This is a genomic window from Hallella absiana (assembly GCF_025457485.1).
Lineage (GTDB): Bacteria > Bacteroidota > Bacteroidia > Bacteroidales > Bacteroidaceae > Prevotella > Prevotella absiana.
On record NZ_JAMXSP010000014.1, the window covers coordinates 1 to 57047 of the forward strand.

Annotated in this window: 50 protein-coding genes and 6 pseudogenes (1 of these 56 running past the window's edge); 24 read left to right on the forward strand and 32 right to left on the reverse strand. The window is 49.0% G+C overall.

What is annotated here, in order from left to right:
* A pseudogene (locus tag NG346_RS08395) lies at positions 1–106 on the forward strand (IS982 family transposase); the annotation flags it as partial.
* Here NG346_RS08395 and NG346_RS08400 read toward each other — a convergent pair.
* From NG346_RS08400 to NG346_RS08410, 3 genes are all read right to left on the reverse strand, one after another.
* A complete protein-coding gene (locus NG346_RS08400; RefSeq protein WP_262288589.1) occupies positions 98–3475 on the reverse strand; it encodes a BREX-1 system adenine-specific DNA-methyltransferase PglX in 3378 nt (1125 codons plus the stop codon). The pseudogene NG346_RS08395 and the gene NG346_RS08400 overlap by 9 nt on opposite strands.
* Positions 3476–3479: 4 nt before the next feature.
* Positions 3480–6995 carry a helicase-related protein gene (locus NG346_RS08405; protein ID WP_262280469.1) on the reverse strand — a complete coding sequence of 1172 codons (3516 nt, stop codon included), beginning with the start codon at positions 6993–6995 and terminating at the stop codon, positions 3480–3482.
* 227 nt (positions 6996–7222) lie between these two features.
* Positions 7223–8206 (reverse strand): virulence protein RhuM/Fic/DOC family protein, encoded by a 984-nt coding sequence (locus NG346_RS08410; protein WP_262280468.1) that lies wholly within the window; start codon positions 8204–8206, stop codon positions 7223–7225.
* Between the two features lie 264 nt (positions 8207–8470).
* Here NG346_RS08410 and NG346_RS08415 point away from each other — a divergent pair, with 264 nt between their 5' ends.
* A complete protein-coding gene (locus NG346_RS08415; protein ID WP_262280467.1) occupies positions 8471–8854 on the forward strand; it encodes an Abi family protein in 384 nt (127 codons plus the stop codon).
* A gap of 96 nt (positions 8855–8950) precedes the next feature.
* Positions 8951–9607, forward strand: a complete 657-nt coding sequence (locus NG346_RS08420; protein ID WP_262280466.1) for a DUF4476 domain-containing protein — start codon at positions 8951–8953, stop codon at positions 9605–9607.
* Positions 9608–9761: 154 nt separating this feature from the next.
* Here NG346_RS08420 and NG346_RS08425 read toward each other — a convergent pair whose 3' ends face one another.
* The 3 genes and pseudogenes from NG346_RS08425 to NG346_RS08435 all read right to left on the reverse strand — a co-directional run.
* A complete protein-coding gene (locus tag NG346_RS08425; RefSeq protein WP_262280465.1) occupies positions 9762–11048 on the reverse strand; it encodes an ATP-binding protein in 1287 nt (428 codons plus the stop codon).
* Positions 11049–11422: 374 nt separating this feature from the next.
* Positions 11423–11737 (reverse strand): annotated as a pseudogene (locus NG346_RS08430) (virulence RhuM family protein); the annotation flags it as partial.
* 31 nt (positions 11738–11768) lie between these two features.
* Positions 11769–12573: pseudogene (locus NG346_RS08435) on the reverse strand (PDDEXK nuclease domain-containing protein); the annotation flags it as partial.
* A 658-nt stretch (positions 12574–13231) separates the two neighbouring features.
* On the opposite strand from NG346_RS08435, the gene NG346_RS08440 reads away from it, so the two are divergent.
* Entirely contained in the window at positions 13232–13423 is a 192-nt protein-coding gene (locus tag NG346_RS08440) for a hypothetical protein (protein ID WP_262280474.1), read from the forward strand.
* Here NG346_RS08440 and NG346_RS08445 read toward each other — a convergent pair.
* The 3 genes from NG346_RS08445 to NG346_RS08455 all read right to left on the reverse strand — a co-directional run bounded on the left by NG346_RS08445 (position 13382) and on the right by NG346_RS08455 (position 14990).
* On the reverse strand, positions 13382–13834 hold the full coding sequence (locus NG346_RS08445; RefSeq protein ID WP_317620790.1) for a transposase: 453 nt from the start codon (positions 13832–13834) through the stop codon (positions 13382–13384). The genes NG346_RS08440 and NG346_RS08445 overlap by 42 nt on opposite strands.
* The gene (locus NG346_RS08450; RefSeq protein WP_262280464.1) at positions 13804–13947 is read right to left on the reverse strand and encodes a hypothetical protein; all 144 of its coding nucleotides are present in this window, start codon (positions 13945–13947) and stop codon (positions 13804–13806) included. The genes NG346_RS08445 and NG346_RS08450 overlap by 31 nt, the downstream gene beginning before the upstream one ends.
* 695 nt (positions 13948–14642) lie before the next feature.
* Positions 14643–14990: a winged helix-turn-helix transcriptional regulator gene (locus NG346_RS08455; protein WP_262280463.1), complete on the reverse strand. Its 348-nt coding sequence runs from the start codon at positions 14988–14990 to the stop codon at positions 14643–14645.
* Positions 14991–15280: 290 nt separating this feature from the next.
* Here NG346_RS08455 and NG346_RS08460 point away from each other — a divergent pair, with 290 nt between their 5' ends.
* A complete protein-coding gene (locus NG346_RS08460; RefSeq protein ID WP_262288590.1) occupies positions 15281–15940 on the forward strand; it encodes an NAD(P)-dependent oxidoreductase in 660 nt (219 codons plus the stop codon).
* A gap of 537 nt (positions 15941–16477) precedes the next feature.
* Positions 16478–16825: a winged helix-turn-helix transcriptional regulator gene (locus NG346_RS08465; RefSeq protein ID WP_262280461.1), complete on the forward strand. Its 348-nt coding sequence runs from the start codon at positions 16478–16480 to the stop codon at positions 16823–16825.
* A gap of 186 nt (positions 16826–17011) precedes the next feature.
* Here the strand turns inward: NG346_RS08465 and NG346_RS08470 are convergent, their stop codons facing one another.
* The 3 genes from NG346_RS08470 to NG346_RS08480 form a co-directional block, all read right to left on the reverse strand.
* Complete coding sequence (locus tag NG346_RS08470; RefSeq protein ID WP_262280460.1) at positions 17012–18232, reverse strand: alpha/beta hydrolase family protein; 1221 nt, start codon at positions 18230–18232, stop codon at positions 17012–17014.
* Between the two features lie 15 nt (positions 18233–18247).
* Positions 18248–18760, reverse strand: coding sequence for a DUF2007 domain-containing protein (locus NG346_RS08475; protein ID WP_262280459.1), 513 nt, complete (start codon positions 18758–18760; stop codon positions 18248–18250).
* 222 nt (positions 18761–18982) lie between these two features.
* Positions 18983–19591 carry a porin family protein gene (locus NG346_RS08480; RefSeq protein WP_262280458.1) on the reverse strand — a complete coding sequence of 203 codons (609 nt, stop codon included), beginning with the start codon at positions 19589–19591 and terminating at the stop codon, positions 18983–18985.
* A gap of 147 nt (positions 19592–19738) precedes the next feature.
* Here NG346_RS08480 and NG346_RS08485 point away from each other — a divergent pair.
* A pseudogene (locus NG346_RS08485) lies at positions 19739–19858 on the forward strand (DUF4372 domain-containing protein); the annotation flags it as partial.
* A 60-nt stretch (positions 19859–19918) separates the two neighbouring features.
* Here the strand turns inward: NG346_RS08485 and NG346_RS08490 are convergent.
* The 4 genes from NG346_RS08490 to NG346_RS08505 all read right to left on the reverse strand — a co-directional run bounded on the left by NG346_RS08490 (position 19919) and on the right by NG346_RS08505 (position 26626).
* Positions 19919–21502 (reverse strand): ATP-binding protein, encoded by a 1584-nt coding sequence (locus NG346_RS08490; RefSeq protein WP_262288591.1) that lies wholly within the window; start codon positions 21500–21502, stop codon positions 19919–19921.
* 374 nt (positions 21503–21876) lie between these two features.
* Positions 21877–23226, reverse strand: coding sequence for a TIGR00341 family protein (locus NG346_RS08495; RefSeq protein WP_262280456.1), 1350 nt, complete (start codon positions 23224–23226; stop codon positions 21877–21879).
* Between the two features lie 33 nt (positions 23227–23259).
* Positions 23260–24576 (reverse strand): Na+/H+ antiporter NhaA, encoded by a 1317-nt coding sequence (gene nhaA, locus NG346_RS08500; protein WP_262280455.1) that lies wholly within the window; start codon positions 24574–24576, stop codon positions 23260–23262.
* A gap of 46 nt (positions 24577–24622) precedes the next feature.
* On the reverse strand, positions 24623–26626 hold the full coding sequence (locus NG346_RS08505) for a BCCT family transporter (RefSeq protein WP_262288592.1): 2004 nt from the start codon (positions 26624–26626) through the stop codon (positions 24623–24625).
* Positions 26627–27032: 406 nt separating this feature from the next.
* Here NG346_RS08505 and NG346_RS08510 point away from each other — a divergent pair.
* The 4 genes and pseudogenes from NG346_RS08510 to NG346_RS08525 form a co-directional block, all read left to right on the forward strand.
* Positions 27033–28307, forward strand: a pseudogene (locus NG346_RS08510) (efflux RND transporter permease subunit); the annotation flags it as partial.
* Between the two features lie 72 nt (positions 28308–28379).
* Positions 28380–30335 (forward strand): KUP/HAK/KT family potassium transporter, encoded by a 1956-nt coding sequence (locus NG346_RS08515; RefSeq protein WP_262288593.1) that lies wholly within the window; start codon positions 28380–28382, stop codon positions 30333–30335.
* Between the two features lie 115 nt (positions 30336–30450).
* Positions 30451–30660 carry a DUF4160 domain-containing protein gene (locus NG346_RS08520; RefSeq protein WP_235899235.1) on the forward strand — a complete coding sequence of 70 codons (210 nt, stop codon included), beginning with the start codon at positions 30451–30453 and terminating at the stop codon, positions 30658–30660.
* Positions 30653–30997 carry a DUF2442 domain-containing protein gene (locus tag NG346_RS08525; protein WP_154533568.1) on the forward strand — a complete coding sequence of 115 codons (345 nt, stop codon included), beginning with the start codon at positions 30653–30655 and terminating at the stop codon, positions 30995–30997. Before NG346_RS08520 ends, NG346_RS08525 begins: the two co-directional genes overlap by 8 nt.
* Before the next feature lie 586 nt (positions 30998–31583).
* On the opposite strand, the gene NG346_RS08530 is transcribed toward NG346_RS08525, so the two are convergent.
* The 3 genes from NG346_RS08530 to NG346_RS08540 form a co-directional block, all read right to left on the reverse strand.
* Positions 31584–31784, reverse strand: coding sequence for a hypothetical protein (locus NG346_RS08530; protein WP_262280451.1), 201 nt, complete (start codon positions 31782–31784; stop codon positions 31584–31586).
* 126 nt (positions 31785–31910) lie between these two features.
* Entirely contained in the window at positions 31911–34448 is a 2538-nt protein-coding gene (locus NG346_RS08535; protein WP_262280450.1) for a M1 family metallopeptidase, read from the reverse strand.
* Between the two features lie 35 nt (positions 34449–34483).
* Positions 34484–34681, reverse strand: a complete 198-nt coding sequence (locus tag NG346_RS08540; protein ID WP_262280449.1) for a hypothetical protein — start codon at positions 34679–34681, stop codon at positions 34484–34486.
* A 59-nt stretch (positions 34682–34740) separates the two neighbouring features.
* Here NG346_RS08540 and NG346_RS08545 point away from each other — a divergent pair, with 59 nt between their 5' ends.
* Positions 34741–35040, forward strand: a complete 300-nt coding sequence (locus tag NG346_RS08545) for a helix-turn-helix domain-containing protein (RefSeq protein ID WP_262280448.1) — start codon at positions 34741–34743, stop codon at positions 35038–35040.
* A gap of 38 nt (positions 35041–35078) precedes the next feature.
* Here the strand turns inward: NG346_RS08545 and NG346_RS08550 are convergent, their stop codons facing one another.
* Positions 35079–35396 carry a heavy metal-binding domain-containing protein gene (locus NG346_RS08550; protein ID WP_262280447.1) on the reverse strand — a complete coding sequence of 106 codons (318 nt, stop codon included), beginning with the start codon at positions 35394–35396 and terminating at the stop codon, positions 35079–35081.
* 182 nt (positions 35397–35578) lie between these two features.
* On the opposite strand from NG346_RS08550, the gene NG346_RS08555 reads away from it, so the two are divergent.
* Positions 35579–36034 carry a GAF domain-containing protein gene (locus NG346_RS08555; protein WP_262280446.1) on the forward strand — a complete coding sequence of 152 codons (456 nt, stop codon included), beginning with the start codon at positions 35579–35581 and terminating at the stop codon, positions 36032–36034.
* A gap of 17 nt (positions 36035–36051) precedes the next feature.
* Here NG346_RS08555 and NG346_RS08560 read toward each other — a convergent pair whose 3' ends face one another.
* From NG346_RS08560 to NG346_RS08570, 3 genes are all read right to left on the reverse strand, one after another.
* Positions 36052–37182, reverse strand: a complete 1131-nt coding sequence (locus NG346_RS08560) for an AAA family ATPase (protein WP_262280445.1) — start codon at positions 37180–37182, stop codon at positions 36052–36054.
* A 134-nt stretch (positions 37183–37316) separates the two neighbouring features.
* The gene (locus NG346_RS08565; protein ID WP_262280444.1) at positions 37317–37820 is read right to left on the reverse strand and encodes a hypothetical protein; all 504 of its coding nucleotides are present in this window, start codon (positions 37818–37820) and stop codon (positions 37317–37319) included.
* The gene (locus tag NG346_RS08570; RefSeq protein ID WP_262288594.1) at positions 37801–39861 is read right to left on the reverse strand and encodes a TonB-dependent receptor; all 2061 of its coding nucleotides are present in this window, start codon (positions 39859–39861) and stop codon (positions 37801–37803) included. Before NG346_RS08570 ends, NG346_RS08565 begins: the two co-directional genes overlap by 20 nt.
* A 179-nt stretch (positions 39862–40040) precedes the next feature.
* On the opposite strand from NG346_RS08570, the gene NG346_RS08575 reads away from it, so the two are divergent.
* Positions 40041–40277 carry a DUF4160 domain-containing protein gene (locus tag NG346_RS08575; protein ID WP_262280442.1) on the forward strand — a complete coding sequence of 79 codons (237 nt, stop codon included), beginning with the start codon at positions 40041–40043 and terminating at the stop codon, positions 40275–40277.
* Between the two features lie 16 nt (positions 40278–40293).
* Positions 40294–40707: a DUF2442 domain-containing protein gene (locus NG346_RS08580; RefSeq protein ID WP_262288595.1), complete on the forward strand. Its 414-nt coding sequence runs from the start codon at positions 40294–40296 to the stop codon at positions 40705–40707.
* A gap of 4 nt (positions 40708–40711) precedes the next feature.
* Here the strand turns inward: NG346_RS08580 and NG346_RS08585 are convergent, their stop codons facing one another.
* A complete protein-coding gene (locus NG346_RS08585) occupies positions 40712–41545 on the reverse strand; it encodes a LytR/AlgR family response regulator transcription factor (protein ID WP_262288596.1) in 834 nt (277 codons plus the stop codon).
* 1 nt (position 41546) lies between these two features.
* The gene (locus NG346_RS08590; RefSeq protein WP_262288597.1) at positions 41547–41756 is read right to left on the reverse strand and encodes a hypothetical protein; all 210 of its coding nucleotides are present in this window, start codon (positions 41754–41756) and stop codon (positions 41547–41549) included.
* 382 nt (positions 41757–42138) lie between these two features.
* On the opposite strand from NG346_RS08590, the gene NG346_RS08595 reads away from it, so the two are divergent.
* From NG346_RS08595 to NG346_RS08605, 3 genes are read left to right on the forward strand one after another with little or no spacing between them, the layout of a single operon-like run.
* Positions 42139–43398: an Nramp family divalent metal transporter gene (locus tag NG346_RS08595; RefSeq protein ID WP_262288598.1), complete on the forward strand. Its 1260-nt coding sequence runs from the start codon at positions 42139–42141 to the stop codon at positions 43396–43398.
* A gap of 27 nt (positions 43399–43425) precedes the next feature.
* The gene (locus NG346_RS08600; protein WP_262288599.1) at positions 43426–44526 is read left to right on the forward strand and encodes a cation diffusion facilitator family transporter; all 1101 of its coding nucleotides are present in this window, start codon (positions 43426–43428) and stop codon (positions 44524–44526) included.
* Positions 44517–44777 (forward strand): hypothetical protein, encoded by a 261-nt coding sequence (locus NG346_RS08605; protein WP_262280436.1) that lies wholly within the window; start codon positions 44517–44519, stop codon positions 44775–44777. The genes NG346_RS08600 and NG346_RS08605 overlap by 10 nt, the downstream gene beginning before the upstream one ends.
* Positions 44778–44851: 74 nt before the next feature.
* Here NG346_RS08605 and NG346_RS08610 read toward each other — a convergent pair whose 3' ends face one another.
* The 3 genes from NG346_RS08610 to NG346_RS08620 are packed head-to-tail and all read right to left on the reverse strand — an operon-like array spanning position 44852 to position 46645.
* On the reverse strand, positions 44852–45340 hold the full coding sequence (locus NG346_RS08610; RefSeq protein ID WP_262280435.1) for a 3'-5' exonuclease: 489 nt from the start codon (positions 45338–45340) through the stop codon (positions 44852–44854).
* Between the two features lie 52 nt (positions 45341–45392).
* Positions 45393–46304 (reverse strand): hydrogen peroxide-inducible genes activator, encoded by a 912-nt coding sequence (locus tag NG346_RS08615; RefSeq protein WP_262280434.1) that lies wholly within the window; start codon positions 46302–46304, stop codon positions 45393–45395.
* An 11-nt stretch (positions 46305–46315) separates the two neighbouring features.
* The gene (locus NG346_RS08620) at positions 46316–46645 is read right to left on the reverse strand and encodes a hypothetical protein (protein WP_262280433.1); all 330 of its coding nucleotides are present in this window, start codon (positions 46643–46645) and stop codon (positions 46316–46318) included.
* A 394-nt stretch (positions 46646–47039) separates the two neighbouring features.
* Between NG346_RS08620 and NG346_RS08625 the strand changes: the two genes are divergently transcribed.
* Positions 47040–48098, forward strand: a complete 1059-nt coding sequence (locus NG346_RS08625) for a tetratricopeptide repeat protein (protein ID WP_262280432.1) — start codon at positions 47040–47042, stop codon at positions 48096–48098.
* A 49-nt stretch (positions 48099–48147) separates the two neighbouring features.
* Here the strand turns inward: NG346_RS08625 and NG346_RS08630 are convergent, their stop codons facing one another.
* Together NG346_RS08630 and NG346_RS08635 are read right to left on the reverse strand one after the other, a co-directional pair.
* Complete coding sequence (locus NG346_RS08630; RefSeq protein ID WP_262280431.1) at positions 48148–48930, reverse strand: TIGR02757 family protein; 783 nt, start codon at positions 48928–48930, stop codon at positions 48148–48150.
* Complete coding sequence (locus tag NG346_RS08635; protein WP_262280430.1) at positions 48927–49892, reverse strand: Rpn family recombination-promoting nuclease/putative transposase; 966 nt, start codon at positions 49890–49892, stop codon at positions 48927–48929. The genes NG346_RS08630 and NG346_RS08635 overlap by 4 nt, the downstream gene beginning before the upstream one ends.
* 209 nt (positions 49893–50101) lie before the next feature.
* Between NG346_RS08635 and NG346_RS08640 the strand changes: the two genes are divergently transcribed.
* Together NG346_RS08640 and NG346_RS08645 are read left to right on the forward strand one after the other, a co-directional pair.
* The gene (locus tag NG346_RS08640; RefSeq protein ID WP_262280429.1) at positions 50102–51757 is read left to right on the forward strand and encodes an alpha/beta hydrolase-fold protein; all 1656 of its coding nucleotides are present in this window, start codon (positions 50102–50104) and stop codon (positions 51755–51757) included.
* A 40-nt stretch (positions 51758–51797) separates the two neighbouring features.
* The gene (locus tag NG346_RS08645) at positions 51798–53324 is read left to right on the forward strand and encodes a glycoside hydrolase family 28 protein (RefSeq protein WP_262280428.1); all 1527 of its coding nucleotides are present in this window, start codon (positions 51798–51800) and stop codon (positions 53322–53324) included.
* A 222-nt stretch (positions 53325–53546) separates the two neighbouring features.
* Here the strand turns inward: NG346_RS08645 and NG346_RS08650 are convergent.
* Positions 53547–53951, reverse strand: a pseudogene (locus tag NG346_RS08650) (proline dehydrogenase); the annotation flags it as partial.
* A gap of 479 nt (positions 53952–54430) precedes the next feature.
* Here NG346_RS08650 and NG346_RS08655 point away from each other — a divergent pair.
* The 3 genes from NG346_RS08655 to NG346_RS08665 are packed head-to-tail and all read left to right on the forward strand — an operon-like array spanning position 54431 to position 56508.
* The gene (locus NG346_RS08655) at positions 54431–54973 is read left to right on the forward strand and encodes a low molecular weight protein-tyrosine-phosphatase (protein ID WP_262280426.1); all 543 of its coding nucleotides are present in this window, start codon (positions 54431–54433) and stop codon (positions 54971–54973) included.
* Positions 54960–55940 carry an aminodeoxychorismate synthase component I gene (locus NG346_RS08660; RefSeq protein ID WP_262280472.1) on the forward strand — a complete coding sequence of 327 codons (981 nt, stop codon included), beginning with the start codon at positions 54960–54962 and terminating at the stop codon, positions 55938–55940. The genes NG346_RS08655 and NG346_RS08660 overlap by 14 nt, the downstream gene beginning before the upstream one ends.
* A complete protein-coding gene (locus tag NG346_RS08665) occupies positions 55924–56508 on the forward strand; it encodes an aminotransferase class IV (protein WP_262280425.1) in 585 nt (194 codons plus the stop codon). Before NG346_RS08660 ends, NG346_RS08665 begins: the two co-directional genes overlap by 17 nt.
* Before the next feature lie 39 nt (positions 56509–56547).
* Here the strand turns inward: NG346_RS08665 and NG346_RS08670 are convergent, their stop codons facing one another.
* Positions 56548–57047, reverse strand: partial view of an alpha/beta hydrolase family esterase gene (locus tag NG346_RS08670; RefSeq protein WP_262280424.1) — the final stretch only. Its footprint extends 868 nt past the window's final position; 500 of the gene's 1368 nt are visible here — the last part of the coding sequence; the start codon falls outside the window, past its right edge; its stop codon occupies positions 56548–56550.

Genomic DNA, 57047 nt, shown 5'->3' on the forward strand with positions numbered 1-57047 from the left:
TTTGTTTGCCAGGATCATTGGCAAAATTAGTGCACTTACCATTCTGCAATACGTAAACTTCATTAACGACAAGCCCATTGGCAGAATTAAGTATGCACTAAATTAATTCCGCCAACAGGTTAATTATATATTCACATTCTTCTGAATTCAATTTGTATAATGATAATATCTCTTTGTTAATTTCATCATCAAGTTCCTTACTCCTTGTATTACAAAACTCTTTTAATAATGACTTGAACTTATCACTGAGTGTTGCTGATATATGCGGTACTCTTATAGGGTCTATTGCTTGGACACTAATTAACAGGTCTCCGGTTCCAGTCTTGGGACTGTCCTTTAGCAAATAGTGTCCCATTGATGAATTTAAAACACAGCAAATATATTCAATATTATTACCGGTTGCAAAGCAAGTGCTATCTAACCCCAAGGTACCATTATCGTTATAGCAGAATCGAAGAATAGATCCAATTCGCTTCCACATTATTTTTGGCTTATTAAAATCCTCCAAATAAACGCAATTTCTAAGATTGTATGGAGTATCACCTTGGTCTGCTCTGTGCTCTATCTTGCCCCAATATTGGTTCAAATGGGCTTTAATGGCAGGATAGTCTTCAATATGTATACGCTCTATCTTGCCTTTTATTCCATTGTGTGTGTTAATCAGCCACAACCCCGCCCACTCATAGCCATATCTCTTGATATCTCTGCCACGAAGAATCGGTCGAATAAGTTCCTCGGTTCTCTGGCGCTCGTCGGCATCTTTGCAGTTGGAAAGAATCTCGTTTCTTTTCTCTGTGGATACAATGAAGGCTTCGTTACAGCCTGTTTTAATCCCATAATTTATTTTTATATCCCAATCTTTGAGTGGAGTCCCCACCGCCTCAATTTTACGCTTGATGCTTTGCTCAATAGGCGAGAGGACAACCCAACTGTCTGAAGAGCTGAAATCACAAATCGTATGCTGTTGCTGCACAAAATCGCTCAAATTATTGATGCTATCTTTGCCCTGATCTTTGGTAACAGAGCAAATTGTATTATGCTTATTAGTTGACTTTTCAAAAAGAAGAATATTAGTATCTACAGTAGCGCTATCAAAGATCTTTACGCCGGCAAAGTCAACCAATAGCATCGGATTGGTGTTATGAGCAAAGAAATCTCTTATCTTTTCACCATATCCTGCACGCATCCATTTGTTGGATGTGATGTAGCACAAATGTCCATTGTTGTGTAGTAGCTTCCAACCACATTCGTAAAAAAGACAATAAATATCACCTGTACGAACGAATGTGGAGAATCTGCAGTCCTTATACATTTGTGCCAACTCTCCCCCATTGTTTTGAAGCTGGATGTACGGTGGGTTCCCGATTACGATGTCGAAGCCCTCTTTTGAGGGTCGGTTGAAGACATCATTGAACATCATATGCCAGTCGAAAAAAGGAAGAACCATTTCGGCTCTTTCTTTACGGCTGACTGTCTCATCAAGAAGTTGTTCCTTGATGTGCAGGCATTCTTGAAGCATATCCATGCGCTCTTTGGGGAAGACTGCAACCATCGCGGCCTTCTTCTCTTTAGTAGTACCAAAGCTTAAAGTGCTCTGGATTGTGTTGTTTGCTCTTGTGAAAGAATCAAACTCGTATTGCAGTTGGGCTATTATCGACTCCACAATAATAAGTTTGATTTTTATCTGAATCAACAGCTTTTCTTCTCCCTCTGCGTTGAACAGCTTCTTCTGAACTTGTGCCAGTCTGGTCATGTTCAAATTTAAAGCAGCAGTACTGCCTTTTGCATGCCCATGGATATCGAGGTCGACATATTGTCCACGGAAGGTAGTGAGCAAAGAGTTACCTTGCATAATCTTGTAGTCAAGGTTGGGCAATGTTTCCGGTGATTTCTCATCAACAATCAGAGACAGCCAGAAGCGGAGACGGGCTATTTCCACCGCACCTTTCTCAATGTCTACGCCATAGATATTGTTTTGAATGATTTCCCGCTTGATTTGCGCTGCGTCAGACACATCTTCCAGCACGCTACGGCAGAGGAATATCTCTTTCAGCATGCCCATGGGGAAAGCGCCTGAACCGATGGCAGGATCGCAGATTTTCACTTCTTTCAGACGGTCATCGATTCGGCCTTTTATTGGCTCTATAGTATCAATTTCTTGGGTTTCAATGAAGTGGCGGATACTCTCTTGCTGCTTTTTGTCTTTATAATCCGTTTGCAGATAGGCAATAAGGCTTTCACGGCACATATAATGTACCACTTCCTTCGGTGTGTAGTAAGTGCCCTTGTCCTTGTTGTCCTCCAGTAGGTTTTCGAAAATGCGGCTTAGCATCTCCGGATCGATGCCCACTTGCGCGTCGTCTGGGTCATTCTCATCAACCGTGAAGTTGTATTCGCTGAAGAACTGCAACAGATTGGCGAATAGCTCTTTGGGGAAACGAGAAGGAATGCGGTCGTCCTCGTTGCGTTCAAATAGTCCTCCATTGAGATAAGGAATCCGAACTTTGCCTAACACGCCTGTGTCGAAGAGATAATCGTCATCCTTGCGGTCCGTGTCGATAGCGTTGAACAATGGCTCGAGAACCGCATCCAGGAAATCATCCTTTTGTTGCTCTGAAGCCTGTAAGAAGAGTTGGCGCATGAAGTCAAAATTGCCCTTTCCACTATTCCAGTCTTGCCCAGCTGGCACGCCGAGCCATCCCTTCTTTTGCACAAAGTGTAAGAATGTGATGCGACCAAGCAATCGCTTCACATAATCGCGAATGCGCTTGTCGTTGTGGTCAAAGCGGGCATAAAACTCCTTGTCGTTGTCTGTGTTGACAACCTTTTCCACCCACTTGTTGCCTTCTTTCCGATAGGCTTTTCCCGTGATATAGCTAACGAAATTCTCGTAGTAATTTTTATATCTTTTGAAGAATTCATTTGATAGAGCTTCTACAGAGAACGCTTTTTCAAGTGCCTCTTCATTTATACTTCCATGGAGCTCGTAGAGCTCATGGAAATTGATAGCCGCTGTCAGGCAGGACTGTCTAGGCCCTAACAAAAAGGTATAACGCTTGGCACTCGTGGAAGTCGAGTCTTTATCCCCCTTGTGCATGAAAGAAAAGCGCCAGTCCCAGTCAGGCATGTCTTGATAGTGAAAAAGCATGAAAGCGCAAGAGTATGGTCCCATCATCTGGCGGACGAGCTTCTGTATGCCTTGTCTGTTGCGTTCCATTCTTACACGGTCAGAAACGGTGATGTCGAAAATGACCAACGGCTCTACGTCGATGTACATAGACCCCACCTGTTTGACACTTTCTACACCAGTAGCGAGTGCCAGGCTCTTTTTTGAAGAATCTTCCTCCAGCCATTCTTTATCATAATTGTCCTCATAATCGTCTTGCCCAAAGATTGGAAAGATGATATGCTCGACAAAGGACTTGCTGCCTTGGTAAGGGCTATGTAGGAATTTTTTCAGTTCTTCTATTTCCATAATCTCATTCTTTGATGGTGCCTAATTCAATCATAGGTTCCCCCTGTCGTTTTTCTACATTGGCAACGAGTTTGCCAATTTCTCTTTCAATGACCATGTCGATGTCTTCCTGATTCAATTTGAAAAGATTTTGCTGATTATTATTAAGTTCCTCATCTATGAGTAATACCTTCCGAATCACGTCGATGCTGCCTTTGTCAACGAACCGCCGTGCGGCTTTGAGTAACGACTTAGACTTAGAAGAGAGACTCTTGTTGTGATAGAGGTCTACAATGACCGTCAATGCTTGGGTGCGTTTGTCACCTGCTCTTGACTTATTAATCCTAACGAAATAACGGTTGTACGCATTAATTGCCTCACGTGATATCTTATCCCAATTTGAGGGCAGTGGCATGCCTTGCTGGTTTTCGGGCACACGCATATCCTCCAACAAATCGAGTGTTGAGATAATCTCAGATTTGTATTGTTCGTCTTCTTGTCTGACACGAATGGCAAGACGGGCTGATTTTGGAGCCTTTATAAGGAAATATGCAGTTCCGCTTTGAGCCTGAGCAATCTCCCAATTGCCATTGGCCTGTGCTATCTGTTCATACCGTTCAGGATGAGCTTCCCGATATTCCTTTAGTTCATGCACATACTTCTCCAGCGGAGACTCTTCACCCTCTACCGCTTTCTTGATGTCGAAGTGGCGCACCGTCTCGTCCTCTGTAAAAATCTTACTGTCCTCTCCGAACAAGTTATGGAACGACTGCAATTTTGTATAAGCTTTACGAACCAGTTGTATCTCTGCATCGCCCTGTGCACTTGGCATGAAGTTGTATACATAGACGAAAGGCTCCTTTGATCCAATGCGGTTGACGCGTCCAATGCGTTGCATCAGCCTTGTGGCATTCCATGGTGTGTCGTAGTTGAGGATGACATTAGCTCGATGCAGATTGACACCCTCTGCCAACACCTCTGTAGTTATGATGACATCATAGTCGTCTTTCCATTCTCCCTCGTAGTTGGCATCAAAATTCGCTTCTATCTCTTGTTCCTTTTCATCGCGGTTGGCTGCCGTGATGACGAGTGGTCTGTGTTTTTTGGCCTTGACAGCCTGACTCAAAGCTTTCACCGTGTCAATGGCTTCAGTGAAGATGACAAGCTTGCCGGAGGTGTTCTTTTGAGGGTTGAACAGCTCAGGTTCAAGACTTTCCTTAAAAGCATCGAATTTCGGGTCTTCCGAATTAACACTCCAGCGATCGAAGAGATCTTTCATGATTTGGTAGTCCTTCTTCAGCAGCTTGATGTACTCCGGTTTGAAGTCTTTGCGCTTGTATTCGGCATTCTGCCCCCTGTCATTACGCCCTTGCTCGTTGAGTCTCTTTATTTTCGCACGGATATCCTCCACGCAATCAGTGAAAGTGACGGTCTTGCCACTCTGCCTGGATTTAGCTTCAAAGTCAAGTTCCTTGTTGACATCTATTTGTGGGCAAACGAATATCGTATCGTTATCCCACATGTTGATCATGTTTTCTGTATAGCGGCGAAGGTTCTTCAGCGATTGCCGGAAAGCTGTGAACGAACTTTCCAAACGCTTGACGAGCAATATCTGCATGATAGTAGATAGCTGCTTGGCAACATCAGTGACAGTACGATTGCCACGTCCTTTGTGCTTTTGTTCGTTTGCCGGGTCTACGAAGTACTCAATAATCCGATAGCGATAATATCTCAGCCAATTGTCAAACTGAAGCTTATCCACTTCAGAAGGTGCTATGATGCGCATTGTATCAGAGAAAAGTTCAGCCAACTCATCGTCCATAATGTATTTCAAATCGATGGGGCCGACAATCTTGGGGAAAACAATGCCTTGTTGCTTCATGTCCTCCTTATAATACTTTTCAATATCAGTACGTGTGCGTCTTTCGAGGATATCCGTCAAGATGCAATCGCGTATTCTTTTCGACAAGTTGTCAAGGCGTTGACGACGTTCCTCATCAGATATGCCGTTTCTTCTGTCAATCAGAAACTCATATTCACGACTGACATCACCGAAGAATCTGTCAAGGTCGCCTCCCTCTGCTTTCTTTAGTGTACTGCTATTATGGTTGCGCTCGAACAGATATATTTGGTTCTTCAAATCGTTAGGACGATTGTTCTGTGGCGTTGCAGATAGCAAACCTATATAGGGGAACACACCTGTGTTGGCACCAATACTTTGTATTAGCTCATCAAGCGATTGATACATCAAAGTGTTGCTATTGCGGAACTTGTGGCTTTCATCGATGATAATAAGACCATAGTTTTTGTATTGCAACACCCCTTCGAACTCGCCACTGTCTCCGCTATCATCATCTTCTTCTTCATCTCCTTCTAAGCTTTCAATCCTGCCTGTGGTAATGAAGTCAATACAAGGAGCGATTTTGTCATCGGACTCCTTGTCGAAAAGCGCAATGGCCTTTTTCCATCCCGACTGAATTGCAGGTGGCGTGATGACAAGTACTTTGCGCTCACGACCGTCATCCTCAGGCATTGACAGAAAACGTTTGATAATGAGAGCACCGATAATGGTTTTCCCCAGACCCACCACATCAGCAAGCATGAAGCCTCCATGCTCATGCATGATACCAATGCATCGTTTCACAGCCTCTATTTGGAAACTGAGTCTGTTGACCTTTGCAGGTAGATAGGCCTCTATCTGTTGGCTCAGGCTCTTGTCAATAATATCACCAAACTGCAGTTGAAGGAGCTTGATATAAAGCTCGTATGGCGTGAATGGTGCAGCTTTGGCCTCTTTCTCATCATTCTCAATTTGCTTGACAGGCTTGGATGGCTTCAAGACTTGCTCCAAGAATTCCTTGGACCAATCTATGCTTTGGCTCCATTTCTCTTCAAACCATTCAATATGCCCCTTTACATCTTTTTCTTCTTCATTGTGCTGATGGTTAATCACATATTGATCAGTCTCAAGTACATTGAGCTCTGAATTGCCCTCCAATCCTCTACGTGTGAAGTTGCTGCTGCCTACGATGGCGTACATATTATAATCGCCACCTTTATCAATTAATTGGCTTGGGTCATGGTGCGAGGGCACCCTATGCGTGAAGATATAACATTTAGAATGGAAGAACTGCCGTTCATCGTTTTCATCTGTTTTGAAAATGTGAATGTCAATCTTTGGATTGTCGCCATTGCAATTGTCAAGCAGTAGATGAAAAGACTCCTTATAGCTGTCGACCAAATTGTCAGCAATACTGTTTATGTCCGTACGAATAAAGTCTGCTGGGTAATTAGGCTTCGCAATCTTGATTTTCTTAAGCATATTGGCATAGACATAAGGATCCTTGCCAATGATAATCTTCAGCTTGGCATCTTCACGATTCAGAAACTCCCGTAGCTTATCTGCCAATAAAGCCATGCCTGGTATGTCCCAATAGCCTGTGGCAATACGAATAGTGTTAATGCTTGAATCAGAGATACAAGTATTGAGCGTATTGACCATCTTTAGGCTTTCCGAATTGTCTATGAGTGTCTTATTCATTCTGAATGTTGGTTATTAGCTCCAAAGTTACAATAAAAATTTGAAAAGAGTCAACGTTGGATAGTATTTATTTTAGTTGCTTTATATACTATTGTTGCGAAATAATATATGAAACGAGACAATATAGATTAACTATGCCTTAATTTGCTTTTCTATTCAATTATTTTTTTTGAATTTTGCTACACGGTGCAAAAGCAGATGGCTAATAAAGCTGTTCCCATATATCCTTACCCATTGTTCTTGTTGATCAAATTCACGACCACTTTCACCACGACATCCTTTTCTTGCGTCCGGCTCTCGGCTATCATGAGCGTGAGGGCAACGAGGGTGCTGTCGGCGATGCGCTTGGTGCCGTCCTCACGGTAGAGAATGCCGTTGTTGTGCATAAACCAAAGAAACAGAGTTGCAGCGATGCGCTTATTGCCGTCAGAGAATGAATGGTTCTTGGTGACGAGATAGAGCAGCATGGCGGCCTTCTCCTCTACACTAGGGTAGAGGTCCACACCGCCGAAGGTCTGATAGATCTGCCCGATGGAGCTCTTGAAAGAGTCGTCCTTCTCGTTGCCGAAGAGAGGGGAGTAACCAAACTTCTTTTTCAGCACATTGATTTCTTTCATGGCGTTCTCGTAGGTGGCGTGGAAGGTCTCCTTGCTGGTGGTCTTGCTGATGCTCAACCGCTGATAGTCATAGTCGTCGAGGGTATCAAGTGCATAGGTGTAGTCGACGACGACCTTGAAGAGCGCATTGCTCTCGTCGGTCGTTGGCACAGGCTGCTGTTGCAGGGTGCGTCCAAGCACCTGCACCAGTTGCCGGAGCTCAGAGATCTGCTGCTTGCGAATGCGCTCGTTCACAGCATACCCCTTGATGAGGTATTGCTTCAGCACGCTGTTTGCCCATTGGCGGAAGCGGACACCCCTTTGACTGTGTACGCGGTACCCAACTGATATTATAACGTCAAGTGTATAATAAGGCACAGGCTTCTTAACTCCATTAACGTGCAAAAAATGCACGTTATTCTCTCTGTCGAGTTCCGCTTCTTTAAATACATTAGTTATATGGCGCCGGATGTTGGACTCTTCTTTGTCGAAGAGCTTAGCCATTTGTTTTGTATTCAGCCACACGGTTTCTCCTTCCAGCTTGACATCAAGCTGGGTCTTGCCATCCTCGCTTTGATAGATGACGATCTCGTTGTTCAGGTCGATCTGCTTCATCGCTTTAGTGGGTTATAGTAAGCTATTGGTTGCAAAGATAATACATTTATTGCTAAGATCACAAGGCAGCGAAGGAAAATATGCAGGCAGCATGCTTTCAGCCTTGCAATAAAGCTATATTCCATAGCAGAAAAGTACGTTATCTTATAAAAACATCGGGAATGTTTTGATGATTAAAAGAAAAGTAGTATTGTTTGCAGCAACATACTCACCCCGCTTCCCATAAGAACAGCGCGCTCAGGGTGGGTCTTTTTGTTTATAGACATGGCTAAAATTGCGTACTATGGTGGCTGGTGGTTTCAAGATACGGCATTGTTTTCCAATCCTGCAAGATTGGCAAAGACAATATCAAACATGGATGAGAAACTTGGAAGGAGTGATGAGGAGTTCATCAAGGCTTTCAAGTCCAAATACACCAACCACTTTCCTCCAAGTTGGATAATGCTTGAGATTACGACATTCGGCACGATGTCTATTTTGTATAGCAATCTGAATAGTGGCAGATGCAAACGCCAGATTGCTAAGTACTTTGGCGTTGCTGACACTGTTATGGTTTCGTTTCCGCTTTGCAAAGAACCTATAGGCAGAAATAGAGCATTGCCAAGTGGTTGGACTGTCAGAACGCAAAATATAGAATGTGGATTCTAAATAACAAATATAGGGATTGAATACTTGAAAATAGGGATTTCCCTAATATCCATTGATAATAATCTATTAAATTTGCAGAAACAAACAAAAAAGAATATGAATAAGAAAAGCTCTATTCTTCGGATAGTCCTTCCGACATTATTAATGCTCTTTACCTGTTTGGTTAACATTCAGGCCAAGAATCATATGGTTCAACGGGGAATGACTAAAGAGCAGGTCATGCAAATATTAGGTAAGCCAGACGCAACCTGCTTCAACTCCTATGGAGACAGATGGACGTACATAAAGAGTCCGTTGTTGGATCCAGATAAGTTCATATACATCAGTTTCGGGAGGGATGGAAAAGTGATTTCATATCAAGAGTGTATTGTACCTTCCTATCGTGGAAATGACGCAGAAGTTTATCATTCGGTATTGCCTCCAGTACCGCAGGAAAATTATCCAGATCCATACAGTGAATGCCAACCATATGCGTTGAGTGAAAATGCTTTCGATTTCCTATATGGTAAGGTGAAAGATGCCAATTTTGATGACGACCGCTACACGCTGCTTGAGGTGGCGACGCTTGGTTGCTGGTATACTTGCGACCAGTGCGCCAGGATGATGACGTTTTTTAGTTTCGATGACGACAAACTAAAAGCATTACAAATTATGGGAAAACATGTTGTCGACCCACAAAATGCTGTTATTATAACTAATAAACTTAGTTTCAGTGACAGTAAAGATAAGGCTTTAAGAATGCTTCCTAGATAAATTATACATTCTTGTCGTAAACGCTATACCAACAATAGGCATTGCAAGAATCGGATGCCTGGTGCTTCTCAGCCGCACGGCTTCTCCTTCCAGCTTGACATCCAGTAGGGTCTTGCCTTCCTCGCTTTGGTAGCCAGTAAATGCAAGAATTACGCTATATGAAGTTGACGCAATAGAGCGGATAGTTGGTCATCCAATCTTGGTCGTGGTAAGGCAACATGGAGAGGCGGACACCTTTCAGTTGCGGATATTTCTCAATATAAGTTCTGAGCGATTTTGAGTGGACATTTTCTTCTGCCTTTACTTCCAAAGGAATGACGGTGCCTGCCTTCTGTATCAGGAAGTCGATCTCTATCCTTGAGTCGTTGGCACTATAATAATAAGGTGTAATGCCTCGGGCTACCAGCTGCGTCAGCACAAACAGTTCGGTGAATGCTCCACGATATTCCGTCATGGCTGTTCCGCGAACCAACACGTCTGCGGCTGTCGTCTCTGCCATGGCTCCCATGAGTCCCACATCCAAAGAGAAGAGCTTAAAGACGTTCAGATCCTCATAGAATTTTAGAGGTTTGCGAGGTTCAGACACACGTGGTACCTTGTAGATGAGACCAGCGTCTATCAGCCATTCTATGGCCATCTCGAACTGTGTGGCGCGGGCTCCCTTCTTGAGCGCGCCATACACAAACTTTTTGTTCTCTTTGGCAAGTTGGGAGGGGATTGAGTTCCACACCATGTTGATGCGTGGCACTTCCGACAGAGGAGCATGCTTGGAAAAGTCGCGCTGATAATCAAACAGTATCTGATTTTGGATGTCGCGCACCTCTGACAACTGATGCGAAGCAAAGAATGCCTTCACCACGGCGGGCATTCCGCCCACATAGTAGTATTGCCGCAACATTTCTAAGAGCCGTGCCGACATGGGCGTTATCAGACTGTAGTCCTGCTGCCGCAGTATATCCACAAGTCTGTCCTCGCCTGCTGCCATCAGAAACTCGTCGAAAGTCATGGGATACATCTTGATCATATCTACTTTTCCTACTGGAAAAGAACTGCCGGCATGCAATGATATGCCGAGCAACGAACCGGCGACGGCCACATGGTATTGCGGTGCGTCCTCACAGAAATACTTCAGGCTGTTGAGTGCTTTGGGACATTCCTGTATCTCGTCGATGATGATGAGCGTCCGTTTGGGTTTGATGTCAATCCCCGTCAAAGCTGATAGATGCAACAAGATGCGGTGCATGTCATAGTCCTGGGCAAAGATGTTGGCTACCTCTTCATTGCCGTCGCAGTTGATATAAGCCACGTTTTCATAGGCTTTCTTGCCAAAATCCTTCAAACTGTAGGTCTTGCCTACCTGTCGTGCACCGTTGACAATCAAAGGCTTACGATCGGTTTTCTCCTTCCAGACTTGCAGTTGCTGTGTGATATTACGCTTCATGTCAACTAAGAATTTCTGTTCATGCAGAAGCAAAGTTACACTTTTTCAACCATATATGCAAGTGATAGCTACACTTTTTCAACTATATCTTTCCGTTCTTTCTACACTTTTTCAACCATATTGGTAGGTGCAAGCTTCAAGCTACACTTCTCTACATGAACATCTCGTTGTTTAGTTCCTTTTCAGTTGTGGCAACGAGAATAGTAACGTGGAGGATTCGATGAAGTTCCCGTACGTGATGAGTTTGACTCACTAGAGGAGGCACGGAACTACCTCAGAGCCGGATGTACCGGACTCTTTCTCCCTCGGCACCGTCAGAGTGCGCATATACACCAATAAGATTGAGATTCTGGGCACAGACGGCAAGGTCGTCGCCTAATAGAGTTCACTCTATATCCTACGGATATTATCATATCGAGGTTATAATAAGGAATAGATCTGCTTACAGTACGGTTTCCTTCGATACGAACTTGTGCATTTTTTGCACAGGTTGCTTCTTCCTCCAATTCTCCGCTTTTATAGATATTGCGGATATGTCGGTTGATAACAGTTCTATCCGTCTGGAAGAGTTCACTCATTTGAGTTTGTATCAGCCACACGGTTTCTCCTACCAGCTTGACATCAAGCTGGGTCTTGCCATCCTCGCTTTGATAGATGACGATCTCGTTGTTCAGGTCGATCTGCTTCATCGCTTTAGTGGGTTATCGTAAACTATTGGTTCTAGAGATCTTTCTTCTCCACATGTCGGTTCTCAGCCTGCTGCAAATAGTACATTTGTTTCTGTCGCTCAATCTCCGCTCTCAGCTCTTCTTTGGAGGGAAGAAAAGTGAGATATTTCGACGCGAAAAGGTGATTGTTGTCGTGCAGAACGGAGAAACGCGCGATGTCATCGTCGGTGTCGGCGCATAGCAGAATGCCCAACGTAGGATTATCTCCGGGCTGCCGTTTCAGTTCATCATACATTCTTACATACATATCCATCTGTCCAACATCTTGATGGGTGACTTTCGTTGTCTTTAAATTAATCAAGACAAAGCAGCGTAGCATGTAATTGTAGAACACGAGGTCGATGTAATAGTCTTCTTTCTCCGTGTGTATATGCTGCTGACGCTCTACGAAAGCGAAGCCTTTACCGAACTCTAGGAGAAATTTCTCCATGTTGCTGATGATGGCCTTCTCCAATGTCGACTCAAGGTAGTCGGTATTCTGCGAGAAGCCAAGGAATTCTGCCACGACCGGATTCTTGATGTATTCCAGCTTATCCTGTAACGGGACCGTCTTTTGCAGCATCTCCTTTTCTACAAGGTCTTTGTGTTGAGATTTTAGCAACCGATAGTAATATTGCGACGAGATATTGCGCTGTAGAGTCCTCACGCTCCATGTCTGCTCCGATGCCTCCTTGGCATACCACGTCCTTGCATTATCGTCGGACACCTGCAAAAGGATGCGGTAAATGAGTCCAAGAAAGCAGTCCGTTTAATTTTGGACTCACTGAGTCCAAAATGTTTGGAAAAGCTTTATAGAACCTAACGAACTTATGTTGCAAAGATAATACATTTATTGCTAAGATCATAAGGCAGTGAAGGAAAATATGCTGGCAGCATGCTGTCAGCCTCACAATAATGCTATCCTCCATAGCAGAAAAGTACGATTTTATTTTGTGTTTCGCTCGATTTACACTACGTTTGCCAACGTTGAGTATATGTTTGCTTATGGATGCCTATTTCAGAATTTGCAGCACATTAGCAACATCGACAGGCAGATGTATGTGAATAGTTATCAGACCATTTCGAGGAGATGAAGTAACCAAGGAGCGAAGGCAGTGGCAAGCTCGCTTGACACTGCTGAGTGACGACGGTTACTCGGCGAGAGCCAAGTAATATTGACAACTATCAATAACGATAAATAAGAAAACGGGTGTAGCTCAATAGGTTACACCCGTTTTTTGTTTTAGTTAATCTTTGTACTTTGTATAATTACCTATTTCTTACGATATTTATCTTATGTTTGATTAGGTGGAATAAAAGTAATGGTGGTAAGAATCAGTCTGTATTCTCCATAGCAAATAAAAAACAATGGGAATATTTTGATGATTAAAAGGAAAGTGGTATCTTTGCAGCGACATACTCACCCCGCTTCCCATAAGAACAGCGCGCTCAGGGTGGGCCTTTTTGTTTATAGACATGGCTAAAATTGCGTATCTAAAACAGATAAAATCATTTGATGACCAAATAAGCATTCTGAAAAGCCGAGGTATGGTAATCAAAGATGAGACGCGCGCAAAACAGATTTTTGCTCAGGTGCAGAAGTCCGTGGCTTGGCACCACGAAGAGCTAACCAAATATCTTCATCATGCGGTACATGATGAAAGGTAAATCTAACACACCCCTTACCTGTGCTCTAAAGCCTTTCTTCTTAGAGTTGAGTGATTCCGCTGCAGCATTGGTCGATCTGTTGTTGAAGTAGTTTAGTACGTACTCTTCCTTGCTCTTGATAGTGTCCCGTACGGCAATGAGTTCTCTTAAACGGCTCTTCTCGGGTATCTTGACCAGATGCTTTGTTACTTCTGATATGGTCGTACTTTTGGTTGCTGCTATCAACGAGCCTTGCTTCCCGTGTCCTTCCTTATTTGACAGGAAAGTGAACAAGTCATTGTGAAGCATAGACTCGTCTATGCTCAAATGGGTGCCCATATTCTTTTCAAGTAGCATGTACTCTCCAGCATGGTTCTTCTGATCCCAGCCACTAAAGTCACTCAGATGTTCTTTCCGTCCGCGGAAAGCCATCGGCGGCGACGCATGTGGAGAACTACCTTGTACTCCCGCACTGGGAAGTCGTTGAATTCACGTGCCTCTGTAAAACCGTTGGGCTTGAGATCATGCCATACTTCGTCACGCAAGTCTCGTTCATCAAGATAGATGTGAAGAACACGAATCTCTGTGCCCGTCTCGTCCTTAATACCGAGGTCTTCCTCTTCTATACGATTAATCTCAAAGCTATCGAGGATACCCTAGGGGAGCATATAGCTGACCAAAGTGGAATAATCAAACTGTGTGTGTTGCTTTTTCATGATGCAAAGGTACAACTTATTTAGAAAATCATGTACCGCATGATGAAGATATTTGGTTGGCCTTCGTGGTGTCAAGCCACGGACATCTGCACCTGAGCCCATAAAGCCCTCCCCTACATCGGATATGCGTAATCACCTGAATATTATTGCCAGTGATTGATTATCAATGGTGCTGTTTTTGTCCCAACAATAAAATGCCGAAGTCGTGCAGTGTAGGAGAGGGCTTCATGCCCTCCCTAAAACAAAGTTCGACCTATTTCTCATAGCGTGTTTTGTCATTGTTCAGCGGTTGTGTCTTTTTGACTTAATGATACACGACGGAAAGGGGAAAAGATGGTCTATGATGCTTGAATTGTCGGCGGAAAATTATATCAGCAAGCAATGCGCTGATGCGAGCCATAGTCTTGGTATCTACATATATAATAATGTGTTGATTATCTCTGAGAGCGTATTCTGTAGCCGAGGATGCCACCGAGATTCTACGCGGCAAAGATATTATTGATGACTGGAAATGTAGGTAACCTCTATGGCCTTACCACCTCGCTGAAGTGAGCCTTGGCCCAGCTGATGAGCTGCTCAAGGGCAGGGATGAGCGACTTGCCGGTATCGGTGAGACTATACTCCACGCGCGGCGGCACCTCGGGATAGACCTTTCGCCCCACGAGATGGCTTGCCTGCAACTGCTTGAGCGTTTTGGAGAGCATCTTCTGCGAGCAGTCGCTCATGTGGGCGTGCAGCTCGTTGAAGCGCATTACACCCGTCTGACTCCTGTCCAAGGTGTACAGTACGAGCACCGACCACTTGTCACCGAAGCGGCTGATGACCTGTCGGATGGGACAAGTGAGATACTCGGGATTAACTTCTTTCTTCATATTTCCACGACTGTTGTCTTAGTGTATACTACAAAAGTAACCAAAAGTGACTCAAGCACAAAAAGTAATTGGTTAATGTGTGTTAAAGGTGATTTGCAGCGCATTAGTATTCTTGCAATTCCTACCAAACGGTAACCATAAGACCGGAAAGTAACCTCTTGCAGGGTATCGGATTAATGCCTAACTTTGCAGACGAAAACGGATACTGAGACCCGGACAGACGGGTTGGAGAATCCATTATGGTAAGAAAACATAATATTCACAATAAGCAAAAGAAAGGAAAACAGATTATGGCAAATGTAGTTTTAATAGGTGCAACGGGATTCGTAGGTTCAGCAGTTCTCAACGAGTTGCTCTCTCGTGGACACAAGGTAACGGCAGTGGTGCGCAATGCCGCCAAGCTGCCCAAGAACGACAACCTCACCGCTGTGGAGGAGGATGTGGCCAACGTGGACGCTATCGCCAACATCGCAAAAGGCAAGGATGCCGTCATCTCGGCTTATAACCCTGGATGGAGCAATCCCGACATCAAGCGTCTTATCGAAGAGAATTACCCCAAGATTGTGGAGGCCGTGAAGAAGAGCGGCGTTCAGCGTCTGCTCATTGTCGGCGGTGCCGGTACGCTCTTTGTAAAGCCCGGTCTGCGTGTTGTTGACTCCGGATTCGTCCCCGCAGAAATCATGGACGGTGTACGTCCCTTAGGCGAATTCTATCTCAACTTCCTCACCAAGGAACACGACCTCGACTGGGTGTTCTTCTCTCCTGCCGGTGCTTTCGAAGATGCTGACAAAGGCAAGCGTACGGGCAAGTTCCGCCTGGGCAAGGACGACCTCATCGTGGATCCCGCCACCGGCACGAGCCATATCTCCGTACAGGACTATGCCATAGCCATGGTCGACGAGCTGGAAAAGCCCGCACACCATCAGGAGCGCTTCACCATCGGCTATTAACTTGTGTTCGTAAATATTGCTGTCCACTATTACATTTTTGAGCGCACTCAAAAATGTTTTAACGTACAGCAATATTTATTATTGAAAACAGGAGATGACATCAAACTTCTGCGACAGGTCGTAACCATAGAGTACATAGATGTGTGCAGGCTTATGTATCTGGTCGACACGAATGTGGACGGGTTATTCATGGAGGTTAGTGGAAAGATAAAAACTTCGATGATGGTTATCAGTAACCACTTCTGAGAAGACATTGAATATCCGATCCAAGGGAAATATCCATTGAGCCAGAACAGCTATAGCGAGGAATTCTCATAGTTTTCACTCTGTTCTATTATTATTTTCTTTCTTAATCATGCATATCATTCACTAAAGTTTCCCACCTGACTTCGTCAATGCGTCACCCTGAATCGAGAATAAGTTTTTGGAAAGCCCTGATGGTCCCAATTGTCTGTGGACATATTGCATACAGCCAATAATGCCATAAACATATTGAATGAGGGACTGATGAAGTCAGGAACTAAACAGACATCGACGATGAAGAAAAATATCAATCCCGAGTATCTCGCTTGTCCCATCCGGCAGGTCATCAGCCGCTTTGGCGACAAGTGGTCCATGCTCGTACTCTATGCTTTGGATCGGAGTGATACCGGTGTGATGCGGTTCTGCGAGCTGCATGCCCACATGAGTGACTGCTCTCAGAAGATGCTTTCCAAAACACTCAAAGGCTTGCAGAAAAGTCATCTGGTCAGCAGGAAAGGCTATCCCGAGGTACCGCCACGCGTAGAATATAAACTCACCGACGTGGGGCTGTCGCTCATTCCTGCCATCGAACAGCTCATCGGCTGGGTCAAGAAGCACTTCGACGAGGTGGTCAGGCCATAACTGTGGCCATTATGTTGCAGTGCTGTTTTTGTCACTTTTTTGAAGTAACAAAGTTAATAGCTTAGAAACGAGCCTGTGAGCCTTTGAGATCTTGCGGATTTGGGTGTCACAATGACGAAAACAGAACTTTTTCATCATCCTTCTCTTTTCATCAAATGAAGTGGATGATGTGTCGTGTGTAGGATATTACAAGCCTTTCAGCCATTGAGCCATATCAGCCAGCACGTCCTCGGAGATGGTTTCCTCGATGTTGGTATATTCTGCTGGTTGGCCTGTCTGACAGTGCTGAAACAGATGGTTCAGGCCGGGATAGCTCTTCACCATTGAGAACTTATTAGCCGGCAGCAACTCCTTGATAGCTTTCAGATTGTGGGCTGCATCAACCTGAACATCCTTGTCGCCATTGATGGCCATGACGGGACAGGTTGTTGTCTTGATGTCGTTGGAAGGGTCGTAGTTCAGAAAAGCTACTATCCAAGGGAAAGGGTCGCTGTCCATGATCTTTTTTCTCACTTCCTCCTTGGTGATGTTTGTGGGCATGCCAACCTGTTTAAGGGCATTGACATTCTGGAGATACAGGATGCTGTCCATCGGAATGCCGGGGCCGGCCATTGATACCAGGAAGTCCAATTTCTTTTGTGCGCCGAGGATAAATCCGATGCTGCCGCCCTCGCTGTGACCGATGATACCAACTTTAGAGAATTGTCCTCGTTTGCGTGCATAGTCTAACTCATGAGATGCGTCTTTGGCAAAGTCAAATGTGGTGGCGTTGGCCACATCTCCCGTTGAGCCTCCCACGCCACGGTCATCGCAGCGCAGGGTTGCGATTCCGTTTCTTGCTAAGAAGTCTGCAATCACGAGGAAAGGCTTATGATGAAAGATCTCTTCGTTACGGTCTTCCTGTCCGCTGCCAGTCACCAAGACAGCTAATGGTACCTTTTTGCCCTGTTTCCAGCCCACGGGATAGGTGATTGTTCCGGCAAGCTTGGCGTCCGGTGTGCTGATGGTCACTTCCTCGGTCTTGTAGGGATAGGGCTCCTTGGGCTCTTGTGGTCGGTTATATACTTCTTGAAAGCGGGTGAGGGTGAGGGGGAAGGTCATTCCCCTCTGCGTGAACGTGCCCACAAACTGCCCGTCTTTGATTTTTCCTTGATAGCCGGCCTCCAGACCGTACATGATAACCGTCAGGGACGTGTCTGTGAGCTCTTTGAGCGAGGCGGGTATGCCGAATGCACTTTGTGCGGGAACATCCAGTGTACACGTGTCCTTGCTTACATGAAAAATCAAGGACAGCTTCACTTGGCCTACTTTCAAGTCGCCTTTCCATGTGCCTACAACAGCCTGAGCAAAAGCACTCAACTGAAGCAGACAAACCAGCAGTAACAAATAGATTCGACGCATCATCATATGGGTTTACGATTATTATTTTTTAAACACCTTGCCACATTCAATGCATTGGTAGTACTTGTAGTCTTGTTTGGGTAATACCAGCAAAACGCCACCAAGCAGTACAAACGGAGATATGATATAACCATATAGCCGAAGAGACGCAAGAGCCTCCACAAAACTAGGCAGGATTAGCCCTGCGCAGCTAAGAATCATCAAGACAATGCCAAGAAGGATTGCAGGTGTTGATTTTTTGCCCTCTTTGTTCGGCAGGGCTTTAATCTTGTCACTCCCACAACGAGGACACCATGGCAACTGTTCTGAGCGAGACGTCCGTATCTCCTTAAGGATGCGCAGACTTCGAGCATAGTCTTTCTTGAACACCCTCACCGCAATGCCTGGATTCGGCCCGTATGCGCCATACGCAGGGTCGTTGAGTTCGTCATGAAGGGAAGCGGTGATACCATTGCTCGCCAACTTCGAGGCGATCTCGTCGGCAGCAATCGTGTTGTCGCACTTTGTTAAGGTAATGAGTCCCTCGTTGTCCATAATCGAGATTGTTTAGAGTGGAAGTCTATCTTTGCTACAAAGATACGTTCTTTTTTCATATTTGTCCGGTTGTGGCTCAAAAAAGTTCAAGAGCCACCATGTTTCCTATTTACGAGAGTGAGATAACGGACAGGCAATGGAAGCCATCGCAGGGGTAGCCAAGAAGATGTCGTCCGCAGGATATATTAAACAGGCATGGATACTCCTTCCAAGGAGAAGACATCAGAAGTGGAAGTTGAGCGTGGCGGTCAAGTCGTGGAAGTGGTAGGATCCGGATTTCCCAGGGTAGTCTTTTTCCAGATTGAGCAGTCCGACATGCCCTTGCAGTCCCAGTCTCCAGTGCTTGCCCAGTTGGTAGTAGATGCCGGGCTGCAGACCAAAATCGAACGACCGGTAGATGTCCTTGTCGTTCAATGGATGGTAGGGATTGGCATCATTATAATATTGGTTGTTGGAGGCAATGAAAGAGAACACGGGGCCGCATTCCACCACAAGTCCGCTCTTACGTGGATTGGAGAGATGATATTGGATTAGGACGGGAACATCGAAGTACGAGCAGTCGTAGGAACCTATACCTTCCTCGTAATCTCCTACTTCAAACTTCGCACGATAGCCGATGCCCGGCATGACAGACCAATGGCGCGTAAGATAATAGTTCAGACCATAGCCAATATGAAAAGCTGAGGGGTCATCTTCGCCTTCAAAAGAATGCGCACCACCTAAACCTATGTAGATGTTGTGTTCGAAATGTTTGTCTTGTCCTGAAATAGGAAGACTGAGCAACATGGCTACACTCAGAGTAAGCAGCACTCTCTTAAATAAACTTGTCATTTTACAAATTAGTTTTTATCACTAGTGTCCCGTTAAAACGAGACGATTTAAATATAAGTTATTAAAATAGAATGATTTAGACTCGATATTTCTTGTACACGATTTGAATTGACTAACTTTGCAGTCTTTATCAAAGAAGCGTGTTACATGAATGTCGGAAAGATCGTATTCGCACAGATTATGCAGTTCATACCTCGTAGGGAATTCAATGATATTGTTGCCAAGTACAGAGGCAATTACAGGGTGAGAAACCTCACCTGCCATGACCAGTTGCTGGTAAAGATACGTTATTTTTTTCGTATTTGTCCGGTTGTAGCTCAGGATAAATCACTCTACCTTCCATTCGTCCACCGTGTGCTTGTCGGCATCGAAGCGGATGCCGACCTTCATCACCCGCCGGCCGTCGGTGAGATAAGGCTTTGCATAGCCACGGGCATCAATCTGGTCAAGAGCATGGCGTGCCGTGTCACCCACCTTCAACTCCATGACGTAGATGGTGTCGGGCATGAAGATGACCATATCCACACGTCCACCTGCCACCTTCACCTGCGTGCGCACATAGACATTGAGCATAGAGAAGATGAGATAAAACGTGTATTCATAGAAGCCTTCTTTCGTAGTTGCTTCGGCCAGTTTCTGCTTGAAGCCTTCGATATACGGAATTCCGGCGAGATAAGACTGCATGTGACTCATGGCAAGGTCGATATCGTCCTGCTTGAGTGCTCTCCAGAATTTCAAGGCAAAGCCGACTTGCACGTCACCGCTGTTTAAGCCTGTATAAGTAGGCAGCAAACCATTAACATAGCCTACGCGTACTTCTTGATTGGGAATGGACAGAAAGTAGGTCTCGCCTTCTGCATCGTAGTCCTTAATCGTGAGATAACCGCTCTGATAGAGCAACGGCAGAGCATCTTTCATATTCTCTGTGGGCTGGTCGAAAGCCGACTCGGGCACATCGAGCGAATCGAGCGTGGTGATGTCGGTATGGAAGTGCTGCATCTGCTTGATGAGGAAGGTCGGAGTGCCGGAGGCAAACCAGTAGTTTTTCAGCAATCGGTCGCCTAAGGCATTGAGCAGGCTGAATGGATTGAACACCGCATCAGCACCACCGGCAAAATGGTAGCCGTCGTATTTGAACTTGATTTTGGCGTACATCTCCTTCGGAGTCAGCTTGAAGTCCTTGGCCATTTCGCAAATGTCCTGTTTAAAAACAGTCTGAACCTCATGCTCGGTAAATCCACAGATGGTGGCAAATCTTGGGAGCAAGGAAACATTCTTCAAGTTGTTGATAGTAGAGAAGATGCTCATCTGCGAAAACTTTGTGATGCCGGTGATGAAACAGAACTTGATATACTGCTCATTAGCCTTGAGTGGCACATAGAACTCCTGCATGACCTTGCGCATCGCCTCGAGCGTGGTTTGATCGTGAAGCGAGTCGAGCAAAGGGGCGTCGTACTCGTCGATGATTACCGCTACCTGCTTGCCCGTCTTCTTATAAAGTAGTCTGATCAGTCCGCCGAGTTTCTCTCCTGGTGTCAACTCGTCGGGATTATCCTCGTAGACGTCCAACCGCTTCAACATCAAAGTCAGCGCCCGTTGAAGCTCTTTGGCTGTAGACCTTCCTTTTGTGGTACTCAAATCGAGATGAAGCACGGGATATTGCGTCCATTCCTTCTCAAGGTTCGTGATCTTCAATCCCTCAAACAACTCGCGGTCACCTTTGAAATACGATTCCAAAGTAGACGTGAGCAGCGACTTGCCAAAGCGGCGGGGACGACTCATGAATACAAAAGTAGCATAGTGGGTCAACTGCCATACCAAGTCGGTCTTGTCTACATAGACAAAACCTTCTTTAATGATTCTCTCAAAGGTCTGTATCCCTACCGGATATTTTCTCGTCAATAGCTCCATAGCGCGTTTATTCTTGTTCCTTTTGCAAACTTACGCAATTTATTTGGTATTTGCAAAAGCTGATGATGAAAAGTTATCTGTATATCGGAACATGACTTATCTGCCTAACCATGCTTTCAGCGCTGAGGCTTTCTCTCGGCTGCACAGCACTTAAGACTTCATTAAGATTGACTTAAGGTAAAGTTGTATCCGATTTGCCTCTTGATTTTGTTGCCTGCCAAGCGATCGTTCGCTGCGTAGCTTTTGGTCATTGCCTGCGTAGCAAACGATCTTTTTCTATAAGATTACAACAATAAAGGCGCAAAGATGGGGTCGTTGCGAACCTACGTTCTCCCCATCTTCGCGCCTATATGGCACCATGAAACAAGTGGATGCTATCGTGTCACTATCAGCCGCAGACTGTCGGCATGGGTGCGTTCCTTCAGCCACGATTGCATGCGGGCGCGCTCACTGGCACTGAGTACGCGCTGGGTGCTGACCACCGCCATGACATAGTGCGAGGCCTTGGTCGTGTCGGTTTTCCAGTCAGCAACCCGCGAGACGCTGACTGCCGTCACTCCCGGCCATACTGTCCGGGTCTCTTTGCCAATCTCTGCTCCTAAGGAAGCATAGTGCTCGTAACCTTCGAGACGCTTTTCCAACTCTTGTATGCGCGCACTCTGCTCCACCATTTTCTGTTTGCTGGCTTCCGTGGTGGTGTTGGCCGAGGCGAGTGCCTGGCTGAGCAGTATGCTGTCAGATTGTGAGCCTTGGATGATGTTAAGGCGGTAGTCGTCGAGCTGGTATTCACCCATCATGGTCCTTGCACGGCTGATCTGCTGGCTGCTGATGGACTTGCCGACAGCCACCAAGTTGAGCGTCTTCGACTTTTCGTTGGTCGACTGCGAGATGATCTGCGTACCGGGGAACGAACATTCGTTCTTGACAAACTTGCGGATGTTGTTTTCCGTGACACTCTTTCCAATGATTCCTACAGTCATGTATCCGGCAGGCAACATCGTGAGCACCACCACGCCCAGGATATATCGGTTGACGACCTTCAGTCTCTCGGCATTGACAAATTGCTTTCTCCTGAAATGCATCATGCGCACTCCGAGATAGGTGGCCAGCGAGATGAACACCGTGTTGATGAAAAACAGATAGAAGGCTCCGAAGAAGAACGAAGCCTTGCCCATGGCCAGTCCATAGCCAGCCGTGCAGAGAGGCGGCATGAGGGCCGTGGCGATGGCTACGCCGGGGATGACATTGCCCTTGCCCTTAGTCGAGAGCGCCAGAATACCGGCAGCACCGCCGCAAAGCGCAATCAGCACGTCGTAGAGCGTGGGCGAGGTACGGGCGAGAAGCTCGGACTGCGCCTCGTTCAAGGGCGTCAGCAGGAAATAGACTGTAGCCGTGAGCACGCTGATGACGGTGGCGACAAGATAGTTCTTGACCGACCGCTTGAGCAGTTCCAGATCGCTGATGCCCACGGCGAGTCCCATGCCGATGATAGGTCCCATGAGCGGTGAGATGAGCATGGCGCCGATGATGACGGCCGTAGAGTTGACGTTGAGTCCCAACGAGGCAATGAAGATGGCAAAGATGAGCACCCAAAGGTTGGCTCCATGGAAGGTGACGCCACTGCTGATCTGGCTCACGGTGTCGGCTTCGTCCTCTTTGTCGGGCATGACGTTGAAATAACCTTTCACGACTTGCCACAGTGTTTTAGGTTGCTGCTGTTCCATAGCTGAAAGCGTATATATATAATAATGTGTAGATTATCTCCGTGAGAGTATTCTGTAGCCGATGATGCCGCCGAGGATCGAAGCGGCAAAGATGCCCACTTTGGCCTGACCATAGGCTTCGGCAGAGTTGAAGGCCAGCGTGGTGACAAACATCGACATGGTGAATCCTATGGAAGCGAGGAAGCCCAGTCCGGCAAGCCGTCGCCATGTGAGTTGCTTGCTGCGTCGGCCCAGCCCCAGCCGTTCCATCAGCCATACCGAGGAGAGAATGCCAAGAGGTTTGCCGGCAAGCAGGCCCAGCATCACGCCCACGGCGATGTGGTTGTCGAAGAGCTGCGCCAGATCCATGTCGACAAACGACACGCCCGCATTGCCCAGCGCAAAGACGGGCATGACGAAGAACGACACGAAGGGATGGAGGCTGTGCTCGAGCCGCTGCAAGGGCGGTAGGGCCTGGTTGGCATCGGTCTTCACGCGGGCGATGATCTCAACCTGGTCGGGTTCCAATGTCCTCACGTCGTTGGACTCGGCCTCGTCGAAGCGGCGGGTGAGCTTTCTCATGCGGGCCACAAACGAGTCTTCGCTGATCTGCGAGTCAGCGGGGATGACCATGGCAGAGAGCACGGCGGCTATCGTGGCATGGATGCCGGAGAGCAGGAAAGCTGTCCATACACCACCAATGCCCAGGATGCCGTAGAACCAAATAGACTTCACGCCCATCTTGTTGCCAACAAACATCACGAGTAAGAAGGCCAAACCCACGAGCAGGTTGACCATAGAGAGCTGCGATGTGTAGAACAGGGCGATGACGAGCACCGAGCCCAAGTCGTCGACAATGGCCAGCGTGGTGAGAAACACCTTCGCCGACACCGGCACGCGGTCGCCCAGTAGGTAGACCACCGCCAGAGCAAAGGCAATGTCGGTGGCCATGGGGATTCCCCATCCGTGTGCCACCGGGGTGCCGCCGTTGAAGACAAGATAGATGAGTGCAGGGAAGACCATGCCAAGGACAGCGGCAGCCACGGGGAGCGTGACCTTGCGCAAGTCGCGCAGCTCGCCACCGATGAACTCCCGCTTGAGCTCCAGTCCTACGACAAAGAAGAACATGGACATCAGTCCGTCGTTGATCCAGTGCTCAAGAGAGAAGTTGAGGCAGGGTTGGCCGTCCACGACAAAACCGAAATGGTGGTGGAGAAAGTGGGCATAGTCAAATCTTAGCGGACTGTTGGCCAGCACGAGTGCCAGCACCACGGCAAGTCCCAAGACGATGCCGCCGGATTTTTCCTGATTGATGAACTGCATGGCAGGCAGGACTATCTGCTGCCGTATCTTTTGTTGGTAATGTATCATAACTAAGGGGTTGTAAATGAAATAATGTTTTCTGAGCTGTCCTACATCACTGTGGTTTCTTGTCGACAAAGACCATGGCGTTTCTGTTGTCACTGATCGAGCTGATGTATCTGCCATACTCCCTGAGCACGTCGGCGATGATCTCATCCTTGCTGAGATACTGTATGTCGTTGCCCGTGCGTCCGTCGGAATAGTAGGTCACAGGAATGTATTGTGTGCCGTTGTCGGCGTCGGGTGTGTTGTCCTCATCGACAAGATAGTCAGAAATCACCCGCTTCTCTGTGGTCACGCCATAACGGAAGTTGCGTATCTGTACGTGCGGAACGGAGAGTTCTATGGAGAGCGGGCCGTTCTTGCCCTTGAGAATTTCTGACTGTATGCCATATTTCTCCAGTTCTGTTTGCAGTTCGCTGAACGCCGGCTCCACTTTTTCGAGGAAGAAGCGGCGGATGTCCTCTTTCTGTGAGAAGGTGACGATCTGCTCCAACCGCTTGCGCCAGTGGGCACCATCCCAGTTTCGGCTGCCATAGGGCAGGTGGGTGGAGTTGTAAAATTCATCGGTTCTCAGCGCTTTAAGCAAACAGAAGCAAAGAATCAGGAGAATGAGACCGAAGGGCAGGGCCGAGATCAGCGTCATCGTCTGCAAAGAGTTGAGCCCTCCGGCATAGACCAGCGTCATGGTGATCACTGCCATCAGCAGGCCCCAGAAAGCGTTTTGCCACTTGGGAGAGTGCGGATTGTTGCCCGTGGAAATACTGTTCATCACCAGGATGCCGGAGTCTGCCGAGGTGACAAAGAAGATGGCAATCATCACCAAGGCCAGTGTACAGAGCCCTTTGGCAAAGGGGAAGCTCTCGAAGAACGAGAACAGCAGGATGTCGGGCTGGCGCACCAGAGCTGAGAGTGCACCATGCACTACGTTGCGGTCAATCCAAATGGCACCGTTGCCAAAGACGGTCATCCACAGGAAGATGAACAGTGAGGGCACGAGCATCACGGCAAGGATGTATTCGCGGATGGTGCGCCCCTTGGAGATGCGGGCGATAAACAGGCCCACAAAAGGTGCCCACGATATCCACCATGCCCAGAACATCACGGTCCAGCTCGTAAACCATCCGCGCCCCGCCTTCTCGAAGGCAAAGGTGTTGAACGTCAGGCTGGCAAAGCTCTCGATGTAGTTGCCGATGCCCTCGGAGAATGCGCTCAGCAAGAACGTCGTCGGGCCCAACAGCAACATGAAGACCAACAGCAGGATGGCCGTGCCGAGGTTCAGCTCGCTAAGTCGCCGCACGCCTTTGTTCACGCCGGCTACGGCCGACAGCACGGACAAGGCACAGAACACCGTCACGATGACGCACTGAAAGAGAAAGCTGGAACCGTTGAGGATGCCTAAGTGTACCAGACCCGCGTTGACCTGCTGTACACCGAAACCCATGGAGGTGGTGATGCCGAAGAAGGTGCTCACCAAGGCGAAGACATCCACCACGTCACCGATAGGGCCGTAGATGCGTTCCTTCAATATGGGGTACAGGCCGCTGCGGATGCTCAGCGGCAGTTTGTAGCGGAACGAGAAGTAAGCTAAGATGAGGCCTGCTAACGCAAAGATCGACCACGCGTGGATGCCCCAATGGAAGAAGGTGGCCAGCTGCGCGTCCTTGGCTTTGTTGACAATCGAGGGCAGGGCGGGATAGACATAGTGCGACATGGGCTCCGACACACCAAAATACATCAGACCGATGCCCATGCCGGCGGCGAAGAGCATGGCAATCCACGAAAAGAAGCCATATTGTGGCTCCGAGTTGTCTGCTCCTAACCGGATATTGCCCAGTTTGCTGAAGGCGACAGCCAACAGGAAGATGACAAAGAAAGAAACCAGCAGAATGTACATCCAACTGAGATTTTTGTAGATAAACGACTGTACGAAGGTCAGCCAGTTGTTGACTCTTAAGGGAAATAACGCCGAGAGCAGCGAGAGCAACACCAGCACGATGATGCCCGGAAGAGCTACATTACGGGTAAAAGTAGTGTTATGTATGATATTCTTTAGCATAATCTGAAATAAATATTAAAGATGAGAAAGACTGTCAGAATGGAGAGAATCCGTGGTAGGTGACAAAAGCTTTCACCCGCCCACAGCTACAAAGGTAATAAAAAAAATCGAATCTGCAAAGCTTTTCTCTTATTAACTGTAACTATCTTGCCCGTTCTGCTTCATCTTTCTATTTCAGTCACTTTTCTGCTTGCTCGACGGTGGAAATACGATACTTTTGCAATCAAAAGTTATATTATGTCACGTCATACTCTCATACTCAGGATAACGCTTTGTCTGGTCATAGGTCTTCTATCTGCAATACTCCCCGATCATGCTATCCTATGGCTTGGGCGCACTGGGACTGAAAAGCGAATATAGTATAGTGGAAAGAACGGAGCGGCTGGGGCTGTCGTTTGCTGTTATCACGTTCATCCCCTCGGTGAGCATCGTGGTGTCGCTCATCGGCACCTTTGCCTTCATGCAGTTCATGGGCTTCAGTCTCAACCTGCTGACGCTCTTTGCCCTCGTGCTCGCCATCGGTATGGTGGTCGACGATGCCATCATCGTCGTTGAGGCCGTGCAGGCTAACTTTGACAAAGGCTACCGCTCGCCTTATCTGGCCTCTACCGATGCCATGCGCAGCGTAGCCATGGCGTTGCTCACCTCCACGATCGTGTTTATGGCGGTCTTTATCCCCGTGAGTATGATTGATGGTACGTCGGGAGCTTTCTACCGTCAGTTTGGACTGACCATGGCTGTCGCCGTGGGCATCTCGGCGATCAATGCATTCACGCTCTCGCCGGTTCTCTGTGCCCTGCTGCTCCGGCCTTATACCGACGAGAACGGACAGCAGCGCAATAACTTCTCGGCCCGTTTCCGCAAGGCTTTCAATGCCGTCTTCAGCGTGATGAGTCAGAAATATGCTGCCATCGCCTTTCGCTTCATCCGTCATAAATATCTTTCGTTTGGCATCATCGCCGCTGCCGTGGCATTGCTCCTCTTGCTCGTCAAGGCAACGCCGACCTCGCTGGTACCCGATGAGGACACGGGTATGCTCTATGTCAACCTCACCACGAAGCCCGGCATGACGCTCAACGAGACCGACCGTGCGCTGCAACAGCTCGACAAGAAGCTCGCCAAAATCCCCGGCATCGCCCACCGTGCTAAGGTCAGCGGCTATTCGTTTACCGCGCAAGGCAGTAACTCGGGAATGTTCTACGTGCCGTTAAAGCCTTGGAACGAACGCGGCAAGGGGGAATCGCTCAACGATATCACGGAGAAGATCAACCGCGCCGCTGCCGACATTGCCGGAGCGAGTGTCGTAGTGATGAGTCCGTCGCTGGTATCGGGCTTTGGCATGAGCAGTGGCTTTGACCTCAACTTGGAGGACCGTAACGGTGGAAGCATCTCACAGTTCCAACAGGTGAAGGACCGTTTCGTCAAGGAACTCAGCCGTCAGCCGGAGATTGGTTCAGCCTATTCTCACCATGCTCCTTGGCATGTTGCCCCTGATGGTGGCTACGGGAGTCGGAGCCAATGGCAGCCGCTCATTAGCCTCCTGTGTGGTGGGTGGCATGGTGTTGGGTATCCTTGCCCTGTTCTTCCTCGTGCCCGCCCTGTTCATCATCTTCCAGTGGTTGCAAGAACGGCTGATGCCAAGGAAAATGGTGGCGTGATAGAGGTTAATTATTCTAAATAATATCGCGTTGAGCAATACAATGTCATAGGCATTTTGTAATATTGCAGGCAGATATGATTTAGGATAACATATATGACTTCAAAGACAGTTCCTTCGGGAAGTATGGCCCATCGGCTCAGCGTGATGGGTCTGTTAGTGACTTTAGGCATCGTTTATGGCGACATTGGAACGTCACCGCTCTATGTCATGAGAGCAATCATCGGTGCCACTCCTGTTATTACCACCGACTACATTATTGGTGCAGTGTCGTGCATCATCTGGACGCTCACTATTCAGACAACATTGAAATATGTTGTACTGGCACTGCGCGCCGATAACAAAGGCGAGGGTGGCATCCTGGCGCTCTATGCGCTCGTGAGGAAACATGGCAGGGGGTGGCTCTATCTCCTTGCCATCATCGGAGCGAGCACACTCGTTGCCGACGGAGTCATCACACCTTCCATTACTGTTTTGTCAGCCATAGAGGGGCTGCGCGCTTATGAGCCTTCCACCCCCGTCATCCCTATTGCCATTGCCATCCTTACGGTGCTGTTCTTTATCCAGCAGTATGGTACCAGTGCCATCGGCAAACTTTTCGGTCCGTTGATGCTATTGTGGTTCTCGATGCTTGGCATACTGGGACTGACACATATGGGTGACAGTTGGGTGATCCTCAAGGCTTTTAATCCCTGGTATGCCATCCGTCTGTTGACTACCAGTCCGGAATGGTTCCTCATTTTGGGTGCTGTGTTTCTTTGTACAACAGGCGCTGAGGCTCTTTATTCCGATTTGGGCCATTGCGGTAAGCAAAATATCCGGGCGAGCTGGGCCTTTGTCAAGACAATGCTCATCTGCAATTATCTCGGTCAGGGTGCTTGGATCATTTCCCACGCCGACCAGCTTGCGACGGGCACGAATCCTTTCTACGCCATTATGCCGCATGCCTTTCTACCTGTGGGCATAACGATGGCCACCATAGCAGCCATCGTGGCCAGTCAGGCACTTATCAGTGGGTCGTTTACTATCTTTAGTGAGGCCATGAATCTCCATTTCTGGCCACGGCAGCGCATTAAATATCCTACCGATATCAAAGGGCAGTTGTATATACCGTTTATTAATGTCAGCCTTTACGTACTGTGCATCGTCGTCATCTTGTTTTTCCAGACTTCCAGTAATATGGAGGCAGCCTACGGACTGGCTATCACGGTGACAATGCTGATGACCACCTTGCTCTTAGGTTGCTATCTCAAGCAAGGCAAGATGCAACGGAGTATCGTGATTCTCGTCATCAGCTTTTTCGTGGTTTTGGAGAGTATCTTCTTCGTGGCTAACCTGGCCAAATTCATGCATGGCGGTTGGGTGACGATGCTATTAGCTGGAACCATCTGTCTTGTGATGTATGTGTGGTACAATGCCGACAAGATCAGAAACACCTTTGTGGAGCACCGCGACATCCGGAAGTACTATGATATACTGTCGGATATCAAGGCTGACACGTCAATCTCTAAGTTTGCTACCAATGTCGTTTATATGAGTCGGTTCGGTGGCAAGTACGATGTGGAACAGAAGGTGCTGTACTCCATTATCAACAAACATCCCATGCGCGCCGACCACTATATCTTGCTGCACACGGATTATGAGGACACGCCCAATGAACGCAGCTACGACTTCTATGAACTGATACCGGGTACGCTTTACCGCATCAACCTTCACTTAGGATTCCGCGTGCAGCCTTATGTCAACCTCTATCTCCGTCAAGTTATCGAGGATCAGGTGGAGAAAGGCAGCTTTGCGCTTGAGAGTGGCTACGACTCGTTGCGTCGCCATCATGTGGCGGGAAACTTCATCTTCGTGTTTATCAAACGAGTATATGCAGAATTCAATGTGTTTACTCCCAAGGCCCGTTTCATCATGACCATCTATAATCTTGTACATCATCTCAAGCAGAGTGCTCCGAAGGCCATGGGCTTGAGCACCAGTAATGTCTTTGTAGAGACCGTTCCGCTTGTAGTTCGGACAAGGAAGGTGGAACGTGTGAAGCAGAATTAATAGGATAACTACCAAAGGTTTCCCGCTTTTCTCTTTGTAGTTTGCAGAAAGTTTGTTATTTTTGCAGAAAAGACATCCTATGCCGACCATATTTATTTTCTTTGGATTTAGATTCATGTTCTATAGTAATGACCATGCTCCAATTCATGTACATATATTGAAGGATGGTCATGAGGCCAAATATAATGTTGATCCGGTAGAGCAGGTTTTTAATCATGGTTTTAAGAAACATGATATATTACTCATAGAATCAGTACTCGAAGAGAATCGGGAGATTGTCATCGACCGTTGGAAAAATTATTTTAAGGAGGAAAACAATGGATAAGCTTTATATTACTCGAATTTGGTTGGACGGACATCACCTCTATGCGATGACAGAGTCGGGAGAGATTGCTGATTATGACCTTTCTACGATGAGGGGATTCCGTCACGCATCACCCTCGCAGCTCGGTAACTTCACAGTAGTGAACGATAAAGACATTCACTGGCCAGACCTTGGTGAGGACATCAATTTGGAAGGTATGCTCTATGACAATCATCTCTGTCTACTTACTGCTACAGAGGACTCGGTTTTATACCGGCCGGAGCCGCAGAGTCACGACTGTGTGGCTGACCCTATCGGTTCTGCTGATCCCGCTACCTCAACCTCTATGAATTCATAGGATTTGACAAAAAAGTTGCAATTACACCTAAGGTGGCAGTTGGTATAGGTTGGCAAAAAGAATCATCCCGTTAGCATTTCTCCGGAAAATAGTTGTCAACTTGATGGTCAAACGTTCGTTGTACGTTCGGTCAAACATTCGTTTTACCTTTGGTCAAACGATTGTTTAACTAATAGTCAAACGTTCGTTTGACTATCTGCTGAAAACCATTTTGATGCCTAATGCATTGCGTGATATGGTGTTAAGACTTTAGGTGAGTGATGGAAAAAATGTCTCGAAGGCAGTACGTCTGCGCATAGAGGATACTTGCACTCATGCGATACTTCATAAGATCTGTATGGATAAAAAGGTCATGCGAAGAGAAAAATTGGCCTTAAGGAAATCTTAAGAAACAGTTAAGGTGATCTTAAGATTCTTTCGTTTGAAAGTCCGTACCTTTGCAGCGTCAAAAGAAAACAAGACTCACAAACGATTAAAAATATACAGATTATCTAAAAGTGTACATTGAAAAGATGCGCAAATGAGTGGAATAGCAAAAGAAAACACGAAGTTTTTCTTTTGCATTCCCGAGTGCAGACTGTCTTATTTAAAGATAGTGCAAATGAGTCCCCCGCTTGAACACCTTGCCACATTCTTCTTTGCCGGTGGCATCTCCTACTTCAAACTTTTCACGATAGCCTACGCCGGGCATGATGGACCAATGGGACGAGAGATAGTAGTTCAGACCGTAGCCGACATGAAAAGCTGTTGGAGCCTCTTCATCAGTGAATTCGGTTGCATAGCCCAATCTGATATAGAAGTTGTGCTCAACGCGCTTTTCCTGTCCGACGGCAGGAAGACAAAGCTTAGGGCAAGCAGTCCTTTTCGCCGTTTCTTCATGATGGCTACTATATATAATAAGGTGTATAGTTCATTATTTCTTTGCCGGTCGGAGCAGCATCCAATAGGCGTTTTCCTTGATCTTGTTCATCAGAGCGGCGCGCAAGCCTTGCTGCCATGCTTTTTGTCGCTCATGGTCGGCAATCCATGAGTTGACGGTTTGCCGGGCTTCGGCAGAGTGATGGTCGTCCATCAATGCTGAGAGCCAGTAACCGGGGAAGAAGATGTCGGAGGTCTGTTGGATGTCGACGATGGCATCCAAGCCAGGCTTTAAGTAGTTGTTGGCTTGCGTCTCTCGTGTTGGGTCGCATAAGAGCGACAGGGCACTCTCTGCCCACGGCTCAACGAGCCGGCCCGACTTGGGAATGAGGCTGAGGAACAAGCGGTGCTGCGCGGCTGTGTCGGACGTGCAGGCGCGGGCGATGAAGTCAAACTCGCGTTGCTCGTCGGTGGTCTTTAGCCGTTGATGCTGCGTGGCGAGGATATGTAGACAGCTGTCGGGTAGGATGAGTGCGAGGTGATAGGCCAGTCGGGTGTAGTCGCGCTCGTTGAGCAGTGTGTCGTCGTGGCATAGCCATTTGCGGTAGAGGCTCCCGGTCACGACTTTCGAGGTGGCAACGTTGGCCAGACTGCGTGTCAGCTGTTGTCTGACGGCTTTGAGAGGATGGGAGGCAGACAGCGCGAAGAGTCTGCTCTCCATGCTGTCGCGTTGCTGTTTGTCAGTTGTCAAGTGGAGTAGGGAAGCGAGATTGCGGCAGAGTGTGGAGGCAGTCTGCTGGCCTTGGCATTGCGTCAGCGAGTTGCACAAGAGTTGGAACAACGCTGCTGTGGAGGCATCGGACACGCCTTGTCGCTCGGTGTAGAGTAGGTAGTTCTCATAGAGTGTGAGAAGCACGCTGTATGCTGCCGTGTTGTCGTCGTGGATATGCCGTGTCATCCATGCGGCGCAGCCCTGCCGGTCACTGTCGTTGATAATAAAGCGGCCATAGCCCTGTCCGTTGATGTTGGGAATGATCGTTTCGGGATGGCAGGGAACTTTGACGTGGACCTCAGAGTGATGAAAGTCCACGGTCACGGGGATGAGGCTGTCGCCACACAGCAGTCCATAGGTGGCTCGCTGAGGCCAGAAGAGTGAGCGATGGAAAGGATCGGACTGTCGGACGGTGAGCGTGTCGCCGCGCAGGCGGTAGGAGATGACGGGCACTCCCTTTTCGCGAACCCATACGTCAGAGAATTGGCGCACATGAGCCTGTGGCGCTACGGAGTCAAAGATAGCTACCAGATCGTTCCATGTGGCGTTGGCGTAAGCGAAAGTCTTGAGATAGCGTCTGAGTCCCTCGCGGAAAGCATCGGGTCCCATCTGTTGCTCCAGCTTATCCATCATGATAGGTGCTTTCTCGTAGATGATGTTACCATAGAGCAGTCCGGCACGGTTGAGGTTGTCCAAAGGCTGCTGGATAGAATGTGTGCCCAGGGTGCGGTCGGTCGACATGGCTCTGGGATAATACGATTTGAGGAAGTTCAGGTCGTGGTTGATCAGTGGGAATTGCTCGCGTGCTATCTTGCTGGCCATGAAATTGGCAAACACCTCCTTGGTCCATACGTCATCGAACCAGCGCATTGTGACCATGTCGCCGAACCAAAGGTGGGCAGTCTCGTGGGCGATGAGCTGCAGGCGCGTCATCTCCTCATCGGGAGTGGGCTGCGGTCCGAGAAAGATCTCTCTGTCGGTGAACTGTATGGCACCGGGATGCTCCATGCCACCAAACTGATAGCCGGGCAACACCACAAAGCCGTAGTCGCTGAAAGGACACGACCGTGCCGTATAGCGTTCCAACCATCTCAAGGCCAGAGCAGCCTCGTCGAAGCATTTGTCGAGTTGGGCTACCTTGGCGGGATCGGTCTCACGATAGAGCGCAGTCATGTGCCGTCCGTCGCGTACGACCGTCTTGGTCTGGAACTTTCCGGCAACAAAAGAGAACAGATAAGTCGGCAGCACATGGGTGGAGTCACTGCAGCGTGACACCCAGCCGTCGGGAGCCTGCAGCGTGCATTTGAAGAGCGCCTTCAGGTCGGGCTGGTCGAAGCAGGGGAACACCGTACGGGCATTGGCAGGAACAAAGAGAGAATAGAGATAGTCGGCATGGCGGTTCAGGCTCTTGTCGGCAGCGGTGAAAACCAGGTCAACGACGTTAAGACCTCGGCGCAGTGCCTGATGAGGGAGCAGGATGTGCTCGCTTTGCCATTCGGCTTTGAAGGACTTGCCATTGATGTGACCGAGATGCTGCACGTCCTTTCCCGCGAAGTCTAAAGGGAGGTCGGTCTTGGTATTGGTCAGATGGAAAGAGAGACGCAGTCGTCCCGTGACCGGCTGAGCGAGGTTGTCGGGAATACGGAAGTTGAGTTGGTATGTGATGTTGCTGACGCGGATCGCCCTTGCGACGGCAAGGCTACGTGCCACGCCCGGCTCCTGGGCACTCAAGGACAGAAAGGCGAGAAGGGCAATGGCTGTCAAAGCCAATGCCCTGCGAACTGTATCATTGATTTGTGGGAAGGGTATGGAATGTATCATCTGATGGAGTTTTCTGCAAAGTTAAGTAGAATCCATCAGATATGCAAGCGATCCGAAGGAAACATGCGGGGCTTGTCCTCGCGACGATAGATGAGCGATGACAGCGTGATGGCAAAGAACGTGCACGAGAGGATGTACGGCACGATGAAGGCCAGTAATGTAGGATAGTCGCCAAGCATGGGAAGGGCGAAGCCCTGAGTGGCCAGCACCGTGAGTACGGTGACGAACATCATCTCGGGCAATCCACATAGCACGGGAAACCTTCGAAGCGATCTTTGACAGTTTCCTGCGTATGCTGACTACTGAGGAGGTCAAGCGTCAGCCGGTGAGCGTCTATGCCGCAAGACTCAACATCACACCGAAATATCTGACGATGGTCTGTACGCGATACAGTGGTAAGTCGGCAATGGACTGGATCACGCAGTATTGCAAGGAAGATATTCGTTACTATCTTTGCCACACCGATCTGACGGTCAAAGAGGTGTGCACAAAACTGGGCTTCACCAACCTCTCTTTCTTCGGATCGTATGTGCGCAAATGCTTTGGCGTGTCGCCTTCGGCACTCAAGAAAAGAAGAATGGCAGAAAAATAATCTTGATGCCGAAAGCGACTCACCTTATTATATATATATTAGATGACTACTGCCGTTCCGCTCACTGCCACCATGAGCATAGAACCGCTTTGACCCACGGTCTCGTAGTCGATGTCGATGCCGACGACAGCGTTGGCACCGAGGTCGGCGGCGCGTTGCCGCATCTCGTCCAGTGCAGTGTCTTTCGCTTCGCGCAGCACTTTCTCGTAGCTGCCCGACCGTCCGCCGATGATGTCGCGGATGCCGGCAAAGAAATCTTTCATGAAGTTGGCACCAATGATGGTCTCGCCTGTCACGATGCCCTTGTACTCTCTAATGGAATGACCCTCGATGGTCGGTGTGGTGGATAATAGCATAATCTAAGACGTTTGGTTGCTGCAAAGATAGCGTTTTTATTTCAAAGTCCAAAGGAGAGAGGGATGAAATGTCTCTTGGCGGTATTCCTTTTGGCTTTGTGAGTGAAAAGAATAGAGAAGATTCGGGAATGACAAAGAAAAGTTGTAACTTTGCCTGAGATAGAATCTTATGTATGACAGCAATGAACAAAGATAAAGTTTATCAGCAACTGACGGCACAGGCAAAGAGTCTGGTCGATGGCGTGGACAACGTGGTTGGGGCCTTGGGCAATGTGGCAGCCATGTTGAAAGAAGAACTTCCATCGTTCTTTTGGGTCGGCTTCTATGTTGTCAAGGATGGGCGTTTGCAGTTAGGCCCCTTCCAAGGTCCGGTCGCCTGCTACAGCATCGAGAAGGGGAGGGGCGTCTGTGGCACTGCTTGGGAAAAGGCGCAGACGCTTGTCGTGCCCGATGTGCATCAGTTCCCCGGACACATCGCCTGCTCGTCACGTTCCAATTCCGAGATTGTCGTGCCGGTATTCTATGGCGGAGAGATCGTCGCCGTCATCGATGTGGACAGTGAAGACTTTGACGCTTTCGATGAGGATGACAAGCGTGGTTTGGAAGCAATAGCTCAGATCGTGGCGCCACTCGTATAAGTATAAGCTTGGTTGTATCAGCCTTTGCCGTTTTTCAGCCAAATGCCAAAGAACCGGTCATAGACTTCGTAAGTGTTGTTTTGGTCGAGAACGAGCTCCTTCCCGACGAGCGTCTTGATGGCAGACCGCACGGTGCTGCTGGCACCTAACTGGTATTTCATCAGGAAGTTCTTCCCCAGGACTTCCTTGATGGTTCCTTCGCAGGCGATGGCCCGTAGGAGCTGGCCTTGTTGTGGCGTGATTAAGCGCAGGAATGTCTGATAAGTGGCTTCGTTCTCCAGGGTGATCTCCTCAATGGTTTGACTGGTAATAGAGGGAGTTATCACTTTCTCATCGCTTTCGTAGAGCCTGTTGAGAACCATCTGCACATACCAAGTATGTCCGTGGAGCAACGTATAAACTACATGAAAAGTGTCCGGCGGCAGTTGCTGCCCATGCTCTTTAAATTTATCTTCCGCAAAGGCATAATAGGAATCTTCAACAATCTCTTTCAAGGGCATCATCTGTGTGCTCTGGTAGAAAGGACGGGCTGCTGAGGCGAACATCTCTTCCAAAAGGTGACGCTGACTGCCTGAGAAGATAAAGTGAACAGATGTCAACCGCTGGATATAGGACCGCAGCAATGCCTCGATATTCTTCTCACCATAGCTTTCTATTGACTGAAATTCATCAAAGGCAATGTAACATTGTCGGCCCGACTGTTCCATATATTGAAAGATCTCAGCTAAAGAGTGCTCGGCCATTTGTGGCTGCAAGTCCACAGAGAGCGACGGCTCGCCGGTCATGGGATCTAAAGAGAGCGTGGGGCGTAATGATTTGAAGAAAGCAGCAACCGTTTTCAACACTTTGGTCTCCCGGGTGTCGAGCGTTCCCAGTACAGCATTGGCCAGCTGACGGACGAGAGAGGCAAAGGAGTCGGTCTGATAGAGATCTACATAGTAGCATGAGACGTTGTCATCGCTGTGCAGCAATTGATGGAAGGCATGATGGATAAGCCCTGTCTTGCCCATACGTCGTGGGCTGACGAGTGTGACATTGCGCCCGTTGCGCAAAGCCGACACAAGTTTGCGGGTATCTTCCGTTCTGTCGCAGAAATACTCTGGTGAGATGTAACCCGTAAGAAGGAAAGGATTGATTGGCTTCTTCATATCTGATTCCCATTGATTGACATTCATGGCGATTCATAGTGAATCGCCTATTGCGAAAAGTTCGTTGCGAAAAGTTCGCAATGCAAAGATAATGGAATCCGGGGAGATAGCAAAGCTTTTGCGCCGATAATTTTCTATTTGCTGCTGTTCATCCCTTCCTTGAACCTTGCCAGGAGCATTTGGGCCATCTCGTTCTTCGGGTTGAGTTTCAGCGCCTCGTCGAAGTTGTCGAGAGCCTGACGATAGTAGCGCGGTCCGTTTTGTTGTGGGTTGGTCACGATGATGGCTGTGTAGTAGAAGCCGTAGAGCGTGGCGAGGTCAGAGCGGTCAGTGGCTTTGGTGGGCTGCAGTGCTTCGATGCGTTGGATCACGCGCTGGGCCTCGTCGATATACTGCTGTGCCTTGCTGCTTTGAGGCTGCTCACAGACCGTACCGAGCAGGAGCACAGCTTGCTGGTATTTCGGCTGAATGCTGTCGGGCTGCATGGCTTCCAGGCGTTGCAGCGCGGCGAGTTGCTGCTCCATCGTGGGCTGACTTTGCTGGGCATGGAGGCTGAGGACGGAAACAACAAGGAGAATGAGGACTGCCATGCGGCGGAAGGCGACAGAGGCCTGTGCCTTAGAAATTTGCGATGTCATAAGCTTTATTACTTTTAAGTGAAACAAATATTCCGATGTAAAGGAAGCGGTCGGAGCCGTTGGTGATGGGCTTGCCGCCATGATATCCATAGATGTTTTGGCGTCCGAACAGATTGCTGAGTGAGGCGTAGACGATGACGCGCTTGCTCGCAAGACAGGTGACGCTGGCATCGAGACTATTATAATAAGGTGTGGTGCGTCCCTCGCTCTTCCGTCCCGAGGCAAACGACTCAGTGAGTCCGATACTTAAGATGCCAATACCATATTTCAGCGCGAGACGCAGGTTGTGACGCGAGACGTATTGAGGCTGCTGTTCGGTGAGGTAATCGAGGTAGCGTCGGCGCGAGTCGTTGTAGCTATAGCTGAACATGGTGTTGAGGTTGGGCATCAGCGACCAGTCGTCGATGAAAAGGTCGAACCCACGGCTCATGCCGCGACCGTCGGCAGTGTAGAGCCCTTGACAGAGGAGCGGCAAACGGGAGTAACGTTTGTAGTAAGCCTCCATGCGCACGAGCGTGTTACCACGACTGTATTGCAGTCCGGCGATGTAGTGATGGGCAAGTGAGGATTGGGATGGCGCAAGGCTACGCACTATGATAGTGTCGGCGGGCTCTTGGGTATAGCTTCCGGCGGAGAGTGAGAGCAGCCAGTGGCGTGAAGGATTGTAGTTGAGCAGCAGGCGGGGCAGCAGCGTCCAACGGTGAGAGAGGCTGGAATATTCCGCGCGCAGCGAGGCTTCGGCAGAGCAACCTCTGAAAAGCTTATATTGCGTCATGGCGAAGAGTGCCGGCAATAGATAACTTTTGGAATTGTGCAGACGGTCATGGAGACGATAGTCGAGCCATTGATAGCGGAAGAAACTCTCCGTGCCAATGGTACCTTTCATCCATGCCGAAAGCGTCTTCGAGGCTTTTGTCTTGACGTGGAGCTCGCCCGTGCGGTGACGATAGCGGTCGCCATGGAGCAGTGCGTCACTGATGTCTTGCCACACCATGCCACCGGCGAGCCCCGCGAACCAAGTGATGTGACCTTTGGCAGAGCCTTTCGTCACACTGTTGAGATAGAGATTGTTTTCCTCAAGATCGAGCAATCGCCCGTCGGTGTCGAGACTCAGTGTCGTGCGGTCGAAGCCGAGATAACTCTTCCATACGCTCGACGGAGTGGGCTGCGCCTTCCATTGTGTTTCGAATGAGAGTTGTCGGTAGGGCTTGTGCCAATTCCAGCGGTCGGGGAACAGGCGTTTGTACATCCCCAAGTCCATATAGGTGGCATTCATCGACCAGCAGCCTTGTCTTGTTGTCTTTGTTCCTCCAATGTTCCAGTCGATCAGCGAGGCACTCACGCCCAATTTGTCCGAGACCGATGCGTCGGTAGTCTCCATGGGCAGCACCGATGACAGTGCTTGCCCATATTCCGCATCGTAGCCTCCGAGGGAAAAGGTGATGCCTTTGAAGAGAAAAGGAGAGAAACGTCCGCGCGACGGACTGTTGGGGGCTGTAGTGGAGTAGGGTTGCAACACGTGCATGCCGTTGATATAGGTCTGGCACTCTTCGCTGCTGCCGCCTCTGACGTAGAGTTTCCCATCCTCGCCAACCTTCTGTGTGCCCGGAAGACTCTGCAGTGCTGCCACGATGTCACCGCAACTGCCACCGTCGAGCACCACGTCGAGGGCTCCCATCTGTTTCACGCCATTAGCCTGACCGAACTGGAAGGTGCTGCCGGTGACGACGACCTCATCGATGGTGGTTGTGCGCTCATATAGCCGGATGGCGAGCGGCCCTTGCCCTTTTTGCCAATTGCGTTCCGCGTTGTCATATCCTATGCAGGTGACCATCAGCTGTGCGCTGTCGGCTTTCAACGTTGAAAAGGAGAAGTGTCCGAGCGAGTCGGTAAGGCAGCCGTCCGTCGTACCTTTGACAAAGACGTTGGCTCCGGCTATCGGATGGCGACCGTCGGTCACCGTACCCGATATTATTTGCTGTGCATGGCCGAGGCAGTGGCCCGACAACAGGAGCGTGAGGATGAGAATGTTGCGTTTCATGCCGGCAAAGTTAGTGCATGAAACGCATCGCTGCAAATTTGTGGGACAGTCAGCTAACTACGGGGATATACGCCTATGTGTCTGGACGAAATGCAAGGATTTGGGACGAATGACTAAGCAGAAAAGTGCAGAATCACTTGCGGGTATAAAATATTATACCTATCTTTGCAGAAAAACAGATGCCTACATTGCTTATAGTTTTTGGAATACGTTTTTTCTTCTATATGGATGAGCATGAGCCCATTCATGTACATATTTCTTATGGAGGAAAAAAAGCCAAGATAGAGCTCAGTCCTGCTGTTAGAGTTATTTATAACCATGGCATTAAAGAGCAAGTGATGAAAAAGGCGATTAATACGTGCAATAATTATAGAGAAGAATTTATCGAGGAATGGCATAAATGCTTCGATGATTAAGACAAGGAGGTTTAAGATGGAGAAGATTAAGACTATTTGGTTTGACGCTGACCGTATCTATATGAAGACGCAGGAAGGCAAAGTGTATAGCAGGCCTTTGGAGGCTTATCCTGATTTGAAAGAGGCCTCACCGGAGCAACGCAGTGATTATGTTATTGGTGATGATGGGGAGGACATCAGATGGGAAAGCTTGGATGTTGACATGCACATCAGTAGTTTTTATGAAGTCTCTGAACCGAAAGATAATGAGATAGCAAGGATGTTTGCCCATTATCCCTGGCTGAATATGTCTGAAGTGGCTCGTGCCATCAACATCAATAAGAGTTTGATGGCCCGCTATATTTATGGTATTTCCAAACCAAGCGAAAAACGGGTCCAGCAAATTCGTGAAGCTTTACATCAGTTTGGGAAAGAGTTGCTGAGTGCTTAGCCTTTTACCCGACAAATGACCGCAGTTTGGACACATAGCTTCGTGACACGGGCACTGTATGCTGCTCGTCGCCCACAGTGAGTTGGTAGCCGTTGGAGTTGCCATGAGCGGAGAGAATGTTGTTGAGGTTGACGATGAACGAGCGGTGGCATTGAAAGATGCTCTTCTCGTTGGCATCGGCAAGGACAGAGGTCAGCGTGGTGCGCAATTGTTGGTGCTCGACATGCCCTTCGCGTAGGAAGTAGATGTCGACGCAGTTTTTCTGTGCTTCGGCGTAGAGAAAGTCGGACAGGGGGAGTGTGAGGTCGTTGCCACGCACCGACGTATCGTGAAAGGTCACTGTCTCTCCGGCTTGCGCGTCGGTGTCCTTAGGCAGCAGTTCAGCCAGACGTGTGCGCAGACGCTTCTGATATTCCAAGGCCACGATGGTGATCGTGATGGGAATGCCGAAGAGCAGGGTGACATAGAGATAAGCCAGGACGAGTTGGGGCGAGAGCGAATTGTGGAACAACAGCGTATTGACAACACTATTACTCATGCTGATACAGCAGAGCAATAGCAGAATGGCCACGCACTCATGCCACACCCGCCACGTCTTAACACGCCGCACCCAAGGTCTGAATACACACGCACCATAGCACCACGTGACGGCTACAGCCAACAAGGAGAAGCAGAGTGCCACGAAAAAGATGTTTCCTTCAAACTGACCCAGACCAAAGGGTCTGAGAAAGAAAAGAAGGAAAAATACGATGGCACCGGCAATCAGTCCTGCCTGTAGCCAGTTGCCATTGTCGTTCTGAGGCAATGGTCTTGAGAAGAAACTTATCAACCTGTTCATATTACTTCTTGGTCTTTACCTTCCTGTCGAACAGAAAGCTTTTCAGATGATAACTGTCATCGAAGGGCAACGGTCCGCCGATGATGTCGAAATAGGCATAGCTCAGCACGCTCGTCGTAGACCAGTGACGGCGAAGATAGCCAAGTCGCGGAGCGAGAAATGGATGTGTCGGATGTTCATGTCCGCTTGTCCATAGTCTTCCCTTTTGCAAAGATAGTGTTTTCTTTTGATAAGGCGACTCTTCTCTTGATTTTTATGTGGATTCTCTTTTTCCTGCGACTATTCACCGAAGATTTTCGACTTTAACTTGAAGTTCGGCGCAGTCTTCCCACAGTTCAAGAGAAAGGAAAGTTTTGAGGGCTTCGGTGTAGAAAAGCAGCAACCTCCAATCTTGGAGAAGATGTACAATGAGAAGTGTTTGGTTTGGCGTGCAAACAGCGACACCAAGATGATTTCACCAAGTTCCTTATCAACCGCAAGGGGGAGGGGGCGTTTCGCCCCCCTTTATTTTCTTGCCTCACTTGGACGTTTTTAGGAAAAACTATTGTATATTTGCATGAGTTTATTGATACTCGCAAAAACAACGATCTGTTATGAACATATTACAGGAACTGAGAAACAAGCGGCACCCCCATGTGTTGGGTGCCTTCGATATCTTCAAGTATATTGGTCCGGGACTTCTTGTTACCGTAGGTTTCATTGACCCGGGCAACTGGGCCAGTAACTTTGCCGCTGGTTCAGAGTACGGTTATGCGCTGTTGTGGGTAGTGACGCTGTCAACGATCATGCTCATCGCTTTGCAGCACAATGTAGCTCACTTAGGCATTGTCACCGGACTCTGTCTGAGTGAGGCGGCCGTGAAGTACACGCCCCGGTGGGTGGGCCGCCCCATCGTGGTGAGTGCAGTCTTGGCGAGTATCTCCACGTCGTTGGCCGAGATCCTTGGTGGAGCCATCGCCTTGCAGATGCTTTTCGGTATCTCTATTCCGGTGGGTGCACTGTTGGTGACCATTGCTGTGATCATCCTGCTGTTTACCAACTCTTATAAGAAAATAGAACGGGCGGTCATCGGCTTTGTCTCCATCATTGGACTGTCGTTTATCTACGAGCTCTTTTTAGTGCATGTCGACTGGGGCGAGGCGGCACGTGCCGCAGTGGTGCCCTCGGTGCCGCAAGGCTCCCTGCTCATCGTGATGAGCGTTCTCGGTGCCGTGGTCATGCCCCACAATCTCTTTCTCCATTCCGAGGTCATCCAGAGCCGCGAGATCAACCTCAAGGGCGATGAGCGTATCCGCCACATGCTCAAATATGAGTTTGCCGACACGCTCTTCTCCATGCTCGTCGGCTGGGCCATCAATTCTGCCATGATCCTCCTGGCTGCCTCTACGTTCTACACCCATGGTGAACATGTCGACGACCTGGCTCAGGCCAACGCCATGCTGATGCCACTCTTAGGCAGCAACGCTTCCAACATCTTTGCCCTGGCACTGCTCTTGGCCGGTATCTCCAGTACCATCACCAGTGGCATGGCAGCCGGTAGTATCTTCTCGGGACTCTTCGGTGAGTCGTACAATGCCAAAGACCCTCACTCGGCAGTAGGCGTGGTGTTATCGTTAGGTATCGCATTGCTGATCATTTTCTTCATCGGCAATCCTTTCCAGGGACTGATCATCTCGCAGATGGTGCTGAGCCTGCAACTGCCGTTCACCGTGTTCTTGCAGGTGAGCCTTACCTCATCGAAGCGTGTCATGGGCAAATACGTCAACAAGCCGTGGAACACGGCTTTCCTCTATAGCCTGGCTGGTATCGTTACTGTTCTAAATATCTGGCTTCTCGTCTCGTCTCTGGCGTGAGGTACATGAGCAATATATTATAAATATATGAGTAGAAACCAACAAATCATTCGTACAAGTTTAGTGGGTATTGCCGCCAACCTCTTTCTTGCCGCCTTTAAAGCCGTGGCAGGGTGGATAGCTGGGTCGGTGGCCATCATCATGGACGCAGTCAACAACCTCAGCGATGCCCTCTCGTCTGTCATTACCATTGTCGGCACAAAACTCTCAGAGAAACCCGCCGACCGCGTCCATCCTTTTGGTTACGGTCGTGTGGAATATTTCAGTGCCATCATTATCTCGGTTATCGTCCTCTCCACGGGTATTCTCTCTTTGGTGGAGAGTGTAAAGAAGATTTTCGACCCCACCAATCCTTCCTACACCGCTGTCACGCTGACGATCATCATTGTGGCCATCGTGGTTAAACTCGTCTTGGGTTGGTATGTGAAGAAGCAGGGCCGCCAGTTACAGAGCAACGCCTTGGAGGCCAGCGGTGCCGATGCCACTTTCGATGCCGTGGTGACGCTCTCCACGCTCGTCTCCGCCGGTATCATGCTTTTTACGGGGGTTAACCTTGACGGTATTCTTGGCTCCATCATCTCGCTCGTCATCATCAAGGCTGGCATAGAGATGATTGGAGCACCTGTAGGTCAGTTGCTCGGCGAGAGCATCTCGAAGGAGATGATGGTCAACATCAAGAACGATGTGAAGCAGTTTGCAGGCGTTCTCGGTGTCTACGACATTATCCTCAACTACTACGGTCCTAATGCCATCATCGGTTCGCTCCACGTCAGTGTGCCAGAATCCATGACGGCCAACCGCATTCATGGCCTCACACGGTCCATCACCAAGCTACTCTATGACAAGTATCATGTCATCGTTACGGTGGGTATCTATGCTGTTTGCGACCATGGCAAGGAGAGTGAACTGCAAAAGGGTGTGATGGCTTTCCTGAAGAGCTACCCCCATATCGAGCAGGTACATGGCTACTTCTATCTTGAGGAGAAGCGCACAGTCACTTTCGACGTGGTGCCCGACGACTCGATTCACGATGACAATGCCTTTCAGTATCAGCTCCTTCAGGCCATCCGCAAGGTTTATCCCGGCTATATATTCAACATCGTCATCGACCATATCTATTGCAAGTAAGTATCCGCAAGCCGCGGACACAAGAGGAATACGAGAAGAAGATTAAGGAGAATATCGGTGTGGTGGATAACATGAACCGTATGGTCGACAACATGCTCATGCTTACACGCGCCGATAGTTCCCACTTTCGATTGCATCTCACCGAAGTAGGCATCCGTGAACTGCTCAGCGAGACGTGCAGCGCCTATTCCAATCAGATCATCCGACGTGGCATTCATATCCGGTCTGATTGGTGCCACCGTTCATTTTGATAGCCGACTAAGAGAATGGGCAACAGCAAAGACAGAGGAAGTGGCAGCAGCATGATGCCAACGGCTCTTTAAGGCTAAAGGATCTCTAAGGCGATGGCAGCACAGGCCTCGGCATCGGCGAGCGCATGGTGATGGTTCTTGAGATCATAGCCACAGCGTGCGGCGATGATGTCGAGGTTGTGGTGTCCGCCGGGCCACACGCGTCGCGAGGCGATGAGCGTGCAGTAGAAAGGATAGTCGGGATAGTCCATGCCATACATGCGGAAGACGGCTTTCAGGCAGTTTTCGTCAAAAGCCTTGTTGTGGGCTACGAGGGGCAGACCTGCTATCTTGGGCTCTATCTGCTTCCATACGTCGGGGAAGATGGGGGCGTCCTCGGTGTCTTCCTGACAGAGGCCGTTGACGCTGGAGCAACGCCAGTTGTAGTAGTCGGGCTCGGGGTGGATGAGCGAGTAGAACGAGTCGACCATCTCGCCGTTTTTCACGATCACCACGCCCACGGCGCAGACGCTGGTACGCTCGAAGTTGGCGGTCTCGAAGTCGATGGCTGCAAAATCTTTCATGGTTGATGATTTATGTAGAGAAAAAGCAAGGGAATCGTTTCCCCCCTGCCGTCTATTTGTTGTTAGGGCAGAGCAATGGTTTGGCACAGTCTTGGATGCGCTTCACGATCATGTCGAGCATCTTATGGCGGATGAAGTTGTCGGCGGTGATCATGACGATCTCGCGCCGGGGCTCCGGCAAGGCAAAGGGCCGTACCAGTCGCTTTTGAGCGTCTTCCAACTGCGAGATGGCCATCTCCGGTATGAAGGTCACGCCTTTGCCATTCTCCACGATTCTCATAAAAGTCTCGATACTTCCCAAAGTATAGGCTTTCTTGCTGACGGCGGCAGATTTCAGATGACAGAACTTTACGAGCTGGTCGCGGAAGCAGTGTCCCTCGTCGAGCAACCACAGAAACTCTCCGTTGAGATCGGTTGTCTTGATACGCTCCTTGGCAAACAAGGGATCGCTTTCAGAGATATAGGCAAAGTACTTCTCGGTGTAGAGATGTGTGCTGTTGAACATCTCCAGTCCTTCGATCTTAGCCAGTATCCCGGCGTCGATGTCACCATTGAGCAAGGCCTGTTTCATGTCCTTGGTTTTCAACTCGACGATGCGCAGATCCATTTCGGGATGCTCCCTCATCAACTGTGGAAAGAAGTGGGGGATGAGATAGGGTGCAATGGTCGGAAGCACGCCGATGGTGAAAGTACCGAGATAGGTATCCTTTTCTTCCTCGACGATCTCTCTGAGGCGTCTGGACTGATAGAGTACCTCCTTAGCCTGTCGGATGACAGCCTGTCCAGCCTTGGTGGTGATGATGGGCTGTCGTCGACGGTCGAAGATCTTGATGCCCAACTCATTTTCCAGTTTCTGAATCATGGAGCTGAGCGTAGGCTGCGTGACATCGCAATAGTCAGCAGCTTTGGCGAAGTTGCCTAAGCGGTTGAGGGCTAAGATATATTCCAGTTGCTGTAGGGTCATGTCTCTTGTCTTTAATCTTTTGTTCCCCCTATTTGTGTAGTAGGGCCTGCATGAATATCTCTTGCAAATATCGCAAAAATATCTGAGATGAACAAGGATTCCTGGCATTTATCGACTACTCTTTTTGCTGGAGACGCCTGCCGATAGGAGAGAGAGGCCTGATTGTCTGTTTTAATAAAGTCTGCTGTGTGCTGACATCCTCGGGTATGCCCAGCTGTATGATAGAAGGCATAAAGAGGACGGAAAACTTCTTTTGAATGGGTAAAGATACACAACAAAAGACTGTCACGATTTCCTTTGTTTCCAGAGAGAAGCAGAGAAGCTTTTTGAGGGAAAAGCATGTTTGTAAAGAGCAAAAAGGGGTGGCAAAATGTGAAAAAAGCGTGATTGTAGTGTCATCTTGGCCTTTTCTCACTATAAAACAACCGAGATGACCGTGTGAAAAAGGCGTGATGATGGAAAATTCTCTAGAGAATTTTTCGTCAGAAAGGCTTTTTTGTAAGACGAATAAATGTAATGTTTATTCAAGTCGTTAGTAGTTAACGAGTTAAGAATGTTGGCGAGAATCGAAAAATCACGGGCAAAGATGTGCTCGCTCGAAAAGAACGCCTTCTCGTGGCCGCTTTTTTGTCAGTTTATCAAACAAATGCAGTTTTTTTACTTGGAAGACTTTTGTGTATGCCATAAATACATTATCTTTGCAGCAACGTACTAAAAATTTAATCATTTAGAGAGATGAAGAGACTTACTACCCTTTTACTACTGGTCATGGCGATGGTCCTGACGGTGAGTGCCAACAATCAGTCCAACGACAACATCCGGCGGGGTGACTCCTGCATGGTGGACTATGACCTGAGACATGCTTTGGAATATTACCTCAAAGCTTTGCCCAGTGACGGCAGTGCTGCCTTGCGCATGAAGATCGCCAACGCCTATTATCGTCAGAGCAACTATGCCAAGAGCCTTGATATTGTCAATGAACTGCCCGTCGATTCGCTCGACCATGATACCATGCACCATCTGTTTGACTGCTGCAGGGCGCTTGGACTCAACCAGCAGACAATAGGGTGGGGCGAGGCTCTTATCAAGCGATGGCCGATGGATGGAGAGGCTGTTGCCAAGCTCGCTAAGGAATATTTGCTTTCGGGGTTGAAAGACAAGGCAGAAATAGTCTGTAACAGATTTTGGCTGAAAGACGAGACCTGCATGGCAGTCAATGATATCATGGCCGACGTGTATATGGCCCAACGGCAGTGGGTGTTGGCCAAGGACAGCTATCTGCTGCTGTTGCAACAGGGCGACTCCACTTATAAGAATATGCTCAACCTTGGCGTGAGCTACGAGCGACTGGAGCATCCTGCAGAGGCGCGGAAGGCTTTGGACGTGGCTATCGCCATGTCAGACTCCTCGGTTGCTGCTCCGCTCTATCATCAAGGAGTGGTGCTCGGGGCCTTGGGCGATTACAAAGCGTCGATGGACTGTTTCCATCGTGCTTTGGAATTGCTGCGACCCGACAGTGCGGTGATGTTTTCCTGCTATCGCGGTTTAGCGGAAGGTGAATATGCCGGGCAGGACTATCGTCGGGCACTCGATGATTTCGTTCTGGCAGAAGGCTATGATCCGAACTCTATCAGTACACCTTATTATATAGGTATCTGTTCAGAAGCTCTTGGCAAGAGACAAGAGGCTAAAGCCGCTTATCAGCGTTTTCTGCAAAGGGCAGCAGACGTAGAAAGTCCCAACAAAGAGCTGAGGAAGATGATGGCGGATGCCAAAAAGAGAATAGGAAGGTAAGAGTCGATCTGAAACGATTCTTCTTTGATTGATACTCACGAAGATCGTTTCATTTTTTCCCTGTACTTGTGTCGATGTCATAGCCATAGAGTGCGTAGTCGGCACGCGCAGGGTCATCGGGAAAGACCTCGCGCATCAGTCGGGTAAGGGCGACGACAGCTCTCCATCCGGTTGTTTTTCCGATGTCGAGGTGCAGCTTGTTGGCCGTTTGCATTACATGGGTGTCGAGTGGGATAAACAGATGACGCTTATCGATGAAGTCGCTCCATAGCCCTAAGTCTACGGGCGATCCGCTGCGCACCATCCAACGAAGAAACATACAAGGGCGTTTGCAGGCAGATGTGTAGGGCATAGGCACAAGGCCCTTGATGCCCCGTTGACGGAAGTAAGTGGCAAAGGCAGAGAGAACGGCTTCTACGTCGGTTGTGTCCTCTGCCTTTTTATCAGCTTCTTCGGCGGCTGTCTGTGCAAAGCGCCCTAATGTGCCGTAGCTGCAGAGGAGATCGTGCAAGGCTGTGAGCAGTGCATGGATGTCGGCAAAGGTATAGAGACGGTAGAAGCATTGAGGTGAAGGAGTGAGTGCATGGTCAAAAGTTCCGCTGGCTATCCAATTGTAAGGATGCCACTGAGCCATGTTCATCAACTGCTCAATCTTGGGCAAAAATTGTTGGCGCGAGCCATAGCTGAGACACATGGCCAGGAAAGCTGTCATCTCCTGGTCGAGTGGATCACTCACCTGGTGCATGAACCAAGAAGGATCGTCCTTGATAAATGATGCGGTCTCGTAGCGATCGGCAAGAGAGGCCATGAGCTGACGCTGAGCCTCGTTCATAGCTTTTCTATCTGATCGATGGTCAGACCTGTGGTTTTGGCTATGTCGGTAATGGGATAGTTAAGGGCCTTCAGCTTTTGGGCCATCTCAAGCATCAAAGCCGTGCGGCCTTTTTCGATACCTTTCTCGATGCCTTGCTGCAAGCCTTTCTCGATACCTTGCTGCATACCTTTCTTGATGCCCATCTCCATGCCTTTCTTCATACCCTTTTCCAATCCTTCTTTCATACCTTGCTGGGTTCCGTACTTAAGGGCATCATCCTTGATGGTGCGCTCAACCATGACGGCATCCCAGAACTCTTCGTAACCATAGAGCTGAGCCTCAGTATAGGACGATTCTTCCAATAGGGTGACAGCCTTATGGATCTCAGGATTCTCGATGAACTCGTCAGGAATTTCGCGCACATCGTCGTGCATCTCTGTGAGGAAACGGAGCCATAGCACCATCATCTTTTTGTCGAGTACACTCTGGGGCTTGAACTTGGGCAGCTCCACAAAGACGAAATGTAGTCCGTCGATGACTTTGTCGGTATGCTCAATGTTGACGATGTCGTAGAGGTGGTAGAACTCCTTCATCTTTGGTTCAAAGATGTCATTGACCAAGCTCAGCGAGTACACTGGTTGGAGATAGCTGTAATGGCAGGCCTTATCGAGCTGGCGCACATAAGCTTTAGAGGCGTTGAAAAGTACGCGTTGCATAAACGTGTCGGTCCAGTACATCTGCATCTCCACGAGAAACTGTCGTCCATGTGTGTCCTTGCAGCGCACGTCGACGATAGTGTTCTTTTTCAGAGGTGTGTTGGGCACCAGTTCGGCAGGAAGAAACTCCACAGTCTCTATCTGCTCCCCGTCTTTGAAGGGAAGCAGTGCATTAAGAAAACTGGTGGTCAAGTCAGGATGCTCACCAAAGATCTTCTTAAAAGTCAGGTCGGCTCGTGGATCCAAATATCTTAATACCTTCATAGTGTCGCGAATTTGAGTTCTTTGATTCTATCTGCAAATATCGCAAAAATATTTGAGAAATCCAAGAGAAAGCGTGGAATTCAGTGGCTTTTACTATATATAGACGAAAGAAACTGTGGGTAGAGACTTGCACGTGTCAGCATATTATATTATCTTTGTAGCGACGAAAGATACAATCATTTAACTAATAACTAATCATACAACAAATTATGAGAAAACTGATTTACTGCTTAGTGCTTCTTTTGGCTCCGCTGACCTCGATGGCCGGGACGTTGCTTCACCGCACGGCTCCCAGTGCTTTGCTGGGTGGCATGCCGCAGGTGGACTACACTATTTATCTGCCCGACAGCATGACAGAAGGACGGAAGTTCCCCATTGCCTATCTGCTCCACGGTGGCGGGTGCTCCAACACCGAGTGGCAGGACCATGGCCATCTGAAAGAGGTGATGGACAGTCTGATTCGTCGTGGCGAGGTGGCACCGATGATCGTCGTTTGTCCTGAGGCTAACAAAAAGAACATGATATGGTTCAACGATCCTCAGTGGCGTTACGAGGATTTCTTCTTCACCGAGTTCTTGTCCTATATTGAGCGTACCTATCCTGTCATCGCTGACCGCCGCTATCGTTTCGTGGGTGGCTTCTCCATGGGAGGCGGTGGTGCTGTGGTCTACGGCATTCACCATCCCGAATTGTTCTCGATGGTCTACGACATGTCGGGCTATTTGCGCCGTCAGCCTCTCGACTTCCTCAAGAACGATCCGCAGGGCGAGTGGCGGCAACAGGTGGTGGAGCGCAACAATCCTATTTTGGAGGTGAGCCGGGCCGGTGCCGACCAAGTGAACAGATGGAAACAATTGAATTGGTTTGTCGACTGTGGTGATCATGACTTCACACTTGAGGGCAACATGGACTTCGTCAAGGCACTCCGCAAACAAGGCATCGGCTATCAGATGCGGGTGCGCAGTGGGGCTCATAACTGGGACTACTGGGCTCCCTGTCTTGTCAACGCGCTCAAGCAGTTCTCGTTGCGTGCCTTCCATGCCAATCGTCTGCAGGTGGTGGAGCAGGGCGGATTGGGAATGTATCCGTCCGTGATGCTGTCGGTCGACGGATTCAAAGCTCATACCGTTTTCTGTCCGCAGGATCTGAGTGCCTTTGATGCCCGCCATCCACTGCCTGTGGTGGTGTGGGGCAATGGAGCTTGCACGGACTCACCTTGGGAGCACTATCGCTTTCTCAATGAGATTGCCTCTCATGGCTATCTGGTCATTGCTACCGGATATTTCCCTAATGGCGACACGCCTTATCAGGGTCCCATGTCGTCGCCACAGCAGCAGATAGAGTCTATCGACTGGGCGATGAAGCAGGCTTCTGACTCCAATAGTGTCTTCTATGGTAAGATTGACACACGGGCCATCTGTGCGTCGGGTATGTCGTGCGGTGGTTTGCAGACACTCTACAACTGTGGCGACCCACGCATCAAGACTTATATGATTTGCAACAGCGGACTCTTCATTGATCCGTCCATCGCTATGCCTAATATGCCGATGCCGCACAAAGAGCAGCTACGCAAGGTGCATGGGCCGATCATCTACATCCTTGGCGGAAAGGAAGACATCGCCTACAACAATGGCATGGATGACTTCCATCGCATATCTCACGTGCCTGCCGTGGCTGTCAACTATCCGGTAGGTCATGGCGGCACCTATCGTCAGCCTCATGGAGGCGAGTTCCGCATTCCCGCTGTGGCCTGGCTCGACTGGCAACTCAAGGGTGACCGGCAAGCCGCAAAGATGTTTGTTGGCAAAAACTGCGGACTCGCCCAAAGAAAGGGGTGGACGGTGGAGCGCAATAAAAAGATGTAAGCGAACCTATAAAATACGATTTTAGACAAAGGAACAAATCATGAATCACACGACTTTGTTATGCAGCTTGGCAGCAGGGCTCATGGCTGTGCCTATGACCGCAAACGCCGACAGCGACGTGAGCAAAGAGAAAGCGTCGCAAAATACGCCCCAAGGATGGCGCGCTGTAGAGTTGCCTTCTATTGTCGCCATCACGGAGGCCAATACTCTAAACATCGAGGACTATGGAGCTTCCATCACGTCGGCAGACAATACAGTTGCCATTCAGCGAGCCCTTGATGCCGTTCCAGAGGAAGGCGGGATGGTGGTGGTGCCTGCCGGCACATGGCTGTGCGGCCCGCTGCAAGTCAAAGCGCATACCGTGCTGCATTTGGCAGCCGGTGCTACATTGCGGTTGTTGCCTTTTGGAACTTATCCCAGCGACAATGGCAATTACAAGACGAAGACTTTCTTGACCAACCGCAATAATGCCTCTGACATCATCATCGAAGGTGAGAGCACGTCGTCAAGCATCGTCGATGGACAGGGTGCCGCGTGGTGGAAAGCTGTGGAACAGAAGAAGTTTGACCGCCCCGCCCTCGTCCGCTTTTCCAGTGGAAGCCGTTTCCTGGTGCGCAACATGCGCTTTGAGAATGCGCCGGGAGTGAATGTCACTATTGGACAAAGTGGTAAGGGCAGCCATGGAACGGTGCACGACGTGGTGATACGCGAGCCGTCGTCGACAGCTTCCACCGGACAGAAATCCCACAATACCGACGGCATACCCATTTGGGCACCCTATGTGAATGTCTACAACTGCGACATCAGCAATGGTGACGATAATGTGGTGGTTGACTCCGACGGACAGTACGTGCATGTGTGGAATTGCAAGTTCGGCACTGGGCATGGTGCTTCCATCGGCAGCTTCACCGAACGCGTACATGACGTGCTGTGGGAAGACATCAGCTTCCGTGACACTGACAGCGGCTTCAGACTGAAGAGTCAACGGGGAAGAAGCGGACAGGTATACAATATTACGATGCGCAACTGCACCATGCAAAACGTGATGAATCCCATCTACATAGAATGCTGGTACGACAAGAGCACCAAACCTGAGCCTTCTCTAGCACCAACGGCCGATTCTGTCGCCACCACGCCAGCCTTTCACGACATTCTCATTCAGCACGTCACAGCTACAGCCACGCCTTATAAGAAAAGCGACAAGGCAGCTTTTCCCGTGTATATTTACGGACTACCCGAAAGTCCCGTGCACCGCGTGACGCTCGACGACGTACATGTAGATGCCAAGAAAGGCATGTTTCTGGCCTATTGCGATGTGACGTTCACCGGCGGATGCAGCATCAAGAATCTTACCGACTCCACAAAGTATATAGCAAAACGCTATGAGGCAAACATCACCGGCAGCTACGACGGATCGGAAACAACTGCCATAAACGGCGTGAAAGTCTCAAAACCCATGAGCCATGACTATGCTTATACCTATACGCTCTTGGGCACTCTGCGCTCGCAGCAATCGCTGTCGCGTGGCGTCTATATCGTCAATCATCATAAAGTGTTGGTGAGATAAAGTCTCTCGCCTATAAAACGAAACAACAGGCAACTGCCTTGTAAGCGGTTGCCTGTTGTGAACCGTGTGAAAGCTTTTCGCTTTTATGCTTCCTTGAATTCTTCCTCAATCTTTGGTGCCTTGTCCTGACCACTACCGTAGCAGGGCGGGATTATCGGCGCACTGGATATTTCCCGTGGGCCGATATAGTCACCAATCTTGGAACTTGGGTGTCCCAATGACGAAAGCAGGTGACAAATGTTTCGTCAGTGCCGGTCGTGCTGCATCGAGAATGACGCGTGAGGTATCCATGCGCAACCTTTTCTTGATGATGGGGATGGCGATGGGGTAGAAGTGGTAACCAAACGACTGGTATATCTTGAAGAGCAGACGGTCGCGTGCGTTGAGAAACTCCGGTATGCCGTACTCGTCGATGAGCACTTTGATGCGTTTGGCCAGTTTACGGTCGTCGCGGATCTGTGAGCTCTCGTCGAGCATCTTCACGAGGAACTTCTTGTCACTGGGCTTTTCCACCATCGTGGCATACATGTTCTGCTCGCGTCGCTCAGCCGGCGTGATGCTCTCCTGACTCGTGGTGTAGAGTTTCATGAGCCAAGTCTCTACTTCTTGAATGGTCGGTTTTTCCATAGTAATCATGTTTAGTGGTTGTCTGATATATATAATAAGGTGTACACATCAACGTGTACTTTTTGCAAGGTCGGAGAATGCTGACACCCTATTCTTTGGGCTCAGCACTTATGCGACCACTGTAGGGCTAAACATGACGGCTCTGTATCGGTGTAGTTCCGACAGGGCTTGTTTGGTGAATGTGTCAAAATAGAACCTTCTCATCTCTCTTATACATTTATTAATTTCTCAGTTGCAAAGATAAGAGAAAAAACAATACGAGCAAAACAAAACGGAACTTTTTTGCATAAAAATATAGCGCAAGTTACTATTTCAGCAAAATAGACTGTCAAAACGGTGCTTTCTAAACGTATGAATAGCTATGGAGCCCTTTGAAGTTTAAAATCGTTGAAAAGCAAGCATGGAAGGGTCGCGGAACCGAAATAAATGCCTACCTTTGCAACTGTAAAACCATCAGAATGGAGAATCGCAAACGAATCATGGCAAAAGAGAATCACGAAAAGAGGAAAATAGCATTGTTGTTTATCTGTTTAGGCAATATCTGTCGCTCCCCGGCAGCCCATGCCATCATGCAGCGCGATGTCGATGAGGCTGGGTTGTCAGACCGGTTTTTCATCGACTCAGCTGGTATTGGCCCTTGGCATGTGGGTGATCTTCCCGACCGTCGGATGCGACAGCATGGCGCACAGCGAGGGCTGGACATCAGTCATATTGCACGGCAGTTCAATGCTAAGACCGATTTTCGCACTTTCGACCGCATTGTGGTGATGGACGAGGACAACTATCGCGCCATCGCATCTAAGGCTTCGTCAGAGGCTGACCGTGAGAAAATCATCAGGATGTCGGACTATCTTCTCGACCATCCTGCGGCCCATTCTGTTCCTGATCCCTACTATGGCGACGGCTCCGACTTCGAATTGGCGTTGGATTTGATTGAAGATGGATGCCGGCATCTGCTGGCTGCTATTATTAATAAGGAGGAGAAACGCATCAAGAAGGAGGATGGACTTGCAGTGGATTGATACGGAAAAGGCGGTGAGCAGGTTCAACGCTTGGGGAACTGGCGACCGTCCGTTCTTCTTTCTGACCGACTATCTCCATCGGCGATGGCTGGTGGAGCCTATTGATGGGCTGTCGGTAGACGAGTTGCTCTATGCTTTTCCCGGACACTGCAATGCGCCTGATGAGGAGGCGAAGGCAAGACCGTTTGTCTGGCAGCCCCATCCGCTCACTCCCGAAGCTTATCATGAGAAGTTCGAGATAGTCCATCGCAATATGCTGGCAGGCAATAGCTATCTGGCTAATCTGACGTGCCGGATACCCTTGGATACCAACCTCTCGCTACGCGACATCTTCCTGCTTTCCCAAGCACGATACCGATTGTGGGTCAAGGACACTTTCGTATGTTTCTCTCCCGAGACGTTTGTGCGTATCCAAGATGGTATCATCAGCAGTTATCCCATGAAAGGCACTATCAGTTGCAATGTGCCCAATGCCGAGCAAACCCTTCTCGCCGATGTCAAGGAGGCGGCCGAGCATGCGACGATCGTGGATCTGATTCGCAATGATCTCAGTCACGTAGCCGACCATGTGACGGTGCGTCGTTATCGTTACGTAGAGTGTTTGGAGACTTGCAATGGCCCCATCTTGCAGACGAGTTCAGAGATTGCCGGGCAGCTGCCCGTTGACTATCGCCGTCATCTTGGCGACATCCTCATGGCTCAGTTGCCCGCTGGGTCGATTACGGGAGCGCCTAAGCCCAAGACCATGGCCATCATCCGTGAGGCCGAAGGCTACGAGCGGAGCCTCTACACGGGGGTGGCCGGTATCTGCGACCGTGGACAGATGGACAGCTGCGTGCTCATCCGGTTCATCGACAAGGAAGATGGCCGGTTGTTTTTCAAGGCTGGAGGAGGCATTACGGCTAAGAGTGACTGGAAAAAAGAATATCAGGAAATCAAAGAGAAGACCTATGTACCCATTTGTTGAAACCATAAGAGTGGAGGATGGCGTGCCGCACAATCTCCGCTATCACCAACTGCGCATGGCCGACACCATGTGCCGCTTCTTTCCCCATACGCCAGTTCCCTCACTTGCTTCAGAGCTCGAGGCCCGCAAGTGGCCTGCCGGCATCACGTGGAAGGTGCATGTGGAATACGATGCGCGTGGCATCACGCTTTTCAAGGCCGACGAGTATCATATCCGCCACATCACCCGTCTGCGGCTTGTTGTCTGCGATGACATCAACTATGCCTATAAGAGTGCTGACCGCCGGCGGCTGGAGACTTTGTTTGCCCAGCGTGGAGAGGCTGACGAAGTGGTCATCGTCAGGAACGGACTGCTCACTGATACCTCTTATTCCAATATAGCCCTCTTCGACGGCCGTCATTGGGTGACGCCCCGCCAACCACTGCTACGCGGCACCATGCGTCAGTCGCTGCTCGATGCTGGCGTGTTGACGGAACAAGACATCAAGGCCGAAGACTGGAACAGCTATCGCCAGGTGAGCCTCATCAATGCCATGATGCCTTTGGGAAGGCTGGTTTGCAAGATATGATGGCAGTTTGTTGCTCAGCAGAATCCCTGTTTGTTGTTACTATTCTCGGATGAGCTTCATCGTCTTTCCACTTTGCTGCCGGATGATGATTCCACTCTGAGAAGCGTTGGCTTTATTGCCGTTGAGCGTATAGTAGCGGGCAGATTTTTGACCGTTTTCCGTGATGGTGGCTATTCCGGTGGATGTCTTTGCAGCGTGGATGCTGATATTTGAAATCTTGATGGATTCCAAGGCTGAGGAACGAAGAATGGTAAGTTGGTATTCAGCCCAGTTCTTATCTACCGAAAAATCGACGGTGACATCGCCACAGCTCATCGTCTTGTTGAGATATGTCTTTCCATCAGCGATGCTCTTCAGTTGTATTGTGATATTAGCAGGAATATGGCATTCAGCACGAAGGCTTAGCCGATAGCGTCCGGCGTTGAGCTGGAGCGAGTGATAGACATTTTGGTTGTCCCATGTCGATTGCTCACCACCAAAGTTCAAGAGCGTCGTGCCGTTGTCAAGGACGAAACCGTGTGCAGCCGGATTCCATCCTT

What these genes read in the sequence shown, in the direction of transcription:
- NG346_RS08400 (WP_262288589.1), bottom strand. Translation starts at nt 3,475, where the DNA reads ATGGAAATAGAAGAACTGAAAAAATTCCTACATAGCCCTTACCAAGGC.
- NG346_RS08405 (WP_262280469.1), bottom strand. Translation starts at nt 6,995, where the DNA reads ATGAATAAGACACTCATAGACAATTCGGAAAGCCTAAAGATGGTCAAT.
- NG346_RS08410 (WP_262280468.1), bottom strand. Translation starts at nt 8,206, where the DNA reads ATGAAGCAGATCGACCTGAACAACGAGATCGTCATCTATCAAAGCGAG.
- NG346_RS08415 (WP_262280467.1), top strand. Translation starts at nt 8,471, where the DNA reads ATGGCTAAAATTGCGTACTATGGTGGCTGGTGGTTTCAAGATACGGCA.
- NG346_RS08420 (WP_262280466.1), top strand. Translation starts at nt 8,951, where the DNA reads ATGAATAAGAAAAGCTCTATTCTTCGGATAGTCCTTCCGACATTATTA.
- NG346_RS08425 (WP_262280465.1), bottom strand. Translation starts at nt 11,048, where the DNA reads ATGAAGCGTAATATCACACAGCAACTGCAAGTCTGGAAGGAGAAAACC.
- NG346_RS08440 (WP_262280474.1), top strand. Translation starts at nt 13,232, where the DNA reads ATGGCTAAAATTGCGTATCTAAAACAGATAAAATCATTTGATGACCAA.
- NG346_RS08445 (WP_317620790.1), bottom strand. Translation starts at nt 13,834, where the DNA reads ATGGCTTTCCGCGGACGGAAAGAACATCTGAGTGACTTTAGTGGCTGG.
- NG346_RS08455 (WP_262280463.1), bottom strand. Translation starts at nt 14,990, where the DNA reads ATGAAGAAAGAAGTTAATCCCGAGTATCTCACTTGTCCCATCCGACAG.
- NG346_RS08460 (WP_262288590.1), top strand. Translation starts at nt 15,281, where the DNA reads ATGGCAAATGTAGTTTTAATAGGTGCAACGGGATTCGTAGGTTCAGCA.
- NG346_RS08465 (WP_262280461.1), top strand. Translation starts at nt 16,478, where the DNA reads ATGAAGAAAAATATCAATCCCGAGTATCTCGCTTGTCCCATCCGGCAG.
- NG346_RS08470 (WP_262280460.1), bottom strand. Translation starts at nt 18,232, where the DNA reads ATGATGATGCGTCGAATCTATTTGTTACTGCTGGTTTGTCTGCTTCAG.
- NG346_RS08475 (WP_262280459.1), bottom strand. Translation starts at nt 18,760, where the DNA reads ATGGACAACGAGGGACTCATTACCTTAACAAAGTGCGACAACACGATT.
- NG346_RS08480 (WP_262280458.1), bottom strand. Translation starts at nt 19,591, where the DNA reads ATGACAAGTTTATTTAAGAGAGTGCTGCTTACTCTGAGTGTAGCCATG.
- NG346_RS08490 (WP_262288591.1), bottom strand. Translation starts at nt 21,502, where the DNA reads ATGGAGCTATTGACGAGAAAATATCCGGTAGGGATACAGACCTTTGAG.
- NG346_RS08495 (WP_262280456.1), bottom strand. Translation starts at nt 23,226, where the DNA reads ATGGAACAGCAGCAACCTAAAACACTGTGGCAAGTCGTGAAAGGTTAT.
- nhaA (WP_262280455.1), bottom strand. Translation starts at nt 24,576, where the DNA reads ATGATACATTACCAACAAAAGATACGGCAGCAGATAGTCCTGCCTGCC.
- NG346_RS08505 (WP_262288592.1), bottom strand. Translation starts at nt 26,626, where the DNA reads ATGCTAAAGAATATCATACATAACACTACTTTTACCCGTAATGTAGCT.
- NG346_RS08515 (WP_262288593.1), top strand. Translation starts at nt 28,380, where the DNA reads ATGACTTCAAAGACAGTTCCTTCGGGAAGTATGGCCCATCGGCTCAGC.
- NG346_RS08520 (WP_235899235.1), top strand. Translation starts at nt 30,451, where the DNA reads ATGTTCTATAGTAATGACCATGCTCCAATTCATGTACATATATTGAAG.
- NG346_RS08525 (WP_154533568.1), top strand. Translation starts at nt 30,653, where the DNA reads ATGGATAAGCTTTATATTACTCGAATTTGGTTGGACGGACATCACCTC.
- NG346_RS08535 (WP_262280450.1), bottom strand. Translation starts at nt 34,448, where the DNA reads ATGATACATTCCATACCCTTCCCACAAATCAATGATACAGTTCGCAGG.
- NG346_RS08540 (WP_262280449.1), bottom strand. Translation starts at nt 34,681, where the DNA reads ATGATGTTCGTCACCGTACTCACGGTGCTGGCCACTCAGGGCTTCGCC.
- NG346_RS08545 (WP_262280448.1), top strand. Translation starts at nt 34,741, where the DNA reads ATGCTGACTACTGAGGAGGTCAAGCGTCAGCCGGTGAGCGTCTATGCC.
- NG346_RS08550 (WP_262280447.1), bottom strand. Translation starts at nt 35,396, where the DNA reads ATGCTATTATCCACCACACCGACCATCGAGGGTCATTCCATTAGAGAG.
- NG346_RS08555 (WP_262280446.1), top strand. Translation starts at nt 35,579, where the DNA reads ATGAACAAAGATAAAGTTTATCAGCAACTGACGGCACAGGCAAAGAGT.
- NG346_RS08560 (WP_262280445.1), bottom strand. Translation starts at nt 37,182, where the DNA reads ATGAAGAAGCCAATCAATCCTTTCCTTCTTACGGGTTACATCTCACCA.
- NG346_RS08565 (WP_262280444.1), bottom strand. Translation starts at nt 37,820, where the DNA reads ATGACATCGCAAATTTCTAAGGCACAGGCCTCTGTCGCCTTCCGCCGC.
- NG346_RS08570 (WP_262288594.1), bottom strand. Translation starts at nt 39,861, where the DNA reads ATGAAACGCAACATTCTCATCCTCACGCTCCTGTTGTCGGGCCACTGC.
- NG346_RS08575 (WP_262280442.1), top strand. Translation starts at nt 40,041, where the DNA reads ATGCCTACATTGCTTATAGTTTTTGGAATACGTTTTTTCTTCTATATG.
- NG346_RS08580 (WP_262288595.1), top strand. Translation starts at nt 40,294, where the DNA reads ATGGAGAAGATTAAGACTATTTGGTTTGACGCTGACCGTATCTATATG.
- NG346_RS08585 (WP_262288596.1), bottom strand. Translation starts at nt 41,545, where the DNA reads ATGAACAGGTTGATAAGTTTCTTCTCAAGACCATTGCCTCAGAACGAC.
- NG346_RS08595 (WP_262288598.1), top strand. Translation starts at nt 42,139, where the DNA reads ATGAACATATTACAGGAACTGAGAAACAAGCGGCACCCCCATGTGTTG.
- NG346_RS08600 (WP_262288599.1), top strand. Translation starts at nt 43,426, where the DNA reads ATGAGTAGAAACCAACAAATCATTCGTACAAGTTTAGTGGGTATTGCC.
- NG346_RS08610 (WP_262280435.1), bottom strand. Translation starts at nt 45,340, where the DNA reads ATGAAAGATTTTGCAGCCATCGACTTCGAGACCGCCAACTTCGAGCGT.
- NG346_RS08615 (WP_262280434.1), bottom strand. Translation starts at nt 46,304, where the DNA reads ATGACCCTACAGCAACTGGAATATATCTTAGCCCTCAACCGCTTAGGC.
- NG346_RS08620 (WP_262280433.1), bottom strand. Translation starts at nt 46,645, where the DNA reads ATGCTTTTCCCTCAAAAAGCTTCTCTGCTTCTCTCTGGAAACAAAGGA.
- NG346_RS08625 (WP_262280432.1), top strand. Translation starts at nt 47,040, where the DNA reads ATGAAGAGACTTACTACCCTTTTACTACTGGTCATGGCGATGGTCCTG.
- NG346_RS08630 (WP_262280431.1), bottom strand. Translation starts at nt 48,930, where the DNA reads ATGAACGAGGCTCAGCGTCAGCTCATGGCCTCTCTTGCCGATCGCTAC.
- NG346_RS08635 (WP_262280430.1), bottom strand. Translation starts at nt 49,892, where the DNA reads ATGAAGGTATTAAGATATTTGGATCCACGAGCCGACCTGACTTTTAAG.
- NG346_RS08640 (WP_262280429.1), top strand. Translation starts at nt 50,102, where the DNA reads ATGAGAAAACTGATTTACTGCTTAGTGCTTCTTTTGGCTCCGCTGACC.
- NG346_RS08645 (WP_262280428.1), top strand. Translation starts at nt 51,798, where the DNA reads ATGAATCACACGACTTTGTTATGCAGCTTGGCAGCAGGGCTCATGGCT.
- NG346_RS08655 (WP_262280426.1), top strand. Translation starts at nt 54,431, where the DNA reads ATGGCAAAAGAGAATCACGAAAAGAGGAAAATAGCATTGTTGTTTATC.
- NG346_RS08665 (WP_262280425.1), top strand. Translation starts at nt 55,924, where the DNA reads ATGTACCCATTTGTTGAAACCATAAGAGTGGAGGATGGCGTGCCGCAC.